Below are 57,671 nucleotides of genomic sequence, written 5' to 3'. Positions count from 1 at the left end.
ACAGGAAGTGAAAAACAGTAGCTTAGCTACCACGTCTGGATTGCCAGACAATTTGCAAACACAACATCACAACCACAAGCCAAAAGTTCATCGGCGTCCTCGACACCCACTCCCTTTTCGTTCCGGCCCGGGAAGTGCCGCCACTATAGGTATTTACTGGCGCATGCTCAACGGACAATTTATAATGACTCGGATTAAAAAAACTAATGGTAGCGCTTTGCTGTCAGGTACCTATCGCACGGCAGATAACGCCGCCTGATTTTTTATGCCGAATCACTCGGATTATTGTTACACAAAAGTAGCTAATAAATGTCTAAACGCTTACCACCTCTTAACGCACTGCGGGTTTTTGACGCGGCTGCTCGTCACCTGAGTTTTACCAAAGCGGCGGAAGAACTGTTTGTCACCCAGGCCGCGGTGAGCCACCAGATCAAGTCGCTGGAGGACTTCCTCGGCCTGAAGCTGTTTCGGCGCCGCAATCGTTCGCTGTTGCTGACGGAAGAAGGGCAAAGTTACTACCTTGATATCAAGGAGATTTTCACCTCAATTAATGAGGCCACCCGCAAGCTACAGGCCCGCAGCGCCAAGGGGGCATTAACCGTCAGTTTGCCGCCGAGTTTTGCTATTCAGTGGCTGGTGCCACGCCTGTCCGGCTTTAACTCAGCTTATCCGGGAATCGACGTGCGTATCCAGGCGGTGGACCGCGAAGAAGACAAGCTGGCGGATGATGTCGACGTGGCTATTTTCTATGGCCGTGGCAACTGGACCGGATTGCGAGCCGAACGTTTATATGCGGAATATCTGTTGCCGGTGTGTTCACCCAGCCTGTTGACCGGGGAACATGCGTTAAAAATGACGAGCGATCTGGCTTATCACACGCTACTGCATGATACTTCACGCCGCGATTGGCTGGCCTATACCCGGCAGTTGGGGTTGCAGCACATTAATGTGCAGCAGGGGCCTATTTTTAGCCATAGCGCGATGGTGGTTCAAGCGGCGGTGCATGGGCAGGGAATTGCGCTGGTGAATAACGTGATGGCGCAGACCGAGATTGAAGCCGGGCGTTTGGTCTGTCCGTTTAACGAGGTTTTGGTCAGTAAAAATGCTTTTTATCTGGTATGTCATGACAGCCAGGCAGAACTGGGTAAAATAGCCGCCTTTCGTCAGTGGATCCTGGCTCGGGCAGCCAGCGAACAAGAAAAGTTCCGCTTTCGCTACGAACAATGAGGCCGGTCGCCGCGATGACGCAGCCGGTTTTCTTCAATAAAGGTAAATAACGATGAGCAGTCGTTCAATGCTGATTTTTGCCGCTATCAGTGGCTTTGTATTTGTTGCTCTGGGCGCGTTTGGCGCACACGTATTAAGTGGCACCTTGGGTGCCAATGAGATGGTCTGGATCCGTACCGGACTGGACTATCAGGGGTTCCATACCCTGGCGATCCTGGCGCTGGCGGTGGCAATGCAACGCCGCGTCAGCCTGTGGTTTTACTGGAGCGGAGCGTTGTTGGCGCTCGGCACCGTACTGTTCAGCGGCAGTTTGTACTGTCTGGCGCTGTCACACCTGAAGTTCTGGGTTTACATCACGCCGATTGGCGGCGTGTGTTTCCTGATCGGTTGGGTATTGATGTTGATTGGCGCTTTGCGTCTGAGGAAAAAGGCCGAGCGCCATGAATAGACTTGCGTTGTATTGCCGTCAAGGCTTTGAAAAAGAGTGCGCGGCAGAAATTACCGCCAAGGCTGCCGAACTGGAAGTATTCGGTTTCGCCAGAGTAAAAGACAACAGCGGCTACGTGCTGTTCGAGTGCTACCAGCCGGATGACGCCGATCGTCTGGCGAAGGAAATCCCGTTCAGGGAGCTGATCTTTGCCCGTCAGATATTGGTGGTTGGCGAGTTGCTGCGCGATTTACCACCGGAAGATCGGGTTTCTCCAATTGTCGGCATGCTGATTGGCGTGGTCGATCGTGGCGGTGAGCTGCGCGTGGAAGTGCCAGATACCAACGAAAGCAAAGAACTGTTGAAGTTCTGCCGTAAGCTGACGGTGCCGTTGCGTACTGCGATGCGTGAGCAGAAGGTGCTGATGGCGCGTGAGAACAAGACCCGTCCAGTGGTGCATGTGTTCTTTATCGCTCCGGGTTGTTGTTATGTGGGTTACTCCTTCAGCAACAACAACTCACCATTCTATATGGGCATTCCACGTCTCAAGTTCCCATCCGATGCGCCGAGCCGTTCTACCCTGAAGCTGGAAGAGGCGTTCCACGTGTTCATTCCTGCCGATGAGTGGGAAGAACGTTTGGCCAGCGGCATGCACGCGGTCGATCTGGGGGCTTGTCCGGGTGGCTGGACCTATCAACTGGTGCAACGCAGCATGATGGTGCACGCGGTGGATAATGGCACCATGGCACAGAGCCTGATGGATACCGGCCAGGTAACGCACCACCGCGCCGACGGTTTTAAATATGAGCCCTCCAGCAGCAAGATTTACTGGCTGGTGTGCGACATGGTGGAGAAGCCGGCGAAGGTAACCAGCCTGATGATCCAGTGGTTGGTGAAAGGCTGGTGCCGTGAGGCGATCTTCAACCTGAAACTGCCGATGAAAAAACGTTACGAAGAGGTTTCGCAGAATCTGCTGGCCATCAAGGAAGCGTTGGATTCAGCGGGCATCAGTTCAGAAATTCATGCCAAACAGCTGTATCACGATCGTGAAGAAGTTACCGTGCACGTTCGCCGCATGTGGTCGGCCGTGGCAGGGCGTCGCGACGAGCGCGATTAAATGACAGGGCGCTGTCTTCAGCGCCCGTGATTAAACCGGTAACCGCAGTTGCTGCAGGTTGCCGGTTAACGTCAGATCGGTGCGCAAGGTAGCGACGCTTTTGCTGACATAGGCCATCTCACGGTGCTGTTCCAGCTTGCCGCGCCATTTCTCCGGCACCTGTTCCAGGTCCTGATATAACCCATCGAGCGAACCTGCCTGCTGTAACAGTAATACCGCCGTCTTCGGTCCAATACCCGCCACGCCGGGGATTTTGCTGCTGCTTATTCCTGCCAGCCCCCAGTAATCCGCCAATTGTTGTGGCGATACGCCGAACTCTTGCTGCACAAACGGCATATCCAGCCAACGTTTTTGGAAATAATCACGGATCTGCACGCTGGGTGCCAACAGCTGGCAATAGCCTTTGTCGGTGGACACTATGGTCACCTGATGGCCGCCGCCTGCAACCTTGGCGGTCAGCGTTGCCGCCAGATCGTCCGCTTCATTGCCCGGAGAGTGCCAACAGGCAACGCCAAGCGCTTCAAATGCTTGCCGTAACTGCGGCATTTCCTGCTGCAAATTGTCCGGCATTGGTGAACGTCCGGCCTTGTAGTCGGGCAGGATTTGGTGGCGCCAGCTTTCGCTGCGGTCATCCTCATCGAACACCGCCACGGCGTGCGTTGGCCGACTGTGCTGAATCAACTGTTGCAGTGCGTGCTGGCAAGCATTCACGCAGGGGGAACCCTGCACGGCGTGTATGCGGCGGATCAGGTTGAGGGCGTCAACAATCAGTAGGTGTATAGACACTTTATCCTTCAAGCTGCCTCTTTGTTGGCTGCCTTCACTCACCCCGGTCACATAGTTATCTATGCTCCCGGGGATTCATTCTGTTGCCGCCTCGACGCAACTTGAATGATTTTGTGTATCGGCAGGGTTTGCGGTTAAAAATGAGGCCTGGCTGAACTAGGCAACTATTTCGTAACAGGGCACATAAGCGGTGCCTGGCAATTTCATACGGTGCTGGGCGACAAAGCCCTGCAGCAGACTGTCCATTTGCTTCATCATCTGCGGTTCGCCGTGCAGCTTGTACGGCCCAAACTGTTCGATGGCATGAATGCCATTTTCTTTCACGTTGCCGGCGACGATGCCGGAAAACGCGCGGCGCAGCGCGGCAGCCAACTGCTCGGCCGGCTGGTCGGGATACAGGTTGAGATTGGCCATATTTTCATGGCTTGGTTCAAACGGCAGTTGCAGATCCGGCGCAATGCGGATCGACCAGTTGAAGCTGTAGGCATCGCCGGTATTACGGCGGTTCTCTTTCACCAGCGGCATGGCTTTTTTCATCTGACGCGCCACTTCGGCCGGATCGTCGATAATGATGGTGTAGTGACGGCGGGCTTCGTCTCCCAGCGTGTTCATGATGAACTCATCCAGCACCTGGAAGTAGTTGGCGCTCTCTTTCGGCCCGGTGAGGATCAGCGGCAACACCTGTTCGCTGTTCTCCGGGTTCATCAGGATCCCCAGCAGATAAAGCAGCTCTTCTGCCGTGCCGACACCGCCCGGGAAGATGATAATACCGTGGGCGATACGGACGAAGGCCTCCAGGCGTTTTTCAATGTCTGGCATGATAATCAGCTCATTGACCAACGGGTTTGGTGGCTCAGCGGCGATGATCGACGGCTCGGTCATGCCGATAAAGCGGCTGTTGTGGTAGCGCTGTTGGGCATGTCCTACGGCCGCGCCTTTCATCGGTGCCTCCATGGCACCCGGCCCACAGCCGGTACAGATATTCAGCTCACGCAGGCCCAGTTGGCTGCCGACCTTACGGGCGTACAGGTATTCGTTTTCGTTGATCGAGTGACCCCCCCAGCACACCACCAGATTAGGATCTTCATCCAGGTGCAGCGCGCGGGCGTTGCGCAGGATAGAGAATACCAGGTTGGTAATGTGGGCCGAGTTTTCCAGATTCAGATGCTGGAAACGGCCGGCGCTGTCGATCTGCCCGTGAACGAACAGGATATCGCGTAGCACAGCAAACAGGTTGGCCTGCAGGGAACGGATGATTCGCCCGTCGACAAAGGCGTCTTCCGGCGGATTCACCAGTTCAAGTTTGACCCCACGCTCACGGCGCAGGACGTTAATATCAAAGGTTTCGTAGCGTGACAGCAGCTGTTTGCTGTTGTCGGTCTGGCTGCCGGAGTTCAGGACGGCAAGCGAACAGTTGCGGAACAAACGGTATAGATCGCTGCTGGCGGTACGCTTCAGCATGTCTACTTCCAGCTGCGACAGCAAATCCATAGAGCCAAGCGGGCTGATGTGTGTAATCAAGGTAACTCCTTTGCACCCGGAAAGGGGCAGTAGTAATCCATACGCAGCAGAACAGCATCTCGTTATCGTTAGCGCACGGCGGCAACATCATCGTTTGCCAGCCGGAATGCCCAGCGCTCCTGATTTAACCTTACCGCCGTCCCCTGTTTTTTACCAATACAAACCGCTCGTTAGCTCAGTTGTTGAGCACTGTTTCGCACTATTGGCGTGCCAGGCGGCCATGTGACGGGACAAAATCAGTGTTGCTGCGCCATGGATTGATGTCCAACCCGCCGCGACGGGTGTAGCGCGCATACACCGTCAGGCTTTGCGGCTGACAGTAACGCATCAGGTCGTTAAAGATGCGCTCGACACATTGTTCGTGGAATTCATTGTGATGACGAAAAGACACCAGATAACGCAGCAGCGCCTCGCGATCGATCTGCGCACCACGGTAATCAATTTGCACCGAGCCCCAGTCCGGCTGGTTGGTGATCAGGCAATTGGACTTCAACAGGTGACTGACCAACTGCTCTTCCACCTGTAGGGGGCCGGTGGCGTTTTGCAGATAATCGGCATTGAACTCGTAGCTATCGATACGGATGTCCTGGTTATCGATGCATTCGCCGTCTAACCGGGCAATCGGGCTACCTTCCAGTTGATCTACGCGGAACAATGAGACGCTGACCTCGCCCTGAGCGCAGGCAGACAGATCGCGTTGCAAGGTATTGCGCACCGTCTCCCAGTCGCTGAAAGACGTTTGGTTAAAGCTGTTGAGGTAAAGTTTGAAGCTTTTGGACTCAATCAGGTTGATGCTGTCGGCAGTCAGGCTGATCTCTCCGACGGCCACCTGCGGCAAGCCGTTGTCGTTCAGCCAGGAGAGTTCGTACAGCGTCCAGATATCGGCCCCGTGGAACGGCAGGTTGTCCGGATACAATCCCAGCGGCTCGCGGTTCATGCTGCGCGGTACCGCCTGCAACAGCGTGGCGTCGTAATGGTCGCGGTATGCGGTGGCTTTGCCCAGCGTCAGTGCCGACAGGGCGTGATGGTCTTGGTAGGAGGACATCTGCTGTCACCTTGGTAATAGATAGGTACAATGGTTGCCAGTTTACCGTATGCGAGAACAAATATGGACCATGATGTACCGCACGCCCTGCGTGAATTTACCCAGCGCTATATTGATCTTTGGCAGCAACAGCGCGGGCATGCCCCAGCCAGCCGGGATCTGTACGGCGTGCCGTCGCCTTGTCTGGTAGAAAATCGTGATGACGAAGCACTGTGGTTGCCCCAACCGTTTACCCCGGCGGCGACGCTGGAAAAGGTAGAGACCGCGCTCGAGCTGCGCTTGCAGCCGGATATCAACCTGTTTTATACCCAGCAGTATGCCGGTGACATGAGCGCCCAGTTCGGTGAACACCATGTGACTCTGTTGCAGGTGTGGAGCGAGGACGACTTTATTCGTCTGCAGGAAAACCTGATCGGTCATCTGGTGACGCAAAAGCGCCTGAAACTGTCGCCAACGCTGTTCCTGGCAACCACCGAATCAGAAATGACCATGGTCTCGCTGTGTAACGTCAGCGGCAATGTGGTTTTGGAGCAGTTTGGCAGTGATAAACGCACTTTGCTGGCGGCTTCGTTGGGCAATTTCCTCGATGCATTGCGCCCGACGTTGGGGGTTTGAGCCTTTTTGTTCCGAAGTCCGTGTGCGAGATCTCTCACACGGGCTGTGAGAGATCGCTTTTAATTTTTCCCTCGCAGTCGCTTAGGTGGGGTTTATTGTTATCCAGATCAATTGGTTAGATTTTCTTTAGGATAACTCTTAGCATTAATTTCCTGTCAGCCAGCCAGTAAGCTCTTGTGAACCCGAGATAATTAAGCGATCTTATGTTCAACCGGAAGGGATACGGTGGAATGGAAAGCATCAGGATGGTGCAGCTTCAGGATGAAGAAATGGATGCGCTCAGTGATGAGCGGAGGACGGCGTCAGGAGATGCCAGGATGTTTCAGGATTGAAACCAGGGACACCTCCAGGATGGAGATTGAGAGCTGGCACAGGATGGCTGGCGGGTCATGAAGACTGAGGAACCGCGTCAGGATGATGCTACAGGATAGAGCCAGGATGGTTTTGGTCAGGATGGCCGCAGGAAAAGTTTTCAAGGATTGAGCAGGGAGCACACTGTGTAGCGGGACTGCTATAAAACGAACCGAGGGCACTGTTAGCGCAGTGCCCTCAACTTTTTATAGGGTTCATGTTTTAAGTATCAAGAATACTTAACCCTGCTTACATTCATCTCATTTATTAACCAATCGCACCCAGCGTATCGCCATCGCCCTGTTTTTTCGGTAACAGGAACAGCGTGGCGTAGATATCCAGCAAATAAATAGCCGCCAGCAGGCTGATCGCCGCAGTGAAGGATACCTGTGTCACCAACGCGCCGATGACCAATGGCCCCAGTCCGCCGACGCCTCGTCCCAGGTTAAACAGAATATTTTGTGCAGTGGCACGCGCCTGAACCGGGTAGGTATCGGAGATCAATGCGCCGTAACCCCCAATCATGCCATTAACGAATAACCCCATCAGCGCACCGGCAAACAGCATCAACGTTGGGTCACTAAGCTGTGCGTAGACAACCACCATGACCACCGCACCAATCTGATAGCAGATAAACATCTTCCAGCGGCTGAAGCGATCGGCCAATACGCCAAATAGCCAGATGCCAAATGTCATGCCGATCACGGTGACGGCTGTCCACAGGCCGGATTTGGTCAGTGAGAAACCGAAGTTTTTTGCCAGGTAGGTCGGCATCCAAATCATCAGCCCGTAATAACCGAAGTTCTGCACCGAGCACAGAATGAAAATGCCGATACTGGCCTTGCTGGTAGCACGATCTTTGAACAGCAGTTGTATGCGCTGGGCGAATGACAGTTGCTGGCCGGTTTTTTGCTGACGGACGAACTCTTCGGGCTCACCCAGAGTGCGGCGGATCAGGAACGACACCAGCGCCGGTAACAGCCCAACCAGGAACATGCCACGCCAACCGATATGGGGCAACAGCAGTGGGGTAAGGAACGCCGCCGCCAAGACGCCAAGCTGCCAGCCCATACCCACATAGGCCGAGGCGCGATTGCGTTTCTCTGCCGGCCAGGCTTCGGCGATCAGCGCCATGCCGATACCGAACTCACCGCCGAGTCCGATGCCCGCCAGCGTGCGGTAGGCGAGCAAATCCCAATAGCCTTGCGCCAGCGCGCACAGACCGGTAAACAGTGAGAACATCAGAATTGTAATGGTCAGCACCCGGATGCGGCCAAAGCGATCGCTGAGGTGACCGAAGATCACGCCGCCCAGTACCGCGCCGATCAGCGTCCAGGTGACCAGTGAACCGGCAGCGGAGGAGCTTAACCCCATTTCAATACTGATGGCTGGCAGCATAAAGCCGAGGATCAGCAGGTCAAAACCGTCCATGGCGTAGCCGGTGATTGAAGCCACCATGGCTTTGCCGGGCGTGGCGTGATTTTTTGTCGGTGTGATTGCGGGCATCTGTCTAATCTGTGTGGTTTATTCGGTGAACACATTGTGCCGTGTGGCCGTTCCGGCCACCAGTCCAAATCCATCTCGGCCATCAACTCAGCTGGATTTGGGCTATAAAAAGTAAAATGCTATGCTTTGCCGCCTTTCAGCCGCGCCGCTGAATATCATGGTTTAAACAGATCGGGAATGCAGATGAGTATACAAAATCAGGTTCGCCTTAGTTTGCAGGCGATTGAACAGTCAATGCGAGAGTTGGCGCTGTGGCAAGCTACGCCACCCGAGCCTGAAGCCTTCGCCAGCCCCGAGCCGTTTTGCGTTGACAGCATGTCGGCCGAAGCCTGGCTGCAATGGGTCTTTCTGCCACGCATGTATGCGTTGCTGGATGCGGGAGCGCCGCTGCCGACACGTTTTGCCATCACGCCTTATTTCGAAGAGGCGTTGAAAGATAACGATCCCAACTGTATGCCGCTGTTGGTGCTGTTGCAGCGTCTGGATAACATGCTGAATAAAGAGCTGCAATAATGCTTGAGATTCTCTATCAGGATGAGCATTTGGTTGCGGTGAACAAGCCTTCCGGGTGGTTGGTACACCGCAGTTGGCTGGATCGCCATGAAACCCGGTTTGTGATGCAAACCGTGCGCGATCAGATTGGCCAGCACGTGTTTACCGTGCATCGCCTCGATCGGCCTACCTCCGGGGTGCTGTTGATGGCGCTGTCCAGTGAGGTAGCGCGGTTGCTGTCGCAGCAGTTTGAACAGCATCAGATGCAGAAAACCTACCACGCGGTGGTGCGTGGTTACGTGCTGGAAGGCGCGACCATTGATTATCCGCTGACGGAAGAGCTGGACAAAATCGCCGACAAGTTTGCCACGAAAGACAAAGGCCCACAGCCGGCGGTCACTCATTACCGGCCGCTGGCGCAGGTAGAAATGCCGGTGGCGATTGGCCGTTACGAAAGCGCGCGCTACAGTCTGGTTGAACTAAAGCCGGAAAATGGCCGCAAGCACCAGTTGCGTCGCCATATGGTGCATATCCGCCATCCGATTATTGGTGACAGCAAACACGGCGACCTGAACCAGAACCGGGGTATGGCCCAGCATTTTGGCTGTCCACGCCTGATGCTGCATGCAAGCCATCTGCAACTGAATCATCCGGTGACCGGTGAACCGCTGCATCTTTCTGCACGTTGGGATGAACCCTGGCAGGGTGTAATGTCACAGTTTGGCTGGACAGAGAGTCTCCCTGAGCTTGCCAGGGTTGAGTTTCCCCCGGCTAGCGGTCAGGATAACTGATCATTTTCAAAGAAATATAAGGGAGTAGGGGCAATGGCTCAGGTTGGAATCTTCGTGGGAACGGTCTACGGCAACGCATTATTGGTGGCGGAAGAGGCTGAAACTATCCTCAGTGAGCAGGGCCACGAGGTCAAACTGTTTGAAGAAGGCACGCTTGAGGCCTGGCAGTTTTACCGTCAGCACTACGCGCTGGTGATTACTTCAACGACCGGCCAGGGTGATTTGCCGGACAGCATTGCACCGTTGTTTCACGCTATCCGTGACCAGGTCGGCTACCAGCCGGAGCTGCGCTATGGGCTGATCGCACTGGGTGACAGCAGCTACGACAATTTCTGCGGTGCCGGGCGTGCGTTTGATGCGTTACTGCAGGAGCAAGGGGCCACCCGCGTGGGTGAAGTGCTGGAAATTGATGCAATGGAACAGCCTGAACCGGAAGTGGTTTCTTGCCCATGGGTCGAGAAATGGGGTACGTTGCTGAAATAGATTTACCCGTCGCCTTTCAAGTTGCAGCGTTGTTAGCTGCACTTGCACACCCCAGTTACTTACTTAAGTAAGCTCCTGGGGATGAGCAAGTTGGCTGCCTAGCTGCAACTCGAAATTCATAGGGTAAAAATGAAGTCCAGTAGATCCAGTTCGCTGAACTCTTACTTACCGCGAGTCAGTTTTTCCAGATCGGATTCAATCTCGGCAATCTTGTGGGAGACCACGCCTTCCAGATGACGCAGGTCATCAAGAATTTTGCGCTTCAGATCGACTTCCACCTGATCGCGCTGGCATAGCTGATCCAATTCATCAATGACGTAGCGAAGGTTCGGGTTAATTTCGTGGATTTCTTTGTAACCCTGGCCGGCATTGTCCGCGACGACCGTTTTGCGCTGGCGCGGATATTTGAATTTCACGCTCTTGGCAAAGAATTCGCCTTTATCCTTGCGGAAATAAATCTTAAGAATGTCGTTATTGGCCTCCTGACGCAGGCTATAGCGATCGACATCTTCCGGTTGATTGATTCCTAAGCTTTTCAGGTTGTCATACATAATAGCGCCACCTTATAAATAGACTATATTCCACGGTCTGGGATTATGGCGAATAACCGCGCCAGAGACTGTGACTGCTCACGTAATGAAGACAAAAAAATAGCGGGTGATTCACCCGCTATATTCAGCTTAGTCGATGGTACGTAATAACTCATTAATGCCGACTTTACCGCGCGTCTTGGCATCGACTTTCTTGACGATTACTGCGCAATACAGGCTGTAAGAGCCATCTTTGGACGGCAGGTTACCGGAAACCACTACCGAACCGGCCGGTACGCGGCCGTAGTGCACTTCGCCGGTTTCACGGTCGTAAATGCGGGTGCTCTGGCCCAGGTACACGCCCATGGAGATCACTGAACCTTCTTCCACGATCACGCCTTCAACCACTTCTGAACGCGCACCGATAAAGCAGTTGTCTTCAATGATGGTCGGGTTGGCCTGCAGTGGCTCCAGTACGCCACCGATGCCGACGCCGCCGGACAGGTGAACGTTTTTGCCGATCTGCGCGCAAGAGCCGACGGTTGCCCAGGTATCCACCATGCTGCCTTCGTCAACGTAGGCACCGATGTTCACGTAGGATGGCATCAATACGGTATTGCGGGCGATGAACGCACCCTGGCGAACGGTGGCTGGCGGTACCACGCGGAAGCCTTCTTTCTGGAAGCGCGCTTCGTCGTAATCGGCAAACTTCATCGGGACTTTGTCGTAATAACGGGTTTCGGCACCGTCCATCACTTTGTTGTCATTGATGCGGAAAGAAAGCAGCACGGCCTTTTTCAGCCACTGATGCGTTACCCACTGACCGTCAATCTTCTCGGCAACGCGCAGGGCGCCGCTGTCCAGCAGGGCGATCACCTGGTTTACCGCTTCGCGCGTTACGGTGTCTGCGTTCGCCGGGGTGATTTCCGCACGGCGTTCGAAGGCGTTTTCAATAACGTTTTGTAATTGCTGCATGCTGTTTTCTGTCCTGATGTTGTCTACGAAAAAGTTACTTGTATCCCGTCATACTTGAAGCTGCACCGGTGTTAGCTGCGTGCGTTCACCCCAGTCACTTACTTGAGTAAGTTCTTGGGGACTCCCACTTTGGCTGCCTTGATGCAACTCCAATTATTTAGGGTATATCACATTTTATCGTTTGGATTGAGGGCCTCTGTCAACCGTTGTTCCAACTTTCTGCGCGTTTCCGGGTTAAGGGCGCGTCGATCGCTGTCGGCCAGAATAAATAAATCCTCAACCCGCTCGCCGATAGTGGAGATGCGAGCGCCATGCAGCGACAGGCCGAGATCGGCGAAGACTTCACCCACCCGAGCCAACAGACCTGGCTGGTCGAGTGCGGTCAGTTCCAGATAGCTGCGGCGGTCGGTATGGGTCGGCAGGAAGCTGACTTCGGTCGGCACGCTAAAATGACGCAGCTTGGAAGACGGCCGGCGCACGCGCGGTGGCTGATACTCCCGCTGGGTAATGGCCTGCAACAGGGCGTGGCGGATCGCCGTGTGGCGGTCCTGGGCCAGCGGGCTGCCGTCCGGTTCCAGCACGATAAAGGTATCCATTGCCATGCCGTCACGGTTAGTGAAGATCTGTGCGTCATGTACGCTCAGATTACGGCGATCCATCTCACCGGCCACGGCGGCAAACAGGTAAGGGCGGTCCGGGCTCCAGATGAAAATTTCGGTGCCGCCGCGCGTTGCCTGCCGGCTGACCAGCACCAACGGCTTGGTGGAATCATGGGCCAGCAAATGGCGTGCATGCCAGGCCAACTGGTTGGGTGAATGACGCAGGAAGTAGTCGGCGCGACAGCGGCTCCAGATGCGGTGCAGCGCTTCCTCGTCGATATTGTCCATGCGCAGCAACGCCAAAGCCTGCAGGCGATGATGACGTACGCGCTCGCGCAGGTCCGGGCTGTTTTGCATGCCGCGGCGCAGCTGTTTTTCGGTGGCAAAATACAGCTCACGCAGCAGGCTCTGTTTCCAACTGTTCCACAGGGTTTCGTTGGTGGCGCAAATATCTGCCACCGTCAGGCAGACCAGATAGCGCAGTCGGGTTTCGCTCTGTACTTCGGCGCTGAACTGCTGAATAACGGTCGGATCCTGAATGTCGCGGCGTTGGGCGGTCACCGACATCAGCAGATGACAACGCACCAGCCAGGCGACCAGTTGGGCTTCGCGGGAATTCAGTCCATGGACTTCGGCAAACTCCAACACGTCCTGCGCACCGAGGATCGAATGGTCGCCGCCGCGTCCTTTGGCGATATCGTGGAACAGTGCGGCCAGCAGCAGCAGTTCCGGATTCGGCAGGCGCGGATACAGCTCGACACACAACGGATGACGCGGCCGCGTTTCGGCATCGGCAAAGCTTTCCAGCTTTTGCAGGACGCGAATGGTGTGTTCGTCGACGGTGTAGGCGTGGAACAGATCAAACTGCATTTGCCCGACGATTTTGCCCCACTGCGGCATATAGGCCCACAGCACGCTGTGGCGGTGCATCGGCACCAACGCCCGTGAGACCGCGCCTGGATGGCGCAAAATGGCCATAAACAGTTCGCGTGCCTCAGGAATGGTGCACAGCGGCTGTTTCAAATGGCGGCGCGCATGACGCAGTTGGCGCACGGTGGTGGAATAAATGCCTTTGATCTCGCGGTTGCGTACCATCAGGTAGAACATCCGCATAATGGATTCCGGCTGGCGGATAAACAGCGTTTCATCACGCAGATCGATCAGATCACCGCGCAGTTGGAAATCGTCGTTCAGCGGACGTGGTTTTTCCGTCGCATCCAGCGCCAGAATTGCCTCGTCGAACAGCTGCAGCAGCATATGATTCAGCTCGCCGACGCGGCGCGTCATGCGATAAAAATCCTTCATCATGCGTTCAACCGGTTCGTTGCCTTCCCCCTCATAACGCAGCAACTGTGCCACGTTGAGCTGGCGATCGAACAGCAAACGGTTATCGTAGCGCGGCAACACCAGGTGCAGTGCAAAGCGGATACGCCACAGGAAGCTCTGGCATTCGTTCAGTTCGTTGCGCTCGGCCTGAGTGAGAAAGCCGAAGCCGACCATTTCGTCCAGCGAGGTGGCGCCAAAGTGACGACGCGCGACCCACAGCAAGGTGTGAATATCGCGCAGGCCGCCGGGGCTGCTCTTGATATCCGGTTCCAGGTTGTAGCTGGTGCCGTGGTATCGCTGATGGCGTTCCTGCTGCTCAACCACCTTGGCGTGGAAAAATTGCGGGGAGGGCCAGAAGCCATCGCTGAAGATATGTTTTTGCATTTGCAGAAACAGCGCGACATCGCCGCAGATCATCCGCGATTCAATCAGGTTGGTGGCGACGGTCAGGTCCGCCAGCCCTTCCAGCAGGCATTCTTCCAGCGTTCGCACACTGTGGCCGACTTCCAGCTTCAGATCCCACAGCAGGGTGATAAATTCCCCCACGCGTTGGGATTGCTGTTCATTCAGCCGGCGCTGGCTGAGCACCAGCACGTCAATGTCCGAGAGCGGGTGCAGCTCACCACGGCCATAGCCGCCAACGGCAACCAGCGCGGTTTCCGGAATATCCTCGAACCCGTAGAAGCCCCACAGACGGCGCAGCAGGCGGTCGATAAAGTCACTGCGGGCCGCCACCAGGCTTTCGGCGCTGGAACCGGCGTTGAACGCTGCCGCCAGCCATAACTGGAACTGCTCCAGGCGTTGTTTCAGCGCGATGCAGTTAATCTCCTCATCGCCATAGGCGTTGGGATATTCAGGCTGCACCGGTACGGCCTGTGGCGAAATGACCGAGGTGTCTTGTTGGCGAAAGTTTTCAGACATAATACGCAGCCCATAAAAAAGGCCGGCAAAAGCCGGCCTGTGACATCATGCATCGCGGCAAAACGCCGCGGCGCTTACATCTCGTGCGTAATGATGTTGGGGATGGTGTCATCCTTGCGCAACGTCATTATCTCGCAGCCGTTATCCGTGACCACAATAGTATGCTCATACTGCGCCGACAAGCTGCGATCCTTAGTTTTTACCGTCCAGCCGTCTTTCATGGTGCGAATGCGGTAATCACCGGCATTGACCATCGGTTCGATGGTGAAGGCCATACCTGCCTGCAACACCACACCGCCGTCGTCAGCGTCATAGTGCAGCACCTGCGGTTCCTCGTGAAACACTTCGCCAATGCCGTGGCCACAGTACTCGCGAACCACTGAGAAATTCTCGGCCTCGACGAATTTCTGGATTTCTTTGCCCAGCGTGCGCAGGCGGATACCCGGTTTCACCATTTTCAGCGACAGATACAGGCTTTCCTGAGTGATGCGACACAGGCGCTCGCCCAGAATGGTCGGTTTGCCGGCGATGAACATTTTAGACGTGTCACCGTGGAAACCGTCTTTGATGACGGTAACGTCGATATTAACGATGTCGCCGTCTTTCAGGACTTTGTCATCGCTAGGGATGCCGTGGCAGACCACTTCATTCACCGAGATACACACGGATTTCGGGAAGCCGTGGTAGCCCAGACAGGCAGAGATCGCCTGCTGCTGGTTGGTGATGTGATCGTGACAGATACGATCCAGTTCGCCGGTGGTCACGCCAGGTTTGACGTGCGGCTCAATGATTTCCAACACTTCGGCAGCCAATCGGCCGGCGACGCGCATTTTTTGGATGTCATCAGGTGTTTTAATTGAGATTGCCATGAAATTCGTCCGCAGGTGTCGTGCTCGCCGACAACAGAAAGAAATAAGAAGCAGTCTCTTATGGTATCAGCCCGGCCTGAGGCTGCCAAATTTGATTTCTCGCAGACCTTTCCCCGGCAACAAAAGTTGGTGTCTGGGGTGGGTTTATGGTATAAAGCGCGCCGGCAGATCCGCACATCTTCCTTGTGATAATGGCGGAATAGGCCGAAAATACTTTAACTGCACTCACTTTGTGTAAATAACACACACGTATCGGCACATCCGCCGGGGTGCCCTGAGGTGATTTTTCATCGCCAGGGTCGGCGTTATGGGATACGTGGAGGCATAACCCCAACTAACTCTATAGAGGTTTAATCATGGCAACTGTTTCCATGCGCGACATGCTCCAGGCCGGTGTACACTTTGGTCACCAGACCCGTTACTGGAACCCGAAAATGAAGCCTTTCATCTTCGGCGCACGTAACAAGGTTCACATCATCAACCTGGAAAAAACTGTACCAATGGCCAACGCAGCACTGGCTGAACTGACCAAGATCTCTTCCCGTAAAGGTAAGATCCTGTTCGTTGGTACTAAGCGCGCAGCAAGCGAAGCGGTAAAAGAATATGCTAACACCTGCGATCAGTTCTTCGTGAACCATCGCTGGTTGGGCGGCATGCTGACTAACTGGAAAACCGTTCGTCAGTCAATCAAGCGTTTGAAAGATCTGGAAATCCAGTCTCAAGATGGCACCTTTGACAAGCTGACCAAGAAAGAGGCGCTGATGCGTACTCGCGAACTGGCCAAGCTGGAAAACTCCCTGGGTGGTATCAAGGACATGGGTGGTCTGCCTGACGCTCTGTTCGTAATCGATGCTGATCACGAACACATCGCGATCAAAGAAGCCAACAACCTGGGTATCCCGGTATTCTCTATCGTTGATACCAACTCCGATCCAGACGGCGTTGACTTCATCATCCCTGGTAACGACGATGCAATCCGTGCAATCAAATTGTACCTGACTGCCGTTGCTGCCGCCGTCCGTGAAGGTCGTTCTCAAGATCTGGCCGTTCAAGCGGAAGAAAGCTTCGTAGAAGCTGAATAATAAGGCAAGCTCGTCACTGAGCCCTTATTAACCAGGTATTGAATATGTTGGTTAGGGGGGCCTTTATAGGCTCCCTTTGCTTATCTGAATGAGAACCATACCCAATAGATTTCGAGTTGTGACAAGGCGGCAACTGAACGAATCCCCCGGAACTTACGCCTGTAAGTGACTGGGGTGAGAGACGGCAGCCAACGCAGTAGCAGCTCGAAAGATGAAGGGTAAATCTCCACGCGAGATAACCGAGGAATAAAGAAATGGCTGATATTACCGCTGCTCTGGTAAAAGAACTGCGTGAGCGTACTGGCGCTGGCATGATGGATTGTAAAAAAGCTCTGGTTGAGTCTAACGGCGACATCGAGCTGGCAATCGAAAATATGCGTAAATCTGGTGCGATCAAAGCGGCTAAAAAAGCAGGCAACGTAGCTGCTGACGGCGTGATCAAAACCAAGATTGAAGGCAACTACGGTCTGATCCTGGAAGTTAACTGCCAGACTGACTTCGTCGCTAAAGATGCCGGTTTCCAGGCATTCGCTGACAAAGTGCTGGATGCTGCTTTTGCTGGCAAAATCACTGACGTTGAAGTGTTGAAAGCACAGTTCGAAGAAGAACGTGTAGCGCTGGTTGCAAAAATCGGTGAGAACATCAACATCCGTCGCGTTGCTTCCCTGGAAGGCGAAGTGCTGGGTAGCTACCTGCACGGTGCGCGTATCGGCGTTCTGATCGCAGCTACCGGTGCTGACGAAGAGCTGGTTAAGCAAATTGCCATGCACGTTGCGGCAAGCAAGCCTGAATTCGTTAAGCCTGAAGACGTGTCTGCTGAAGTGGTAGAAAAAGAGTACCAGGTTCAGTTGGACATCGCCATGCAGTCTGGCAAGCCGAAAGAAATCGCTGAGAAAATGGTTGAAGGCCGCATGAAGAAATTCACCGGCGAAGTTTCCCTGACCGGTCAGCCTTTCGTTATCGAACCAAGCAAAACCGTTGGCCAGGTGCTGAAAGAGCACAACGCTGACGTGGTTAACTTCATCCGCTTCGAAGTGGGCGAAGGCATCGCTAAAGTTGAGAATGACTTTGCTGCTGAAGTTGCAGCAATGAGCAAGCAGTCTTAATGACTGTTAATGGGGCCGCCGTCTGGCGGTTCCATTTTATCCAGCCAGAATTACACCGGTGGCAAGCCCTGTGGCATGATACACAGCACAGGCGCGTTTCATCGGCTGAAATCCCCAATACTAATACTGCTTCTTAGGACAGATCACCATGGCAACCAATGCAAAACCCGTATATCAGCGTATTCTGCTTAAACTGAGTGGCGAAGCCCTGCAAGGTGCAGAAGGTTTTGGTATCGACGCTAGCGTTTTGGATCGCATGGCTCAGGAAGTTAAAGAGCTGGTCGAACTGGGAATTCAGGTCGGTGTAGTTATTGGCGGCGGTAACCTGTTCCGCGGCGCGGGCCTGGCACAAGCCGGCATGAACCGCGTAGTGGGCGACCACATGGGAATGCTGGCTACCGTGATGAACGGCTTGGCTATGCGTGATGCACTGCACCGTGCCTATGTGAACGCTCGCCTGATGTCGGCAATTCCGTTGAACGGCGTGTGCGACAACTACAGCTGGGCCGAGGCGATCAGCCTGCTGCGTAATAATCGCGTGGTGATCTTCTCCGCCGGTACCGGCAACCCGTTCTTCACTACTGATTCTGCGGCGTGCCTGCGCGGGATTGAGATTGAAGCGGATGTGGTATTGAAAGCGACTAAAGTGGATGGTGTATACTCCGCTGACCCGGTTAAAAATCCGGATGCCACACTGTACGAACATATAACCTATCAGGACGTGTTGGAACGTGAGCTGAAAGTGATGGATCTGGCGGCATTTACGCTGGCTCGCGATCACGGTCTGCCAATCCGCGTATTCAACATGAACAAGCCGGGTGCGCTGCGCCGGGTAGTGATGGGTGAAAACGAAGGCACGCTGATCAGCAAATAAGGCGGGTCTGCAAAATTTAGCGGGAGCGGGTGACGCCAGGCGTAGCGCGCTTTCCTTGAGTAAAATTCACGGGCTATACTGTGGTATGGCCTGCCAAGTATCCAGCTTTCAAGGGTTCGCAACGTGATTAATGAAATCAGAAAAGATGCTGATTCACGCATGGAAAAAAGCGTAGAAGCATTCAAAAACCAAATCAGTAAAATTCGTACCGGCCGTGCTTCTCCAAGCATCCTGGACGGCATCATGGTGGAATACTATGGTTCCGCCACGCCGCTGCGTCAGCTGGCCAGTGTGACCGTTGAAGACTCCCGTACTTTGGCCATCAACCTGTTTGATCGCTCCCTGGGTTCAGCGGTAGAAAAAGCCATTATGGCCTCAGACCTCGGCCTGAACCCAAGCTCAGCCGGTAGCGTGATCCGCGTTCCTCTGCCTCCGTTGACGGAAGAGCGTCGTAAAGACCTGATCAAGGTAGTACGTAACGAAGCAGAACAGGGCCGTGTAGCAGTGCGTAACGTGCGCCGTGATGCCAACGACAAAGTTAAAGCGCTACTGAAAGACAAAGAAATCAGCGAAGATGAAGATCGTCGTTCACAGGATGACGTTCAGAAACTGACTGATGCCTATATCAAACTGCTGGATGCCGCTCTGGCGGAAAAAGAAAAAGAGCTGATGGATTTCTAATCAGCACCGCGCAGAAAAAGCGTCGCCTGGGCGGCGCTTTGTTTTTTGTGGCGCAGATCCCGTTTCATCGTACTGATTGATCATGGACAAGTGGTGGCCAAGGTTACACACTGGAGCACCTCCGATCTCATCAGACAGTTATTCAGAGTGAGCTCATGAAGCAACTGACTATTCTTGGTTCCACCGGCTCAGTGGGGACCAGTACCCTGGCCGTGGTCAGGGAAAATCTCGACCGTTTTGCGATTAAAGCGCTGGTTGCCGGCCGCAATGTAGCGGTCATGGCGCAACAGTGCATCGAGTTTCGCCCGGCCTATGCCGCGATGGCGGACGAAGGCGCTGCGCGTGAACTGCGTACTCTGTTGGCGGAAAATGGTATTGCCACCGAGGTGATGGCGGGCGAACAGGCGGCCTGTGAGTTGGCGGCATTGGACGACGTCGACCAAGTCACGGCTGCCATTGTTGGCGCTGCCGGACTGCTGCCAACGCTGGCGGCAATTCGTGCCGGCAAGCAGGTGCTGCTGGCGAACAAAGAATCGCTGGTCACCTGCGGGCGTCTGTTTATGGACGCGGTGCAACAGAGCAAGACGCAGTTACTGCCGCTCGACAGCGAACATAACGCCATTTTTCAGAGTTTGCCTGAGAGCATTCAGCGTCAGTTGGGATACTCTTCATTAGAGAGTCATGGTGTGTCGCGCATCGTGCTTACCGGTTCCGGCGGCCCTTTCCGTACTACGCCGTTGGAGCAGTTCGCCACGATGACGCCGGATCGGGCCTGTGCCCACCCAAATTGGTCGATGGGGCGCAAGATCTCGGTAGACTCCGCCACCATGATGAACAAAGGACTGGAATATATCGAGGCCCGCTGGCTGTTTAACGCCTCGGCCGAACAAATGGAAGTGATTCTGCATCCGCAGTCGGTGATCCACTCGATGGTTCGTTACACCGATGGCAGCGTGCTGGCCCAATTGGGCACGCCGGATATGCGTACGCCGATCGCCCATGCGATGGCTTACCCGCAGCGGGTTAATTCCGGTGTGGAAGCGCTGGATTTCTGCCGCATCGGCTCGCTGACCTTTGCCGAACCTGAACGGGAACGTTATCCCTGCCTGTATCTGGCCATTGAGGCCTTTGATGCGGGCCAGGCGGCAACTACCGTGCTGAACGCGGCCAACGAAGTGGCTGTGGCAGCTTTCCTGCAGGAACAGATTCGCTTTACCGATATTGCGACAGTGAACCAAAAAGCACTCGAACGGCTGTCACTGCCGGAACCGTCCTGCATTGATGCGGTCTTAGAAATAGATCGCCAGGCGCGAGAGGTTGCGGTTGGATTGGTTAAATCACTGTGTAACTGATACCGGCAATTATCCTATTTTGTTCGCAAATTACGCGTGCCGCAGTGGGGCAGTTTGTTCAGGCCTTGCTGAGGTGGTATAGTCTGCGCCACCTTTCAGCGGTTATACCGTTGAATTATGGCCTGATTGACATCTCGAAAGCCGGCAGCGCAGCGCAGATTATCGGCTGTCGCAGGGCAGACTGAAAAGCCGTGTCGGGCACACGGCTTTTTTTGCGCGTAAGGGCCTGATGTTCCGGAAGGGCAGTTGTATTTCTATTGAGGAAATAAGTACGAGTTATGTCGTCCGCAAATCAACAAGAGGCTAATCTGTCCACTCTGGGGCCACGGCATGTCGCCATTATTATGGACGGCAATGGGCGCTGGGCTAAGCGTCAGGGTAAGTTACGTGTCTTCGGTCATAAAGCAGGGGTGAAATCGGTACGTCGTGCGGTCAGTTTTGCCGCCAACAACCATTTAGATGCGCTCACGCTTTATGCCTTCAGCAGCGAGAACTGGAATCGTCCAGTGCAGGAAGTTTCTGCTTTGATGGAGCTTTTCGTCCGCGCCTTGGACAGTGAAGTAAAAAGCCTGCATAAACATAACGTCAGACTGCGAGTGATCGGCGACATCAGCCGTTTCAGCGCGCGTTTGCAGGAGCGGATCCGTCGCTCCGAGCAACTGACAGAAAATAACGATGGCCTGACGCTCAACATTGCTGCCAACTACGGCGGCCGTTGGGATATTATTCAGGGAGTAAGGGAACTGGCTGAGCAGGTGAAGGACGGTTCACTGCGTCCGGATCAAATCAGCGAAGAGTTACTGGGTGAGCGGATCTGCATGAACGATCTGTCGCCGGTGGATTTGGTGATCCGTACCGGTGGCGAACATCGCATCAGTAACTTCTTGCTGTGGCAAATTGCTTATGCCGAACTTTACTTTACTGATGTACTCTGGCCTGATTTTGATGAACTTGTCTTTGAAGGTGCGCTGAATGCATTTGCACAACGCGAGCGTCGCTTCGGGGGAACAACACCTATCGGCGCCAATGCGTCCTAGGGGGAACTTTTGCTGAAGTATCGCCTCATAACTGCTCTGATCTTAATTCCGATTGTTATCGCGGCGCTGTTTTTGCTGCCGCCGGTGGGCTTTGCCCTGGTAACACTCGTGGTGTGCATGTTAGCTGCCTGGGAGTGGGGCCAACTGGCCGGATTTACCTCCCGCTCGCAGCGTATCTGGTTGGCGATATTGTGCGGCTTCCTGCTGGCGTTGATGATGCTCAGTATTCCGGCCTATCATCAGTCGGTCCATTTACCTCAGGTAGGTGGGTCGCTGTGGCTGTCAATGGCCTGGTGGCTGGCGGCACTGCTGCTGGTGCTGTTCTATCCCGGCTCGGCTGCACTGTGGCGTAACTCACGCCCGATACGTTTGGTTTTCGGTCTGCTGACCATAGTGCCGTTCTTCTGGGGTATGCTATCGCTGCGTCAGTTCGGCTATGAACAAAACCACTTCACCGGTGCCTGGTGGCTGCTGTATGTGATGTTGCTGGTTTGGGGCGCAGATTCCGGTGCCTACATGTTCGGCAAACTGTTTGGTAAGCATAAGCTGGCCCCCAAAGTTTCTCCGGGGAAAACCTGGGAAGGGTTGGTCGGTGGCCTGATTACTTCGGCCCTGATATCCTGGCTGTTTGGTCGTTATGCCCCGCTCAATGTGGTGCCGACAACCTTACTGATTTGTTCGGTGATTGCCGTGCTGGCCTCCGTGCTGGGCGATCTTACCGAGAGCATGTTCAAACGCGAAGCGGGTATCAAAGACAGCGGCCATTTGATACCGGGTCATGGCGGCATACTGGATCGTATCGATAGCCTGACCGCAGCAGTGCCTGTATTTGCCTGCATGATGCTGTTAGTGTTTTAATCCGTCAATGGCGGGGAGTGAAGGGATTATGATCAGCGTGCTCTGGAACTTAGTCGCGTTTCTTGTTGCGCTCGGTGTATTGATCACCGTGCACGAGTTCGGGCACTTTTGGGTCGCCCGTCGCTGCGGCGTCCGTGTAGAACGCTTCTCCATCGGCTTTGGCCGTGCCTTATGGCGTCGTACCGATCGTCAGGGTACGGAGTATGTTGTTGCCCTGATCCCGCTTGGCGGCTACGTGAAGATGCTCGATGAGCGAGTTGATTCGGTCGCACCCGAACTCCGCCATCAGGCGTTTAACAACAAAACCGTTTGGCAGCGCGCCGCTATCATCAGTGCCGGTCCTATCGCCAATTTCCTGTTTGCTATCCTTGCTTACTGGCTGGTATTCATTATCGGCGTGCCCAGTTTCCGCCCGGTAATCGGTGAAATCGCTCCTCAATCGATTGCGGCCCACGCTGAAATTTCGCCTGGAATGGAACTTAAGTCCGTAGATGGCATCGAAACGCCTGATTGGGAATCAGTTCGTCTGGCACTGGTGGCGAAGATTGGCGACGCAGAAACCGCAGTAGGTATAGCGCCGTTTGGTTCTTCCACAGTGGTGACCAAAACCCTGGATTTGCGCCAGTGGAATTTTGAGCCGGACAAACAGGATCCCGTGGTGGCGTTGGGTATCATTCCACGCGGCCCGCAGATAGAATCTGTCCTTGCCGAAGTGCAGCCGGGGTCGGCAGCGCAAAAGGCGGGTTTACAAGCGGGGGACAGGATCGTTAAAGTCGATGGTCAGCTATTGGGTCGTTGGCAAACGTTGGTGAAACGGATACACAACGGTCCAGGGCAACCGCTGGCTTTAGAGATCGAAAGAAACGGTGCCCCCTTGTCTTTGACGCTGATACCGGATACAAAGCCGGTGGGAAAAGACAAATCGGTGGGTTTTGCCGGCATCATTCCGAAAGTGTTGCCGCTGCCGGACGAGTACAAGACGATTCGCCAGTATGGACCTTTCCCGGCGCTGTATCAGGCCGGGGACAAGACCTGGCAGCTTATGAGCCTTACGGTCAAAATGCTGGGTAAATTAATAACCGGTGATGTAAAGCTGAACAACCTGAGTGGCCCGATTTCGATTGCACAGGGAGCAGGGGCGTCAGCTGGGGTCGGGTTTGTGTATTATCTGATGTTTCTGGCGTTGATCAGTGTCAACCTGGGTATCATCAACCTGTTCCCATTACCGGTGTTAGATGGTGGGCATCTCCTCTTCCTGGCGATAGAAAAGCTGAAGGGTGGGCCGGTTTCCGAGCGAGTACAGGACTACAGTTACCGCATAGGTTCGATCGTGTTGGTGCTTTTAATGGGTCTTGCACTTTTCAATGATTTTTCTCGTCTTTAGGGGCGGGGATAGGTTAGGAAGAACGCATAACAACGATGGCGATGAAAAAGTTGCTCATAGCGTCGCTGCTGTTTGGCAGCGCCACCGTATACGGTGCAGACGGGTTCGTAGTGAAGGATATTCATTTCGAAGGCCTGCAGCGAGTCGCCGTCGGTGCGGCGTTACTCAACATGCCGGTTCGCGTAGGCGATACCGTCACTGACGATGATATCAGTAATACCATCCGTGCCTTGTTTGCCACTGGCAACTTCGAGGACGTTCGCGTGCTGCGCGATGGTAATACGCTGATTGTTCAGGTTAAGGAACGCCCTACCATTGCCAGCATCACTTTCTCCGGCAACAAGTCGGTGAAAGATGACATGCTCAAGCAAAATCTGGAAGCCTCTGGCGTCCGGGTTGGCGAAGCGCTCGACCGCACCACGATATCCAGCATTGAAAAAGGGCTGGAAGACTTCTACTACAGCGTCGGTAAATACAGTGCCTCGGTGAAAGCCGTTGTCACGCCATTGCCGCGTAACCGTGTTGACCTGAAACTGGTGTTCACGGAAGGGGTTTCCGCCAAAATTCAACAAATCAACATTGTCGGCAATCATGCCTTCACCAATGATGAACTGATTTCACGCTTCCAACTGCGTGATGAAGTGCCGTGGTGGAACGTGGTTGGCGATCGCAAATACCAGAAGCAAAAGCTGGCGGGTGACCTCGAAACCCTGCGCAGTTTCTATCTGGACCGCGGCTACGCGCGCTTTAATATTGATTCGACTCAGGTCAGCCTGACGCCGGACAAAAAAGGCATCTATATCACCATCAATATCACTGAAGGCGAGCAATACAAGCTCACTGACGTAGTGGTGAACGGTAATCTGGCCGGCCACTCGGCGGAAGTTGCCCAGTTGACCAAGATTGAGCCAGGTGAGCTTTATAACGGCAGTAAAGTGACCAAAATGGAAGACAACATCAAAACGATGTTGGGCCGTTACGGTTACGCTTACCCGCGTGTTTCTACCCAGCCTGAAATCAACGACGCGGATAAAACCGTGAAGCTGCACGTGAATATTGATGCGGGTAACCGTTTCTATGTCCGTCGCATTAAGTTTGAAGGCAACGACACCAGTAAAGATTCCGTACTGCGCCGTGAAATGCGTCAGATGGAAGGTGCGTGGCTGGGTAATGCTCAGGTAGAGCAGGGCAAAGAACGTCTGAACCGTTTAGGCTATTTTGAAACGGTAGATGTTGAAACCCAACGCGTGCCAGGTACTGCGGATCAGGTTGATGTCACCTATAAGGTGAAAGAACGTAACACCGGTACCTTCAACTTCGGCGTCGGCTACGGCACCGAGAGCGGCGTGAGCTTCCAGGCGGGTGTTCAGCAGGACAACTGGCTGGGGACCGGCTATTCCGTCGGCATCAGCGGTACCAAGAACGATTACCAGACTTACACCGAGCTGTCGGTAACCAACCCGTACTTCACCGTTGACGGTGTGAGTTTGGGTGGCCGTATCTTCTATAACGACTTTAAAGCCGATGACGCGGACCTGTCCGACTATACCAACAAGAGTTACGGTATAGACGGTACCCTGGGCTTCCCTATCAACGAGAACAACTCGTTGCGTACCGGCTTGGGTTATGTGCATAACGGCCTGTCGAACATGCAGCCGCAGATTGCCATGTGGCGTTATCTGGACTCGATGGGGCTGAACCCTAACACCACAGATCGTGCCAGCTATTCTGCCGATGACTTCACGCTGAACCTGGGTTGGACCTACAACAACCTTGACCGTGGCTATTTCCCAACCTCGGGTAACCGCACAACGCTCAATGGTAAAGTCACCATTCCAGGGTCAGATAACGAATACTACAAGTTGACGTTAGACAGCGTGCAGTATGTTCCGATCAATGATGACCGCACCTGGGTGCTGTTGGGTCGTGGCCGTCTGGGTTATGCAGATGGTCTGAGCGGCAAAGAAATGCCGTTCTACGAAAACTTCTATGCCGGTGGTTCCAGCACCGTGCGTGGTTTCGGCTCCAACACCATCGGTCCAAAAGCGGCATACTACAACTCCAACTCGTATAGCTGCAGTAACGGTACCCCGATTTGTAATTCGGACGACGCAGTGGGCGGTAACGCCATGGCTGTCGCCAGTATGGAGCTGATCACACCAACGCCATTCATCAGTGAGAAATACGCCAACTCAGTGCGTACTTCACTGTTCGTGGATGCAGGTACCGTGTGGGATACCAACTGGCAGAATACTGCTCAAACTAGCATGTACGATATTCCGGACTACAGTAAAGCGAGCAACATCCGCGTTTCTGCCGGTATCGCTTTGCAGTGGATGTCACCTTTGGGTCCGTTGGTATTCTCTTATGCCAACCCGATCAAGAAATACGAAGGCGACAAGTCCGAACAGTTCCAGTTTAACATTGGCAAGACCTGGTAACAGGTCCGGCTTCTGGGCATAGCAGTTATTAATAATCGCAAATGCCAGGCGCCCGTCAGAACACAGAGAGATGATTCTCATTGTTTTGCGGGATAAGTCTGGCAGATTGTGTACTTCAAGTGTCATATGACACAAATGGGTGATGGTAAGGAGTTTATAGTGAAAAAGTGGTTGTGTGCCGCAGGCCTCGGTTTAGCAATGGCTGCTTCAGCTGGCGTTCAGGCAGCAGATAAGATCGCTGTAGTTAACGTCTCCAGCATTTTCCAACAGTTGCCGGCTCGTGAAACCGTAGCTAAACAGCTGGAAAACGAGTTTAAAGGCCGTGCGGGTGAGCTTCAGAACATGGAGCGTAGCCTTCAGACCAAAATGCAACGTTTGCAGCGTGATGGCGCTACCATGAAAGCCAGCGATCGCAGCAAGATGGAAAAAGACGTGATGGCACAGCGCGAGCAGTTCTCTCAGAAAGCACAGGCTTTTGAGCAGGACAACCGTCGCCGTCAGATGGAAGAGCGTAACAAAATCCTGAGCCGTATTCAGGATGCTGTGAAATCTGTTGCCAGCAAAGAAGGCTACGACGTAGTTATCGATGCTAACGCTGTTGCCTATGCAGGGACTTCTAAAGACATCACTGCTGACGTGCTGAAACAGGTTAAATAACAACATGCCTTCAATTCGACTGGCTGATCTAGCGCAGCAGTTGGATGCACAATTGCACGGTGATGGCGATCTCGTCATCACCGGCATTGCTTCTATGCATTCGGCACAGGCTGGCCAAATCACGTTTTTGTCAAACAGCCGCTATCAAGAGCAGCTGGCTTCCTGCCAGGCAAGCGCAGTAGTGCTTACCGAGGCGGATTTACCACACTGCCGTTCTGCGGCGCTGGTGGTTAAAAACCCTTACCTGACTTACGCGCGCATGGCGCAACTGATGGATACCACGCCGTCCCCGGCTCAGGATATCGCGCCAAGCGCGGTTATCTCACCTGAAGCCACACTGGGTCAGCATGTTGCCATTGGTGCCAATGCGGTGATCGAGTCGGGCGCAGTCCTTGGCGATAACGTGATTATCGGCCCTGGATGCTTCATCGGCAAACGTGCGCGCATTGGCGCGGGTACGCGTCTGTGGGCGAACGTAACAATTTATCATGAAGTCGAGATCGGCCAACGCTGCCTGATCCAGTCAGGCACTGTGATTGGTGCTGATGGTTTCGGCTATGCCAACGAACGTGGTGAGTGGATAAAAATCCCTCAGTTGGGCACGGTAATTATCGGCGATCGCGTCGAGATTGGCGCTTGCACCACCATTGACCGCGGTGCGCTGGATAACACCCAGATCGGGAATGGTGTTATCATCGACAACCAATGCCAGATTGCACATAACGTGGTGATTGGCGACAATACTGCCGTTGCTGGCGGTGTTATCATGGCGGGCAGCCTGAAAATCGGCCGCTACTGCCAGATCGGCGGAGCCAGCGTGATCAACGGTCACATGGAGATCGCCGACAAGGTTGTTGTCACCGGAATGGGAATGGTTATGCGACCAATCACCGAACCTGGGGTATACTCTTCGGGCATTCCGTTACAACCCAACAAAGTTTGGCGTAAAACCGCTGCGTTGGTGATGAATATCGATGAGATTAGCAAGCGCTTAAAAGCTGTCGAACGAAAAGTCGGAAAAGACTAATCACTACCGCCCGCCTCGCTGGGTACAAAACGAAACGCGTTGGTCATGAGACCAAAAGCGCAAAGAGTTGTTAATTTGCGGCCTGCATGACTTCCTCCTTATTGGGGGCAGCGCAGGCCGTGTTGTTGATGCCATCAGTTTTTAGAGACAGGAAGAGTATTTTGACTACTGACACTCATACTCTGGATATTGCAGAAATTTTAGAGTTGCTTCCTCACCGTTACCCGTTCTTGCTGGTCGATCGCGTCCTCGAGTTTGAGGAACACAAATTCCTGCGTGCGGTGAAGAACGTATCTGTAAATGAGCCGTTTTTCCAGGGACACTTCCCTGGTAAGCCGATTTTCCCAGGCGTATTGATTCTGGAAGCCATGGCGCAGGCCACCGGTATTCTGGCGTTTAAAAGCGTCGGCAAACTGGAGCCGGGTGAGTTGTATTACTTTGCCGGTATCGACGAAGCCCGCTTCAAACGCCCGGTAGTGCCTGGTGATCAAATGATCATGGAAGTCACCTTTGAGAAAACTCGTCGTGGTTTGACGCGCTTTAAAGGCGTGGCGACCGTCGACGGCAAAATTGTCTGCGAAGCAACCATGATGTGTGCGCGCAGCCGGGAGTCTTAATCCGTGATTGACGAAACCGCCTTTATCCACCCTAGCGCAATAGTTGAAGAAGGTGCCATTATTGGCGCTGGCGCGCATATCGGTCCCTTCTGCTACGTCGGCTCCCAGGTGGAAATCGGCGCTGGCACGGTACTGAAGTCCCACGTTGTGGTGAACGGTATTACCAAGATTGGCCGCGATAATCAGATCTATCAGTTCGCCTCCATCGGTGAAGTGAATCAGGATCTGAAGTATGCGGGTGAACCAACACGCGTTGAAGTGGGCGACCGTAATCGCATCCGCGAAAGCGTCACCATCCATCGCGGCACAGCGCAGGGCACTGGCCTGACTAAAGTGGGCAGCGATAATCTATTGATGGTCAATACTCATATTGGGCATGACTGCGTGGTCGGTAACTTCTGCGTGCTGGCTAACAATGCCACGCTCGGCGGTCATGTTGAAATCGATGATCACGCTATTATCGGCGGCATGACGGCTATTCATCAGTTCTGCATTATCGGTGCGCATGCGATGGTTGGCGGTTGCTCCGGGGTTGCTCAAGACGTGCCTCCTTTCGTCATCGCACAAGGTAACCACGCTACACCATTCGGCGTTAACGCCGTTGGCCTGAAGCGTCGTGGTTTTGATAAGGATGAAATGCAGGCGATTCGTAATGCCTACAAGATCCTTTATCGCAGTGAAAAAACGCTGGATGAGGCGAAGACAGAAATCGAAACACTGGCTAAAGAACAGCCAGTGGTGCAGCAATACCTCGATTTCTTCACCCGTTCAACTCGCGGTATTATTCGCTGACCTATGCAAAATCGCCCATTGACTATCGGATTGGTCGCCGGAGAAACCTCCGGTGACATTCTTGGCGCCGGTTTAATTCGCGCGCTCAAGGCGCAGATCCCCGACGCGCGTTTTGTTGGCGTCGCCGGCCCGCTGATGCAGGCCGAAGGTTGCGAAACCTGGTACGAAATGGAAGAGCTGGCGGTAATGGGCGTGGTCGAGGTGCTTGAGCGCCTGCCACGCCTGTTAAAGATCCGTAAGGATCTTACCCGCCGGTTCAGCGATCTCGCGCCTGACGTGTTTGTGGGTATCGACGCGCCGGACTTCAATATCACCCTGGAAGGTCGCCTGAAACAGCGCGGCATCCGCACTATTCACTATGTCAGCCCGTCCGTTTGGGCCTGGCGTCAAAAGCGTGTTTTCAAAATAGGCAAAGCCACCGATCTGGTGTTGGCGTTTCTCCCTTTCGAAAAAGCGTTTTACGATCGTTTCAATGTTCCCTGTCGGTTTATTGGCCATACCATGGCCGACGCCATGCCGCTGCAACCGGACAAACAGGCTGCGCGCGCTAAACTGGGCATAGCCCCTGATGCGCGTTGTCTGGCTCTGCTGCCGGGCAGCCGCGGTGCTGAAGTCGAGATGCTTAGCGCTGACTTCCTGAAGACGGCCCAGTTGCTGCGTACCCGCTATCCGGAACTGGAACTGGTGGTGCCGTTGGTAAACGCCAAGCGACGCGAGCAGTTCGAACGCATCAAGGCGGAAGTGGCACCTGAGTTAAGGGTCCATTTGCTCAATGGCCAGGGCCGTGAGGCGATGATCGCCAGCGACGCAGCTTTACTGGCCTCAGGGACGGCGGCACTGGAGTGCATGCTGGCCAAATGTCCGATGGTGGTGGGTTACCGCATGAAGCCGTTTACCTTCTGGATAGCGCAGCGGTTGGTGAAGACACCCTATGTCTCACTGCCCAACCTGTTGGCCGGTCGTGAGATCGTCACCGAACTGTTACAGCACGACTGCGTGCCGGACAAGCTGGCGGCATCGGTCATGCCATTGCTGGAAGACAGCCCGCAAACCGACGAACTGAAACAGACTTTCCTAACCTTGCACCAAAGCATCCGTTGTGGTGCCGATGAACAGGCCGCTCAGGCTGTGTTGGAGCTGGCAAAAGCATGATTGAACCCTTCATTTATCCTGTCGCCACGATGATTGCCGGCGTGGACGAAGTCGGCCGTGGCCCTTTGGTCGGGGCGGTAGTGACCGCCGCAGTGATCCTCGATCCTGCGCGGCCAATCATTGGGCTGGCGGACTCGAAAAAACTCAGTGAAAAGCGCCGTCTGGCGCTGTATGACGAAATCGTCGAGAAGGCACTTTCCTGGAGTCTGGGGCGAGCCGAGCCGGACGAGATCGATCAACTGAATATTCTGCATGCCACCATGCTGGCGATGCAGCGAGCGGTCGCCGGATTGCATATCGCGCCGGACATGGTATTGATCGACGGTAACCGTTGTCCTAAATTACCAATGCGTTCGCAGGCGGTGGTGAAGGGAGATAGCCGCGTGGCAGAAATCAGCGCCGCGTCCATTCTGGCGAAGGTCACGCGTGACCGCGAAATGACCGAGTTGGATCAGGAATTCCCGGACTACGGCTTTGCGCAGCATAAAGGCTACCCAACCGCTTTCCATCTGGAGCGGCTGGCCGCGCTGGGTGCGACCGAGCATCATCGCCGCAGCTTTGCCCCGGTTAGAAGGGTGTTGGCGCTGTAACCTTCCGGCCCTAGCCGGGCCGGGCACGCGATAGAGTTAACCCGGGTTCAGTTTGCTGAGCCCCTAGATTCAGGTATCTGGATATGGCCGAACCTCGTTTTATTCACCTGCGCGTTCATAGTGACTACTCCATGATTGATGGATTAGCCAAGATCGGACCCTTGGTGAAAAGAGCCGCCGCGTTAGCCATGCCCGCTTTGGCAATTACCGACTTTACCAACCTGTGTGGTCTGGTGAAGTTTTATGGCAGCGCGCACGGCGCCGGGATCAAACCGATCATCGGCGCGGATTTTCATGTGCAAAGCGAAGTGCTGGGCGACGAGCTGGCGCAGCTCACCGTACTGGCCGCCAATAATGAAGGTTACCAAAACCTGACGCTGCTGATTTCCCGCGCCTATCAGCGCGGTTACGGCGCCGCCGGCCCAATAATCGATCGCGACTGGCTGATTGAGCACCGTGAAGGGCTTATTCTGCTCTCTGGTGCCCGTCAGGGCGACGTCGGCAAGTTTTTGCTGCGTGGCAACCAGCCTCAGGTGGAGCAGTGCCTGGAGTTTTATCAGCAGTACTTCCCCGACAGTTACTATCTCGAACTGATCCGTACCGGACGGCCGGACGAAGAAAACTACCTGCATGCAGCGGTAGCCCTGGCGACCGAACGTGGGCTGCCGGTAGTGGCCACCAACGATGTGCGTTTTCTGGTAGCGGATGACTTTGACGCCCATGAGATCCGCGTTGCCATCCACGACGGCTTCACGTTGGATGATCCCAAGCGCCCGCGTAACTATACCTCGCAGCAATACATGCGTGACGAGGACGAGATGTGTGAGCTGTTTGCCGACATCCCGGAGGCGTTGCTCAACAGCGTAGAGATCGCCAAGCGTTGTAACGTGACAATTCGCCTTGGCGAATACTTCCTGCCGCAGTTCCCAACCGGTGATATGACCACCGAAGACTTCCTGGTCCTTAAGTCGAAGGAAGGGCTGGAAGATCGACTGGAGTTCCTGTTCCCGGATCCGGAAGTGCGTGCTCAGCGCCGCCCTGAATACGACGAACGTCTGGATATTGAGCTGAAAGTAATTAACCAGATGGGCTTCCCGGGTTACTTCCTGATCGTGATGGAGTTCATCCAGTGGTCGAAAGACAACAACGTGCCGGTAGGACCAGGCCGTGGTTCTGGTGCCGGTTCACTGGTGGCTTATGCGCTGAAAATTACCGATCTTGATCCGCTGGAATTTGACCTGCTGTTCGAACGTTTCCTTAACCCGGAACGTGTTTCGATGCCCGACTTCGACGTCGACTTCTGCATGGAAAAACGCGATCTGGTGATTGATCACGTGGCGGAGATGTACGGCCGTGAGGCGGTATCCCAGATCATTACCTTCGGTACCATGGCGGCGAAGGCGGTTATTCGCGACGTGGGCCGCGTATTGGGGCACCCGTACGGCTTCGTCGATCGTATCTCCAAGTTGGTGCCACCCGATCCGGGCATGACGCTGGAGAAAGCCTTTGCCGCCGAGCCGCAGTTACCGGAAATTTACGAGGCCGATGAGGAAGTCAAAGCGCTGATCGACATGGCGCGCAAGCTGGAAGGGGTGACGCGTAACGCCGGTAAGCACGCCGGTGGTGTGGTGATCGCACCGACCAAAATCACTGACTTTGCACCCTTGTACTGCGATGCAGAAGGTCAGCATCCGGTAACCCAGTTCGACAAGAACGACGTGGAATATGCCGGGCTGGTGAAGTTCGACTTCCTGGGCCTGCGTACCCTGACCATCATCGACTGGGCGTTGGCGATGATCAACGCCCGCCGCGCGAAGACCGGGCTGGAACCGATCGATATCGCCGCTATCCCGCTCGAAGACAAGAAAAGCTTCGACATGCTGCAGCGTTCGGAGACCACTGCGGTCTTCCAGCTTGAATCACGCGGCATGAAAGATCTGATCAAACGCCTGAAGCCCGACTGCTTCGAAGATATGATCGCACTGGTGGCGCTGTTCCGCCCTGGGCCGCTGCAGTCTGGCATGGTAGATAACTTTATCGACCGTAAGCACGGTCGTGAAGAGATCTCTTACCCGGATATTCAGTGGCAGCATGAGTCGCTCAAACCGGTACTGGAACCTACCTATGGCATCATCCTGTACCAGGAACAGGTAATGCAGATTGCCCAGGTGCTGGCCGGCTATTCGCTGGGTGGCGCGGACATGTTGCGTCGTGCAATGGGTAAAAAGAACCCGGTCGAGATGGCCAAGCAGCGTGGCGGTTTCGAAGATGGGGCAAAATCACGCGGTATCGACGGTGAACTGTCGGTAAAAATCTTTGACCTGGTGGAGAAATTCGCCGGTTACGGCTTCAACAAATCGCACTCCGCTGCCTATGCGCTGGTGTCATACCAGACATTGTGGCTGAAGGCGCACTATCCGGCCGAGTTTATGGCGGCGGTAATGACCGCCGATATGGACAACACCGATAAGGTGGTGGGCCTGGTGGATGAATGCTGGCGTATGGGGTTGAAAATCCTGCCGCCGGACATCAACAGCGGGCAGTACCATTTCCACGTTAACGATGAAGGCGAGATCGTTTACGGCATCGGCGCTATCAAGGGCGTCGGGGAAGGGCCGATTGAAGCTATTCTTGAAGCGCGTAACAGTGGCGAGCAGGGCTATTTCAAAGATCTGTTTGACCTGTGCGCGCGCTCCGATATCAAAAAACTGAACCGCCGCATTCTGGAAAAGCTGATCATGTCCGGGGCATTCGACCGCCTTGGGCCGCATCGCGCTGCGCTGATGAATTCATTGGGCGATGCGCTGAAAGCGGCCGATCAGCATGCCAAAGCCGAAGCTATCGGCCAGGTGGACATGTTTGGCGTACTGGCGGAGGCGCCGGAGCAGGTGGAGCAATCCTACGCCAACGTGCCCCGCTGGCAGGAGCAGGTGGTGCTGGACGGTGAACGGGAAACGCTGGGGTTGTACCTCACCGGGCACCCGATCACCCAGTACCTGAAGGAAATCGAACGCTATGCCGGTGGCCAGCGTTTGAAAGATATGCACCCGACGGATCGGGGCAAGATGACGACCGCTGTTGGGCTGGTGATCGCCTCACGGGTTATGGTTACCAAGCGAGGTAATCGCATCGGAATTTGTACGCTGGATGACCGTTCAGGCCGTCTGGAAGTAATGTTATTCACCGATGCCTTAGAAAAATACCAGCATTTATTGGAAAAAGACCGTATCCTGATCGCCAGTGGACAGGTCAGCTTTGATGACTTTAGCGGTGGGCTTAAAATGACCGCCCGCGAGCTAATGGACATCAGTGAAGCCCGTGAAAAATACGCTCGCGGACTTGCTATCTCGCTGACGGACAGGCAAATTGATGACCAGCTTTTGAACCGTCTCCGTCAGTCTTTGGAACCCCATCGCTCGGGGACGATTCCAGTGCATCTTTACTATCAACGGGAAGATGCGCGGGCCAAGCTGCGTTTTGGCGCAACCTGGCGCGTGACGCCCACCGACCGCTTATTGATAGATTTGCGGACTTTGGTAGGTAATGAGCAGGTGGAACTGGAATTTGACTAAAATAGGAATGCTATGAGTCTGAATTTTCTTGATTTTGAACAGCCGATTGCAGAGCTGGAAGCGAAAATTGACTCGCTGACTGCAGTCAGCCGTCAAGACGAAAAATTAGATATTAATCTGGACGAAGAGGTTCAGCGCCTTCGTGAAAAGAGCGTTGAGCTGACGCGCAAGATTTTTTCCGATCTTGGGGCTTGGCAAGTTGCCCAATTGGCACGCCACCCACGCCGTCCTTATACCCTGGATTATATCAAACACATCTTCACCGACTTCGAAGAACTGGCTGGCGATCGCGCCTATGCCGATGATAAAGCGATTGTCGGTGGTATTGCGCGTCTGGATGGTCGCCCGGTGATGATCATCGGTCACCAGAAAGGCCGCGAAACCAAAGAGAAAATCCGCCGTAACTTCGGCATGCCGGCACCGGAAGGCTATCGCAAAGCGTTGCGCCTGATGGAAATGGCTTCTCGCTTCAAAATGCCGTTGATCACTTTCATCGACACCCCAGGGGCATACCCGGGCGTGGGCGCGGAAGAACGCGGCCAGTCAGAAGCGATTGCCCATAACCTGCGTGAAATGTCTCGCCTGAACATCCCGGTTGTCTGCACCGTGATCGGCGAAGGCGGTTCTGGCGGTGCATTGGCCATCGGCGTTGGCGACAAAGTGAATATGCTGCAATACAGCACCTATTCGGTGATTTCACCGGAAGGCTGTGCATCCATTCTGTGGAAGAGTGCTGATAAGGCACCTCTGGCTGCAGAAGCGATGGGCATTACCGCACCGCGTCTGAAAGAGCTTAAGCTGATCGATTCGGTGATCCCGGAGCCTTTGGGTTCTGCTCACCGCGACGTTCCTGCAATGGCAGCCGCGCTGAAAGCACAGTTGCTGGCTGACCTGAAAGATCTCGATGGCCTGAACAACGAAGAGTTGCTCAACCGTCGGTACCAGCGCCTGATGAACTACGGCTACTGCTGAGTTTTGTCATGCGTTGCAAGAAACCGCCTTCGGGCGGTTTTTTTTTGGCTGCTGAAAAGGGGCTCTGGGGTACACAGCACGGTTTTTTCATGTTGTTATAGACGATTGGTGGTTAACTGACAGGAGCAGCCGTTGAATATCATCGCGATCATGAGCCCAGCGGGCGTTTATTACAAAGACGAGCCGATCCGCGAGCTTCACACCGCACTGACTGCAATGGATTTCCAACTGGTGTATCCGAAAAACAGCGGTGATTTGCTAAAACTGGTCGAGTCCAACGCGCGCATTTGTGGGGTGATTTTTGACTGGGACGACTACAGCCTGGAGCTGTGCAGCGACATCAATGAGCTGAATGAATATCTGCCGTTGTATGCTTTCATCAATACGCATTCCACCTTCGACGTCAGCCTGCATGAAATGCGCATGGCGCTGTATTTCTTTGAGTACGCTCTGAATGCGGCGGATGATATTGCGCAGCGTATTCAGCAGTACACCGCCGAATACATAGATACCATTACGCCCCCGTTGACCAAGGCGCTGTTCAACTATGTGCGCGAAGGGAAATACACTTTCTGTACTCCAGGCCACATGGCCGGCACTGCCTTTCAGAAAAGCCCGGTCGGCTGCCTGTTTTACGACTTTTTCGGTGCCAACACGTTAAAAGCAGATGTCTCAATCTCTGTGACGGAACTGGGATCGCTGCTGGATCACACCGGCCCGCATCTGGAAGCCGAAGAGTATATTGCCCGTACTTTTAACGCCGAGCAGAGTTATCTGGTGACCAACGGCACCTCCACCGCCAACAAAATTGTCGGCATGTATTCGGCGCCGACCGGTAGTACGGTATTGATTGACCGCAACTGCCATAAATCCTTATGCCATTTGCTGATGATGAGCGATATCGTGCCTATCTATCTGCGTCCGCTGCGCAATGCCTATGGCATTCTCGGTGGTATCCCGCAGCATGAATTTACTCGCGAGAGCATTGCCGGCCGGGTCGCGGCGACGGCTAATGCCAGTTGGCCGGTACATGCGGTGATCACCAACTCCACTTATGACGGTTTGTTGTACAACACCGACTACATCAAACAGACGCTGGACGTACCTTCAATTCACTTTGATTCGGCCTGGGTGCCCTATACCAACTTCCATCCCATTTACGATGGCAAGAGCGGTATGAGCGGCGAGCGCACGCCCGGCAAGGTTATCTACGAAACCCAGTCTACGCACAAACTGCTGGCGGCGTTTTCGCAGGCCTCAATGATTCACATTAAGGGTGACTACGACGAAAGCACCTTTAACGAAGCCTATATGATGCACACCACCACCTCGCCGAATTACGGCATCGTGGCATCGATGGAGACTGCCGCAGCGATGCTGCGTGGCAATCCAGGGCGGCGGTTGATAAATCGCTCGGTGGAGCGCGCACTGCATTTCCGCCGTGAGGTGCAGCGGCTGCGGGAGGAGAGCGATAGCTGGTTCTTCGACATCTGGCAGCCGGAGGAGATCGACGAGGCGCAGTGTTGGCCACTGAACCCGGATGATAATTGGCACGGTTTCGGCAATACCGACAGCAACCACATGTACCTCGATCCAATCAAGGTCACTATCCTGACGCCGGGTATGAATGAGCTGGGCATGCTGGAAGAGAGCGGGATACCCGCGGCGCTGGTGGCGAAGTATTTGGACGAACGCGGCATCGTAGTGGAAAAAACCGGGCCTTATAACCTGTTATTCCTGTTCAGCATCGGCATCGATAAAACCAAGGCGATGAGCCTGCTGCGCGGTTTGACCGATTTTAAACGCGCTTACGATCTCAACCTGCGGGTGAAGAACATGCTGCCGGATCTGTTCGCGGAAGACCCGGATTTCTACCGCAATATGCGTATTCAGGATCTGGCTGCCGGGATCCACCGTTTAATCTGTCGGCACGATCTGCCGGGGCTGATGCAGCGGGCATTTGACGTACTGCCTGAAATGAAGCTGACGCCGCACCAGATGTTCCAGCAACAGGTACGCGGTAACGTAGAAACCTGCGAATTGGATCAGTTAGTCGGCAAGGTGGCTGCCAACATGATCCTGCCTTATCCGCCAGGAGTACCGCTGGTGATGCCGGGCGAGATGATCACCGAAGAGAGCCGTGCAGTGCTCGATTTCCTGCTGATGTTGTGCTCGATCGGTGAGCGTTATCCGGGCTTTGAAACCGATATCCACGGCGCGAAACTGACCGAGGACGGGCGTTACCTGGTGAAGGTGCTGAAAATGCCGTTGGCTTAAGCATATTCCCGGCAAATCAGGTTTACGCTACTTACCGGCAGTGGTTCCTGCGTCAGGCCACAAAATGGGTGGCCATCCTGCCGCTGGTGATAGCGGCAGCGATGGCATTCGCCGAATAACGCCACGTTATCATCCTGCTTTTGCAACTGGCGTAACAACTGCGTCAGCAACTCCACTAACTGTCCGCCGTCTTGCTGCATGGCATCCTGTGCATTCTGCAAATAGGCCGGTGGGAACAGGGCATCCATCAATACGCGTGATTTGTCGGTCAGCTTTAGCCTGACGCTGCGGCGGTCCTTCTCGTCCGCAGTGCGCGCGATCATGCCGTTACTTTCCAGCTTTTTCAGCGATTGCGATACCGTACCCTTGGTCAGGCCAAGATATTCCGCCACCGCCATCGGCGTGTTGGAGTAATGGTTGCAGCGTGCCAGATAGTACAACGCACTTAATTGCACCGGGGGCAGGCTTTCCAGCTCTTCATGGCTGCGCAACCAGCTGCGCTGCAGGCTATTTAGCCGCTCCAATAAATCAAACAGTCTCATTATGGGATCCTCGCGAGCGTGGGAAAATAGTATCGATTAAAAACTATATTGACAAGTCGTGATGGGGGATTTATTGTGCATTTGGTTTCGAATCGAAACTATATGGGTGAGTTAATTTCGCCCACACAGTCAGAACCAAGGAGAATTATCATGACCAAGGCCGTTTTCTATCATGCCGGTTGTTCGGTTTGCGTCAGCGCAGAGCAGCAGTTGTTGGGCCTGTTGAGCCAGGATGTGCAAGTGGATGTGGTGCATCTGGGTGAAAAACCGGCGCGTATCGCCGAAGCAGAAAAAGCCGGGGTACAAAGCGTACCGGCACTCGTGGTGGAGGGACAGGTGCTGCACATCAACTACGGTGCTGCACTGGCCGATCTTAAAGCCTAATCGGCCTGTTGCGTTGCTGATTTCTGAATGACGGCCCCGTCTTATATGCGGGGCTTTTTTCGTTGACGTCGCTACTGTCGCCGGATACCGTGCCTCATCACACCGATAATGAGACACATTATGTTGGCACTCCGTCAGATACACCACATTGCCGTCATTGGTTCGGATTATGCGGCCAGTAAGCATTTTTATTGCGATATCCTGGGTTTCACCCTTCTTGGCGAGTTTTATCGCGAAGAACGTGACTCCTGGAAGGCCGATTTGGCACTCAATGGTCAATACAGCATCGAACTGTTTTCCTTCCCGTCACCTCCGGCTCGTGTCAGTCGTCCGGAGGCCTGTGGCCTGCGCCATCTGGCATTCAGCGTCGAGGACATCGAGCAGGCCATCCAGCATTTGCAGGCTGCTGGCGTGGTTTGCGAGCCAATACGCATCGATCCTTATACCCAGTCACGTTTTACTTTTTTCAGCGATCCCGATGGCTTGCCTCTAGAATTATATGAGGTATGAATGCTTAATCGGGGCATATAGACGCAGGCCGGGCGCTCATATGGTATTATCCCGCGCTTGCCGCACCCCCTTTTGAGTTATTTTCACTATGCAAGAACCCGTTTTTCGCGTTGGCGAGTGGTTGGTTACTCCCGCAGACAACAAAATAAGCCGTGACGGGCGCCAGCTGGCGTTGGAACCGCGCTTAATCGATATGCTGCAATATTTCGCCCGACACCCGGATGTGGTGCTGAGCCGCGATGAGCTGATCGATAACGTTTGGAAGCGCAACATCGTCACCAATCATGTGGTGACGCAGAGTATTTCCGAACTGCGCAAATACCTGAAGGACGGTGACAGCAACAGCCCGGAATACATTATTACCGTGCCCAAGCGCGGCTATAAACTGGCTGCGCCAGTGATGTGGTGTGAAGGGGAAGAGGCAAGCATACCTGCGCTACCGCGGGTGGCGGTCATCACTCATGAGCCGGAAGATGGCAGTGAAGACGATGGCGCTGATTATGAGCCGCCAAAACCCAGCCAGACAAAAACTCCCCCGGCAAAGTCGAAGGTGGCTTTTTATCGTCAATCACCGTTTTGGGTTTGGCTGGCTTTCCTGGCGGCGTTGAGCGCCTGCGTGGTGTTCGTGGCCATCGCAACTCTGTCGCGTCGCATACCGGAATCCACCATGCCGGTGCTGATGAACCCGCGTGACATTGATATCCGCATTCAGGGGGGGAACAGCTGCAGTAACTGGACGCCGCAACTTTCCTATGTCGTCGGCCTGAGCGAAGTCGTCACGGACTCGCTAAACACCTATTCCACTTTCCTGGTACACGATCAGACCAACTATAACTACACCGGACCAAGCAGTTCGGGTAAATCGCTGACCATTGAGTTCGTCAACCAGCGCCATTATCGCGCGCAGCAATGTTTCCTGTCGGTACGGCTGGTGGACAATGCAGACAGCTCGATCATGTTGGATAAGCGTTACTTTGTTACTACAGACAATCAACTGAAAATTCAGGAAGACTTCCTGAGCAGTCTGTCTGTGGCCCTCAATCAGCCGTGGCCGGCCCCCTTGCAGCAGCGGTTGATGAAACTCTTGCCAAACTCCGGCCCGGAACTGCAGCAGTATTACCAGGCACATCAGTTATTGATCCAGGGGGACATCGATTCTTTGACCCATGCCAGTAGCATGCTGGGTGATATGGTGAAATCGTCACCGGGCTTTATTTATGTTGCGGCGGAAAAAGCGCTGGCAGACTTACTGCGTAACTCTTATCAACCTTTTGATAGTGTGCAGTTGGCGCAACTGGATACGGAGATAGCACGCCTGGATGCGCTGCCCGCTTTAAAAGACAGCCCCGTTATTCAGCAGATCCATACGATACGGGCGCTGGGGGAGGGGAAAATCGATGAGGCTTATCAGGCGATAAATAAAGGCATTGAGTTGCAGATGTCCTGGATGAATTATGTGTTACTCGGCAAAGTTTATGAAATGCAGGGCTACAATCGCCTGGCTGCTGACTCCTATATCACGGCATTTAACCTGCGTCCGGGCGAGAATACCTTGCATTGGATCCGTAATGCCGTCTTCCATACCTCAATAAACACCGTAGTTCCCTACCTCGAAAACTACAATCCGGATAAGCAACCTAATTAATCCACACCGCCGAGTCAGATTGTTTGACTGGCGGTGTTATTTATTGTGCTTTATTTGTTAAACCCTATTAACTCATTGGTTGATTTGTTTCTCTCTTTTATTTTCATTTGTTAGTGAAAATAACAATGCTATTTTGTTGTTTTTATTGGTTGTTTATCTTTTCTTGAGCACGTGTTTATCTCTTGATGTGTTAATGAAAAACCTCAGTTTATCATTTGTATGATCATGAGCGTAATATCACTTTATCTTTAGGACTTTATTCCCGCCAATCATTAGCATCCTGACTATCAAGTCCGGTCATTAGCAAATTTGCATAACGGCCAAGACTTATAAGAAATCAAAATCAGGAGAAACTGACCATGGGTTCATCCAAGAAAATAGGGCTTATTGCCTGCACCGGTGTGGTTGCCGGTAATATGATGGGGAGCGGTATTGCCTTATTACCCGCGAACCTGGCAAGCCTCGGTTCTATCGCAATCTGGGGATGGGTAATCTCTATTATTGGCGCGATGTCACTGGCTTATGTCTATGCGCGTCTGGCCACCAAAAACCCCCAGCAGGGCGGCCCTATTGCTTACGCGGGTGAAATTTCCCCGGCGTTTGGTTTCCAGACCGGCGTGCTTTATTACCATGCGAACTGGATCGGTAATTTGGCCATCGGCATTACCGCAGTTTCTTACCTTTCTACCTTCTTCCCAGAGCTGAACAATCCGGTGCCGGCAGGTATCGCCTGTATCGCCATCCTGTGGGTGTTCACCTTTATTAACCTGCTCGGCGGGACCTGGGTCAGCCGTTTGACCACCCTCGGCCTGGTGTTGGTGCTGATCCCGGTGATTGTGACCGCGACTGCCGGCTGGCATTGGTTCGACGCGGCAACCTACCACGCTAACTGGAACACTTCCGGTACCACCGACAGCCATGCGGTAATTAAAAGTATTCTGCTGTGCCTGTGGGCGTTCATCGGCGTAGAATCTGCCGCCGTGAGCACCGGCATGGTGAAAAACCCGAAACGTACCGTACCGCTGGCAACCATGCTGGGTACCGCGCTGGCCGGGATTATCTACATTGCGGCCACTCAGGTGATGAGCGGGATGTTCCCCGCGAGCCAAATGGCTGCCAGCGGTGCACCGTTCGCCGTCAGCGCCTCCGCCATTATGGGTAACTGGGCAGCACCACTGGTCTCTGCCTTCACCGCCTTTGCCTGCCTGACTTCACTGGGTTCGTGGATGATGCTGGTTGGCCAGGCTGGGGTTCGTGCCGCCAACGACGGTAACTTCCCGAAAGTGTACGGCGAACTGGACAAGAACGGCATTCCTAGAAAAGGCCTGCTGTTGGCAAGCTGCAAAATGACCGCGCTGATGGTGCTGATTACCGCCATGAGCTCCGGTGGTGGTAAAGCTTCCGACCTGTTCGGCATGCTGACCGGTATTGCGGTGCTGCTGACCATGCTGCCTTACTTCTACTCTTGCGTAGATCTGATCCGCTTTGAAGGCGTCAATATCCGTAACCTGTTGAGCCTGATTGCCTCGGTTCTGGGGTGTGGCTTCTGCTTCATCGCACTGATGGGTGCCGAATCGTTCGAACTGGCCGGTACCTTCATCATCAGCCTGATCATCCTGATGTTCTACGCCCGCAAAATGAATACCCGTCAGACAGCGAAAGCCAATGCTGTAGCCATCGACGACAGCTCGACGGCCAAAGCGCACTAAGCACGTACTGACCCACTTCTTAATTCAGCCCCTTGCAACAACAATTGTCATCCGTGATGGCAAGGGGCTCGCATTACCTGGAGAAATGATTATGAACGTTATTGCTATCATGAACCACATGGGTGTCTACTTCAAAGAAGAGCCCATCCGCGAACTGCACAACGCGTTGGAAAAACTGAACTTCCGCATTGTTTACCCGAACGACCGCGAAGACCTGCTCAAATTGATCGAGAATAATGCCCGTCTGTGCGGGGTGATCTTCGACTGGGATAAATACAATCTTGAGCTGTGCCAAGAAATCAGCGAATTGAATGAGTACATGCCGCTGTATGCCTTTGCCAACACCTATTCAACCCTGGACGTCAGCCTTAACGATCTGCGCATGCAGGTACGTTTCTTTGAATATGCGCTCGGTGCGGCCAACGACATTGCCGACAAGATCAAACAGAACACCGATGAGTACGTGGACACCATCCTGCCACCGCTGACCAAAGCGCTGTTCAAATACGTGCGTGAAGGCAAATACACCTTCTGTACTCCTGGCCACATGGGCGGTACCGCCTTCCAGAAAAGCCCGGTCGGTAGCCTGTTCTACGATTTCTTTGGCCCGAACGCGATGAAGTCCGACGTGTCAATTTCGGTCTCTGAGCTGGGTTCATTGCTGGACCACTCCGGCCCGCACAAAGAAGCCGAAGAATACATTGCCCGCGTGTTCAACGCTGAACGCAGCTATATGGTGACTAACGGCACTTCTACCGCCAACAAAATTGTTGGTATGTACTCTGCACCTGCCGGCAGCACGGTGCTGATTGACCGTAACTGCCACAAATCGCTGACCCATCTGATGATGATGAGCGACATTACGCCGATCTACTTCCGCCCAACTCGTAACGCTTACGGCATTCTCGGTGGTATTCCACAGAGCGAATTCTCCCGTGCCACCATCGCCAAACGCGTGAAAGAGACCCCTAACGCCACCTGGCCGGTACACGCGGTGATCACCAATTCGACCTACGATGGTCTGTTGTATAACACCGATTTCATCAAGAGCACGCTGGATGTGAAATCCATCCACTTTGACTCTGCCTGGGTGCCTTACACCAACTTCCACCCGATCTACAAAGGCAAGTGCGGCATGAGCGGCGGCCGCGTGGAAGGGAAAGTGATCTATGAAACCCAATCCACCCATAAACTGCTGGCGGCGTTCTCACAGGCTTCGATGATCCACGTGAAAGGAGACATCAACGAAGAAACCTTCAATGAAGCCTACATGATGCACACCACCACTTCACCGCACTACGGCATCGTGGCTTCTACCGAAACCGCAGCGGCGATGATGAAAGGCAATGCCGGTAAGCGTCTGATTAACGGTTCAATTGAACGAGCTATCAAGTTCCGTAAGGAAATAAAACGTCTGAATGTCGAATCTGAAGGTTGGTTCTTTGACGTTTGGCAGCCGGAACATATTGATGAAGCCGAGTGTTGGCCGCTGCGTTCTGACAGTGCATGGCATGGTTTCAAAGGTATTGATAACGAACATATGTACCTTGACCCAATCAAGGTCACCATGTTGACGCCAGGGATGAGCAAAGATGGCGAAATGGAGTCGTTTGGTATCCCGGCCAGCCTGGTTGCCAAGTACCTTGATGAGCACGGCATCATTGTTGAGAAAACCGGCCCGTATAACCTGCTGTTCCTGTTCAGCATCGGTATCGATAAAACCAAAGCTCTCAGCCTGCTGCGCGGCCTGACTGACTTTAAACGCTCGTTCGACCTGAACCTGCGGGTGAAAAACATGTTGCCATCGCTGTACAAAGAGGCACCAGAGTTTTATGAAAACATGCGTATCCAGGAATTGGCTCAGAATATCCACAACCTGGTGAAACACCATAACCTGCCGGATCTGATGTACCGCGCCTTTGAAGTGCTGCCGGCGATGGTAATGAACCCGTTCCAGGCCTTCCAGAAGGAACTGCACGGCGAAGTGGAAGAGGTCTATTTGGAAGATATGGTGGGCAAAGTGAATGCCAACATGATCCTGCCATATCCACCAGGTGTTCCGCTGGTCATGCCGGGTGAAATGCTCACCGAGGAAAGCCGTCCGGTACTGGAGTTCCTGCAAATGCTGTGCGAGATCGGCGCGCATTATCCAGGCTTCGAAACCGATATCCACGGCGCTTATCGCCAGGCGGATGGACGTTACACCGTGAAGGTGTTGAAAAACGATAAATAAGTGAAATAACAAGGGGAGGTGCTTGCGCTTCCCCTTTTGTCGTTCCCCGACTGATGGGAGAAAACCATGAAAACACCCTCACAGCCGCGCGCAATCTACTATGTCGTAGCCATACAAATTTGGGAATATTTCAGCTTTTACGGCATGCGTGCGTTACTTATTCTCTATCTTACCCACCAACTTGGTTATTCCGATAGCCGCGCCATTAGCCTCTATAGCGCCTACGCTTCTCTGGTCTACGTTACGCCGATCCTCGGCGGCCTGCTTGCCGATCGCCTGCTGGGCAACCGCGTTGCGGTCATTGCCGGAGCGGTATTGATGACGCTGGGCCATATTGTGCTCGGCCTGAGCGCCGTATCGACACAATCACTCTACCTCTCGCTGTCGATCATCATCTGTGGCTACGGCCTGTTTAAATCCAATATCAGCTGCCTGCTGGGCGAGTTGTATCAACCGCAGGACTCGCGCCGGGAAGGGGGCTTTTCACTGCTGTATGCCGCCGGTAACGTGGGCTCGATCCTGGCGCCCATTGCCTGCGGGTTGGCGGCAGAACGCTACGGCTGGCACGTCGGCTTTGCGCTGGCGGGTATCGGCATGCTGGCCGGGTTGACGATCTTCCTGTTCGGCAGCCGTCATTTCAGCCATACGCGCGGTGTGGACCGGGCGCAGATGTGCGTCACCACGCTGCGGGTACCTAACTGGGTATGGCTGAGCACCATACTGTTATTGGCCCCCCTGTTCTTCACTTTACTGTTCATTTACGACCTGGCCGGTCAATTACTGATGCTGGTGTGTGCCGCCGCCGTCGTGATGGTTATCCGCATTATGGTCCGGGCAACAAAGGTGCAGCGCCGCGGGCTGTGGCAGATAGTGATGTTGATGTTGTTGGGCACCTTGTTCTGGGCCTTTGCCCAGCAAGGCGGTAGTTCGATCAGCCTGTTTATCGATCACTTTGTCGACCGCCAATGGTTTTCCTGGACGGTGCCGACCGCATTGTTCCAGTCGGTTAACGCTTTTGCCGTGATGTTTGGCGGTGTGATGCTGGCCTGGCTGGTGCGGGGCAACGGCAATGGCCGCCGCACTCTGCGGATTTGGGGAAAGTTTGCCTTTGGTTTACTGCTGATTGGCGTGGGCTTTACCCTGATGGCGCTTAACGCTCGTTACGGCCAGGGCTCGATGAGCCTGATGATCGCCGGGTTGTCGGTGATGGGGCTTGCCGAACTGTTTATCGATCCGGTCGCCATGGCACAGATTACCCGACTGAATATCCCCGGTGCTACCGGGGTGCTGACCGGCATCTATATGTTGACCACCGGCTCGATAGCCAATTATCTGGCCGGTATTATCGCCGGTCAAACCGCCGAAGATCCGGCTACGGGGGCGACGGCACAGGCCTATGTTCACCTGTTTGCTCAAATTGGCTGGTGGGCGATGGGGTGTACGGCGGCAGTGGTGGCGGTGTTGGCCATGTGGTGGTTGCTGTCCGGCCGTCATATGCGTGCGGTTAATGCTTGATTGATGGTATGACGGGGGTTAACGTGCAGCTATCTGGACGTCATTAAGCCTAATCAATGAATAACAATCAATTATCCGCACAGCTTGCCCGTCAATTGGGTGCACACCGGCACTTGCTGGTGGCATTCAGTGGCGGGCTGGATTCCAGCGTGCTGTTGCATCTGCTGGTAGGGTTACGGCAGCAATTGCCGGACTTGCAGCTTCGCGCGGTGCACGTGCATCACGGCCTGAGTGCTTTTGCCGACCAGTGGGTAACACACTGTCGGCAACAATGCGTTGCCTGGCAGCTACCCCTGGTGGTTCAGCACGTGCAGGTTGATAGCCAGCAGGGCGGTATCGAAGCCGCAGCCCGGGCGGCCCGCTACTCGGCTTTTGCCAGCACGCTGGCGGCTGATGAAATCTTGCTTACCGCGCAACACCTTGACGACCAATGTGAAACCTTCCTGCTGGCGCTAAAGCGTGGCAGTGGCCCGGCGGGCCTGTCGGCCATGGCTGCACAGACGTCGCTGGGGAATAATCATTTGCTGCGTCCACTGCTGGGCCACTCTCGCCAGCAGTTGGAGGCCTATGCGCGGCAACATCAGCTCAGCTGGATTGAAGATGACAGTAATCAGGACTCACGCTTCGACCGCAACTTTTTGCGCCTGCAGGTGTTGCCGCTACTGAATCAGCGCTGGCCGCACTTTGCTTCAGCGACGGCACGCAGTGCCAGCCTGTGTGCCGAGCAAGAGCAATTGCTGGATGAGTTGCTGTCAGAGCAACTGCACCAGCTGCTCGACGAAGACCGTGCGCTGGCGATTGAAGGCCTGCTGACCTGCTCACCGGTCCGACGTTTCGCCTTGTTACGCCGTTGGATCTCGCTATTTGGCGTCGCCATGCCTTCTCGCGAACAGTTGCAGCGGTTATGGGAAGAAGTGGCGCTCAGCCGCGAGGACGCCGAACCTCAACTGCAATTGGGACAATATCAGTTCCGCCGCTTCCGCCGCCGTTTGTATCTGTTGCCGCTGATGGCCGATCTGCGTGAAATCAGTCTAAGCTGGTCATTGGGCGATCCGCTTATGCTACCGGATGGATTGGGCGAACTGCTCAGTGGGGAAGGTGACATTTGTCTGCGTGCACCGCAATCACAGCAAAAAGTGAGCATCCGTTTTAGCGCTCAGGGTAAACACCGAATCCTTGGTCGCGCGCATTCTCGTCCGATCAAAAAATTGTGGCAGGAGTTGGGTATTCCCCCGTGGCAGCGTGAGCGTACTCCGTTGATCTATTATGATGACCAGCTTATTGCGGCGCTGGGGATCTTTGTCAGCGAGGCCGGACAAACGCCTGAAGGGCAGCAGCCATGGCGGCTGCACTGGCGTAAAAAATAATAATAGACTGAGGAACCATGATGAAATTTGTGAGCGCAATGGCGGTGATATTAGGTCTGTTCAGCCTGCCTGCAATGGCGGCGGGCGATGCGGCTGCGGGGAAGGATAAGTCCGCCAGTTGTATGGCGTGCCATGGGGCTGAAGGGAAGGTGTCAATGCCGATGTACCCGAATCTGGCTGGGCAAAACGCCATGTATCTGGAACATGCGTTGCAGGCTTATAAGAAAGGCGAGCGTAACGGGGGGCAGGCGGAAGTGATGAAAGCTTATGTTTCCCCGCTGTCTGATGCGGATATTGCCGATCTGGCGGCCTACTATGCCAGTCTCAAACCCTAGGCCAGTCTCAAACCCTAGGCCAGTCTCAAACCCTAGCCAGTCTCAAACCCTAGCCAGCCTAAGGGCATAAATGACGAGGGCAGCCGTTGGGCTGCCCTGTTGGGATGGCGTTACCGCTAAATCAATCAGACAGGCTGACGACTACGGTACCGATTTCCGGATGACTGAAACTGAGGATGTGATCCAGACGCAAGCTGAGAGCGTCGCCGGCCCGATCGATAATCAGGTACTCAACGCCCTTGGTAAACTTCAGCTCGGTGGCTTTGCCTTCGAATTTTTCTCCGTCGCGTAACTCCAGCTTCAGAATGTAGTTATGCTGACAGGCGAGTTCCAGGCTTTCATAGTCATCGCAATTGATGGATTGGTACTCATCATTCATCAACATAGTCGCTCACCAATAAGTTAGCGGCGGCAAAGGCCGCCTGTTCCCTAACGGAGGACGGTAGCGTGCTATTCGCAGCAACTTCGTCCAATGCCTTTAATACACATGCTAACGCATCAGGCACGTAGCCGAGATCACCACTGCCGATCTCAGCGTAAAAACGGCGTACTAACTCACAGTATTGTTGCACAGTTTCCTCCCTTAAGAACCTCTGCGTCATCGAAGCCTTATAGCGATGAGGCGCAGGCACTCGGAGCTTGACTCTATCCTAGACGACTATAGCACAGCTATTGTGGAGTTATTAGCACCTCAGCGCGGCTTTCGCACCGGGCTTTGCCCGGCCGTGCTGGCCGCGGTTGGGGCAAATCTAGTACACTGTCGCCTGATAATAATGAGGTCACCCATGGCGCTGAAAGCTACTATTTATAAAGCCACGGTCAATATCGCTGATATGGATCGTCACTTCTACCACGACGCCACGCTTACCCTGGCCCAACATCCTTCTGAAACTGAACAGCGCATGATGCTGCGTCTGCTGGCCTGGATCTGTCATGCCGATGAGCGTCTGGTATTTACCAAAGGCCTGAGCGCTGATGATGAGCCGGAAATCTGGCGGCGTAACGATCATAACGGGCTGGAAATGTGGATTGAAATGGGCCTGCCGGATGAAAAACGCATCAAGAAGGCCTGCAACCAGTCACCGCGAGTGGTGCTGTATGCTTACGGCGAACGTGCCGGCCACGTGTGGTGGCAATCGATGCAAGGCAAAGTGGCAAACCACAAAAACCTAAGCATCCGTTTCCTGGATGATGAACAATTAGCCAAACTGGCGGCGTTGGCCAGCCGCAATATGACGCTGCAGGCCACGCTGCAAGAGGGAACTATCTGGCTTTCTGACGCTCAGAATAGTCTGGAAATCCAGTTTGCCGAGTGGCAACAGGCGCAGGTATGACCGGTGCTTGAACTGTCAAGAAATGTAGCCATACCGGATAACGAAGTGGAATTGACGGCGATCCGTGCGCAGGGCGCGGGTGGCCAGCACGTGAACAAAACCTCAACGGCTATCCATTTGCGCTTTGACATCCGGGCATCCAGCCTGCCAGAGTATTATAAGGAAAGGCTGCTGGCCCTGAATAATCATTTAATTACCGCCGATGGCGTGGTGATTATCAAAGCGCAGGAATATCGCAGTCAGGAATTAAACCGCGAGGCGGCGTTGGCCAGACTGGTCACTTTGATCCAGCAGGCGATGGTGGTAGAAAAAACTCGCAGAGCGACCAAGCCCACCAAAGGGGCAAAATTACGTCGTCTGGAAGGCAAGGTACGGAAAGGCGCGACTAAAGCGCTGCGCGGCAAGATCCGCACTTAAGGACACATGAACACAGTAGGAGAATAACTGTGAAGAAAATAACACTGGCCCTGTTTTTAGCGGCAGGGGCACTTTCGTTACTGGGATGTAATAACCACTTCCAGCCGAAAGAACAACCGCTTCGGGCGATGCAACAAAGTTATCAGGGGGTGCTGCCTTGCGCTGACTGCGGTGGTTTGGATACCGCATTATTCCTTGATAAAGACGGTACTTTCGTCCTGCAGGAAACCTATCGCGGCACCAAAGACGGCGATCAAACCTTTGCCGACTACGGTAAATGGGCGCGTACCGCCGATAAGTTGGTGCTGACCGACAGCCGTGGTGACAAGCGTTATTTCCGCCCGGCGGGTAAAAGTTTGGAAATGCTGGATCAAACCGGCATGCCGATTGAGTCGCAGTTGAATTACCGGCTTGAACCGGTAGAAAAAGCCTTGCCTAAAACGCCGATGTCGCTGAAAGGCAGCTACACCTACATGGCGGATGCAGCGGTGTTCAGAGATTGCGCCACCGGCAAAACTTTCCCGGTCGACAATACTATCGCGCTGGAGCAGGGTTATGCCAAGGCCTACAAAACGCCGGGCGAACCGGTGTTCCTGACTCTGAATGGTCACTTTAGCGTTCAGCCGTCAATGGAAGAGGGGTTAACCGAGAAGGCGCTGGTGCCGGACGGTAAAATAGCCTTCGACCGCAGTAAAAATTGCGACAGCAAATAACCGCTATAAAAAAACCCGCCTAGGCGGGTTTTTAGTTTCTGCGATAGCGGATTAGCGCTTGATCTGCCCCAGCAAGAAATCAATGACTTCGCCGGTTTTAATCATTTTCTTCTCGCCGACACGGCGGTTTTTATACTCAATCTCTTCGCTGTCGAGGTTACGGTCGCCGATCACGATAGAGTGCGGTACGCCAATCAGTTCCATATCCGCGAACATCACGCCTGGACGTTCTTTACGGTCGTCGAGGATCACGTCGATACCGTGGGAACGCAGAGTGTTGTACAACTCCTCCGCCAGCGCCTGCACGCGGAAGGATTTGTGCATGTTCATTGGCAGAATAGCCACCTGGAATGGCGCGATAGCGTCCGGCCAAATGATACCGCGTTCGTCATGGTTCTGTTCGATAGCGGCAGCGACCACGCGGGTAACCCCGATACCGTAACAACCCATGGTCAGCACCTGATTACGGCCGTCTTCGCCCTGTACGGTGGCTTTCATTGCTTCCGAGTATTTGGTGCCGAGCTGGAAGATATGGCCCACTTCAATACCGCGTTTGATCAGCAGTGTGCCTTTACCGTCCGGGCTGGCATCGCCTTCAACGACGTTACGGATATCGGCAACCTGTGGCAGCGGCAGATCGCGCTCCCAGTTGATACCGAAGTAGTGTTTGCCGTCGATGTTGGCGCCGGCGCCAAAATCACTCATCGCTGCTACGCTGCGATCGGCAACCACGGGAACCTGCAAATTGACCGGGCCGAGTGAACCTGGGCCCGCACCTACGATAGCGCGGATCTCTTCTTCGGTAGCAAAGACCAACGGAGCAGCAACCTGCGGCAGCTTCTCGGCTTTGATTTCGTTCAGTTCGTGATCGCCACGCACCAACAGGGCAACCAGCTTGTGGCCGCTCTCTTCTTTAGCACGCACCAGCAGTGTCTTGACGGTTTTCGTCACCGGCAGCTGGAATTGCTCTACCAGTTCAGCAATGGTCTTGGCGTTCGGGGTATCCACAATGCGCAGTTCTTCACTGGCTGTCGCACGCGGCTCAGCCGGGGCAACCGCTTCTGCCAGTTCGATATTGGCGGCAAAGTCGGAGCCGGTGGAAAACACGATATCGTCTTCACCGCTGTCGGCCAGGACCTGGAACTCGTGTGATGCACTACCGCCGATCGAACCGGTATCGGCATGTACCGGACGGAAGTCCAGGCCCATACGGCTGAAGATTTTGCTGTAGGCTTCGTACATTGCTTCGTAGGTTGCCTGCAGCGATTCCTGTGAGGTATGGAACGAGTAGGCATCCTTCATCAGGAATTCGCGCGAGCGCATAACGCCGAAACGTGGGCGGACTTCATCACGGAACTTGGTCTGAATCTGGAAGAAGTTCAGCGGCAGCTGCTTGTAAGAGCTGATCTCGTTACGGATCAGGTCGGTGATCACTTCTTCGTGGGTTGGACCCAGCACGAATGGACGATCGCCGCGATCGACAAAGCGCAGCAGTTCAGGGCCATACTGTTCCCAACGGCCGCTTTCCTGCCACAGATCGGCTGGCTGTACCACCGGCATGCAGACTTCGATCGCGTTAGCATTGTTCATTTCTTCGCGAACGATGTTTTCAACCTTTTTCAGAACGCGCAGGCCGGTTGGCAGCCAGGTATAAAGACCGGAGGCCAGCTTGCGAATCATCCCGGCGCGCAGCATCAGCTGGTGGCTGATCACTTCGGCATCGGCAGGTGTCTCCTTCAGGGTGGAGAGCAGATATTGGCTAGTACGCATGGTGTTTTGGTTCCGTTAGAACTGCAAATTGCAACCGGCTGCCAGTAGTAGGGCAGCCAAAATTTTCGAAAGTAATTTAGTTTACCAGTGCGAGCGGGTTGTCAAAAGAGAGACGGTGGAATTTTAACGCAGGTCGAGAGACAGCACCTCGGTTTGTTGACCCACCACTCGCCAGCGCACGTTGAAATCCAGTAGCCAGACGGCATAATCCCGTTCTGCTGCTTGCCCCTTGCGGTAGGCTGGTCGCGGATCCTGAGCCAGCACCTGGCTGATAAAGCGCCGCAGGTGCGGATAACGCCGCTGATGTTGCAGCAGCTGTTGTTCCGCCTCTGGAGCAAAGCATACCGGGATATCCCCGGCAGGTGCGGCCTGAGCAAACCCGGCGCGGGCCTGCGGCTGACTTTCGGCAAACGGCAGATAGGGTTTGATGTCTACTACCGGCGTGCCGTCAACCAGATCGAGACTGCCCAACTCCAGCACCACTTCACCGCCCTGCACACGTACGCCTTTTAATTCGATCAGTGACATACCGAGCGGATTGGGGCGGAAGGTTGAGCGGGTGGCAAAAACCCCCATCCGGGCATTACCGCCGAGGCGGGGTGGCCGGACTGTAGGGCGCCAGCCACCTTCCATGGTTTGATGGAAAATAAACATCACCCACAGATGGCTGAACTCGCTGAGTCCGCGTACCGCTTCCGCCTGATTATAGGGCGGCAGCAGCACCAACTCACCGCCACCGTCTTCGACTAACCCCGGTTGGCGGGGGACGGCGAACTTTTCTTTATACGGTGAACGGATGGTACCGATCTGGTTGAAAACAAATTCGGTCATTTGGACGAAACGTTAAGCGCTGAACCCTGGCAAATGGCCTGTTGGTAGCAGCCGGCAACACCGCTGACAATCTGGCAGTCATGCAACAGCACGGCATTAGCCTTCATATAAGAGGCGCGGATTTGCATACGCTTACGGGCGGTCGCCAGATTCGGTGGTGAGTCCTGAACGGTTGTTTGGCAGGATTCACCAGAGACTTCACCCAGATCGCGGAATGGTTTGCCCACTAATTCTTCTGCACTTTTGTACAGTTTAACCGGTGCCGGACGCGCTGCTGGTGTGGTTTTGGTCGGAGTGGTTACTGCCGGTTTGCTGGTGCTGTTTGTTGACGGGGGCGCGAAACGCTGCGACGAACACCCTGCCAGCGCAAGCGCTAACAAACAGAGAGGTAAAGCACGCATTGAGATTCCTCTGCCTTGATGGAATAGTTAAGTGGCGCTATTGAAGCAATCTATGGTGGAAATAACAAGACGGGCCGGAGCCCGTCTAGATATAAGACAAACACCCGAAAAACGTGGTTTTCGGATGTTTGGGGTAATTCAGAAGATCTAATTCTTTGTTTTCATTAGGACTAAATCATTACTTTTAGCCGCAAAGAACTATGCCAACTCTCTCGACGGGCCGGAGCCCGCCTTGCAATTATAGGAATAAATTCGGTAATTAATGATTACCAGCCTTTAACTGCACCACCGTTAAAGATCTTGTTGGCCGCTTCATTGACTTCGTCAGACTGATAAGCCTGAACGAACTTCTTCACGTTTTCCGCGTCTTTGTTATCTTCGCGGGCGACCAGCAGGTTAACGTACGGTGAGTCTTTATCTTCTACAAACAGGCCGTCTTTTGCCGGCGTCAGGCCAATCTGGCTGGCGTAAGTGGTGTTGATCACCGCCAGAGCGATTTGTTGGTCGTCCAGGGAGCGTGGCAGCTGTGGCGCTTCCAGTTCAACCAGCTTCAGGTTTTTCGGATTTTCAGTCACGTCCAATACGGTCGGCAGCAGGCCAACACCGTCTTTCAGTTTGATCAGGTTAACCTTCTGCAGCAGCAGCAGGGAGCGGCCCAGATTGGTTGGATCGTTAGGCAGCGCAACCTGAGAACCGTCTTTCAGTTCGTCCAGCGATTTGATTTTCTTGGAGTAACCGGCAATCGGGTAAACGAAGGAGTTACCGACCGACACCAGTTTGTAGCCGCGATCCTTGATCTGCTGATCCAGGTAAGGTTTGTGCTGGAAGGCGTTCAGATCGATATCCCCTTTGCTCAGCGCTTCGTTTGGCAGCACGTAGTCATTGAAAGTCACCAGTTCGACGTCCAGACCGTATTTCTCTTTCGCCACTTTTTGCGCGATTTCAGCGACCTGCTGTTCAGCACCGACAATGACGCCGACTTTGATATGGTTCGGATCTTTTTCTTCCTGACCGCAGCCTGCCAGAGCCAGAGTACCGATCAGTGCGCCGATTGCCGCGATGGATTTAAATTTTAACGACATATCCCTTCCTCATTAGACTCGCATTTGAAATGCGCTGTGTGAGCGCAGTTGCTGTAAAAACTACTTATGGGTGACGGCCTTGACGATCCGATCACCGAAGAACTGAATCAAATAGACCAGCACCACCAGTAATACTAATACGGTATTCATTACTGTGGCGTTATAACCGATGTAACCGTACTGATAGCCAATCTGTCCCAGACCGCCTGCGCCGACTGCGCCACCCATGGCGGAATAACCCACCAAAGTGATCAGGGTGATAGTGGCGGCGTTAACCAGACCCGGCAGGGCTTCCGGCAGCAGCACCTTTTTGATGATTTGCATCGGGGTCGCCCCCATAGCGCGGGCGGCCTCCACCAGACCGGAGGGGATCTCCAGCAGGGCGTTTTCCACCATACGGGCAATAAACGGTGCCGCGCCTACGGTCAGCGGTACGATAGCTGCCTGCAGACCGATCGAGGTACCGACGATCAAACGAGTAAATGGAATCATCCACACCAACAGAATAATGAACGGAATGGAACGGAAAACGTTCACCAGCCCGGACAGCGTTCTATATAGCGTGTTGTTGGCCGCGATTTGCCCCGGGCGGGTCACATACAGCAGCACACCAACCGGCAGGCCGAGTACGAAACCGAAGAAGCCGGAGACAAAGGTCATCATGACGGTTTCCCACACGCCACGAGCCATTAACCACATCATTGCCTCAGACATAACCCAGAACCTCTACTTTTACCTGATTTTCCTGCAGGAACTTAATCGTTGCCAGCGCATCTTCATCACTGCCATGCAGCTCTGCCAACATCACGCCGAATTTAACGCCGCCGGCATAATCCATCTGTGCACTGATAATGTTGTTGTTAACGTTGAAACGACGAGCGGCTTCTGACAGCAGCGGCGCATCAACGGATTGGCCGGTGAACTCCAGACGCAAAAGGGGCTGACGGCCGCCACTGCGTTCCGGTGCAAGGCGTTTGGCATAGTCGTCCGGGATATCCAAATGCAGTGTGGCTTGAATAAACTGCTGGGCCAGCGGAGTTTTCGGGTGCGAGAACACTTCGCTGACGCTGTCTTTCTCAATCAACTGACCCTGGCTGATAACTGCAACCTGATCGCAGATGCGTTTAACTACATCCATTTCATGGGTGATCAGCAGGATGGTCAGACCGAGACGACGGTTAATGTCTTTCAGCAGTTCCAGAATTGAACGGGTGGTTGCTGGGTCCAGCGCGCTGGTGGCTTCATCACACAGCAGGACTTTGGGTTGGCTTGCCAGCGCACGGGCAATCGCTACGCGTTGTTTTTGACCGCCTGACAGGTTGGCCGGATAGGCGTCATGTTTGTCTGACAGCCCGACCAGTTCCAGCAATTCGGTTACACGTTTTTTGATTTCAGCGCGTGGAGTGTTGTCCAGCTCCAGCGGCAATGCAACGTTGCCAAACACCGTGCGGGAAGACAACAGGTTAAAGTGCTGAAATATCATACCGATCTGACGTCGTGCGCGCGTCAGTTCGCCTTCGGACAGCGAGGTCAGATCCTGTCCGTCAACCAGTACCTGGCCGGAGGTAGGGCGCTCAAGCATGTTGGCGCAGCGGATTAACGTACTTTTACCGGCGCCTGATGCACCGATAACGCCATAAATTTGCCCGGCAGGGACGTGAAGAGTCACGTCAGAGAGCGCGGTAATGGTGCGCGAACCCTGCTGGAACACTTTGGTGATGTTAGAAAGTTTAATCATATTCTTCTTATTTTAGCGTGGTTGCCCGTGGCTAGATAAAAGTAAACCCTGGCGTGGACCAAGGTATGAGTCAGATGTTAAGGCGTCTAGACGTCCAAGTCAACGATCAACGCTGTTCTCTGCCGTTCTCAGTGCCGGGTAAAACATGCGATACTGTCGGCGTTTTCAGGCCCTCAGGAGCAAACCGGTGACACAAAGCGTTCCAGCAATTTTCCTCGATCGTGATGGCACGATTAATGTCGATCATGGCTACGTTCATGAAATCGATAATTTCCACTTTATAGATGGCGTGATTGACGCCTGTCGCGAACTCAAAAAGATGGGCTTTGCTCTGGTATTGGTGACCAACCAGTCCGGCATCGCGCGCGGCATGTTCAGCGAAGACCAATTTATGTACCTGACCGAGTGGATGGACTGGTCGCTGGCCGATCGCGATGTTGACCTGGACGGTATCTATTTCTGTCCACATCATCCTGATGCAGTAGTAGAAGAGTTCCGTCAGGTGTGCGACTGCCGTAAACCTCAGCCGGGCATGTTGTTGCAGGCGCAGCAGGAATTGAACATTGATATGGCTGCTTCTTATATGGTTGGCGACAAACCGGAAGATATGCAGGCCGCAATAGCGGCAGGCGTCGGGACCAAGGTGCTGGTGCGTACCGGCAAACCTGTCACTGAACAAGGTGAGAAACTGGCAGATTGGGTGATAAACAGCCTGGCAGATCTGCCCGAAGCCATCAAAAAGCGGGTTTAGTAGGCGTTGTGCGTGAATAGTGAGCGGTCAGATAGAAAGTGAATATAAACCCTTGTCATTCTGAACCAGCTCCCTATAATGCGCCTCCATCGACACGGAACATGTGAACAACTTCACAGAGTCTCCGGGGTTCGAAGAGAAAAATCCTGAAATTTAGGGGTTGACTCTGAAAGAGGAAAGCGTAATATACGCCACCTCGAGATAGCGCGCCACGGCGGCTAACTCACTGCTCTTTAACAATTTATCAGACAATCTGTGTGGGCACTCCACAAGACGATATCCAGAACCTTCGGGTTCGAAAAAATATCAAGTCTTGAAGAGTGACCAAGCAATAAGTTGTTT

At 54.1% G+C, this 57,671-nt stretch carries 54 protein-coding genes; 37 read left to right on the top strand and 17 right to left on the bottom strand.

The genetic code is table 11. The annotated features are described in order from the left end of the window. Positions 1-309 precede the first annotated feature (309 nt). Genes OCH02_RS23295 through rlmM form a run of 3 tightly spaced genes read left to right on the top strand, consistent with a single transcriptional unit; the run spans position 310 to position 2,771 of the window. Complete coding sequence (locus OCH02_RS23295; RefSeq protein WP_012146508.1) at positions 310-1,227, top strand: transcriptional regulator GcvA; 918 nt, start codon at positions 310-312, stop codon at positions 1,225-1,227. Positions 1,228-1,279: 52 nt separating this feature from the next. After that, positions 1,280-1,675: a DUF423 domain-containing protein gene (locus OCH02_RS23290; RefSeq protein WP_012146507.1), complete on the top strand. Its 396-nt coding sequence runs from the start codon at positions 1,280-1,282 to the stop codon at positions 1,673-1,675. Continuing rightward, positions 1,668-2,771, top strand: coding sequence for a 23S rRNA (cytidine(2498)-2'-O)-methyltransferase RlmM (rlmM, locus tag OCH02_RS23285; RefSeq protein ID WP_174355206.1), 1,104 nt, complete (start codon positions 1,668-1,670; stop codon positions 2,769-2,771). Before OCH02_RS23290 ends, rlmM begins: the two co-directional genes overlap by 8 nt. Before the next feature lie 30 nt (positions 2,772-2,801). Here rlmM and xni read toward each other — a convergent pair whose 3' ends face one another. The 3 genes from xni to queF all read right to left on the bottom strand — a co-directional run bounded on the left by xni (position 2,802) and on the right by queF (position 6,123). Beyond that, the gene (gene xni / locus OCH02_RS23280; protein WP_261433175.1) at positions 2,802-3,557 is read right to left on the bottom strand and encodes a flap endonuclease Xni; all 756 of its coding nucleotides are present in this window, start codon (positions 3,555-3,557) and stop codon (positions 2,802-2,804) included. A 156-nt stretch (positions 3,558-3,713) separates the two neighbouring features. Beyond that, positions 3,714-5,078 carry a nucleotide 5'-monophosphate nucleosidase PpnN gene (ppnN, locus tag OCH02_RS23275; protein ID WP_153859267.1) on the bottom strand — a complete coding sequence of 455 codons (1,365 nt, stop codon included), beginning with the start codon at positions 5,076-5,078 and terminating at the stop codon, positions 3,714-3,716. Between the two features lie 199 nt (positions 5,079-5,277). Then, positions 5,278-6,123: an NADPH-dependent 7-cyano-7-deazaguanine reductase QueF gene (gene queF, locus OCH02_RS23270; protein ID WP_261433172.1), complete on the bottom strand. Its 846-nt coding sequence runs from the start codon at positions 6,121-6,123 to the stop codon at positions 5,278-5,280. Between the two features lie 63 nt (positions 6,124-6,186). Between queF and syd the strand changes: the two genes are divergently transcribed. Beyond that, a complete protein-coding gene (gene syd, locus OCH02_RS23265) occupies positions 6,187-6,738 on the top strand; it encodes a SecY-interacting protein (RefSeq protein ID WP_261433171.1) in 552 nt (183 codons plus the stop codon). A 618-nt stretch (positions 6,739-7,356) separates the two neighbouring features. Here syd and OCH02_RS23260 read toward each other — a convergent pair. Next, positions 7,357-8,595: an MFS transporter gene (locus tag OCH02_RS23260; RefSeq protein WP_261433170.1), complete on the bottom strand. Its 1,239-nt coding sequence runs from the start codon at positions 8,593-8,595 to the stop codon at positions 7,357-7,359. Between the two features lie 183 nt (positions 8,596-8,778). On the opposite strand from OCH02_RS23260, the gene OCH02_RS23255 reads away from it, so the two are divergent. Genes OCH02_RS23255 through OCH02_RS23245 form a run of 3 tightly spaced genes read left to right on the top strand, consistent with a single transcriptional unit; the run spans position 8,779 to position 10,361 of the window. Then, positions 8,779-9,108 (top strand): YqcC family protein, encoded by a 330-nt coding sequence (locus OCH02_RS23255; RefSeq protein ID WP_012146500.1) that lies wholly within the window; start codon positions 8,779-8,781, stop codon positions 9,106-9,108. Continuing rightward, positions 9,108-9,878 (top strand): tRNA pseudouridine(65) synthase TruC, encoded by a 771-nt coding sequence (gene truC, locus OCH02_RS23250; RefSeq protein ID WP_261433169.1) that lies wholly within the window; start codon positions 9,108-9,110, stop codon positions 9,876-9,878. The genes OCH02_RS23255 and truC overlap by 1 nt, the downstream gene beginning before the upstream one ends. A 33-nt stretch (positions 9,879-9,911) precedes the next feature. After that, positions 9,912-10,361: a flavodoxin gene (locus tag OCH02_RS23245; RefSeq protein WP_017893795.1), complete on the top strand. Its 450-nt coding sequence runs from the start codon at positions 9,912-9,914 to the stop codon at positions 10,359-10,361. A 161-nt stretch (positions 10,362-10,522) separates the two neighbouring features. On the opposite strand, the gene OCH02_RS23240 is transcribed toward OCH02_RS23245, so the two are convergent. From OCH02_RS23240 to map, 4 genes are all read right to left on the bottom strand, one after another. Next, positions 10,523-10,912, bottom strand: coding sequence for a DUF3461 family protein (locus OCH02_RS23240; protein ID WP_006318690.1), 390 nt, complete (start codon positions 10,910-10,912; stop codon positions 10,523-10,525). Positions 10,913-11,041: 129 nt separating this feature from the next. Then, positions 11,042-11,866 (bottom strand): 2,3,4,5-tetrahydropyridine-2,6-dicarboxylate N-succinyltransferase, encoded by an 825-nt coding sequence (dapD, locus tag OCH02_RS23235; RefSeq protein WP_012146497.1) that lies wholly within the window; start codon positions 11,864-11,866, stop codon positions 11,042-11,044. A 167-nt stretch (positions 11,867-12,033) separates the two neighbouring features. Beyond that, complete coding sequence (gene glnD, locus OCH02_RS23230) at positions 12,034-14,712, bottom strand: bifunctional uridylyltransferase/uridylyl-removing protein GlnD (RefSeq protein ID WP_261110352.1); 2,679 nt, start codon at positions 14,710-14,712, stop codon at positions 12,034-12,036. A gap of 74 nt (positions 14,713-14,786) precedes the next feature. Then, complete coding sequence (gene map, locus OCH02_RS23225; protein ID WP_012146495.1) at positions 14,787-15,581, bottom strand: type I methionyl aminopeptidase; 795 nt, start codon at positions 15,579-15,581, stop codon at positions 14,787-14,789. A 356-nt stretch (positions 15,582-15,937) separates the two neighbouring features. Between map and rpsB the strand changes: the two genes are divergently transcribed. The 18 genes from rpsB to OCH02_RS23135 all read left to right on the top strand — a co-directional run bounded on the left by rpsB (position 15,938) and on the right by OCH02_RS23135 (position 38,052). Beyond that, the gene (gene rpsB / locus OCH02_RS23220) at positions 15,938-16,663 is read left to right on the top strand and encodes a 30S ribosomal protein S2 (RefSeq protein ID WP_020828365.1); all 726 of its coding nucleotides are present in this window, start codon (positions 15,938-15,940) and stop codon (positions 16,661-16,663) included. 254 nt (positions 16,664-16,917) lie between these two features. Further along, positions 16,918-17,769: a translation elongation factor Ts gene (tsf, locus tag OCH02_RS23215; protein ID WP_012146493.1), complete on the top strand. Its 852-nt coding sequence runs from the start codon at positions 16,918-16,920 to the stop codon at positions 17,767-17,769. A 148-nt stretch (positions 17,770-17,917) separates the two neighbouring features. Beyond that, a complete protein-coding gene (pyrH, locus tag OCH02_RS23210; RefSeq protein ID WP_004952223.1) occupies positions 17,918-18,643 on the top strand; it encodes a UMP kinase in 726 nt (241 codons plus the stop codon). Positions 18,644-18,766: 123 nt separating this feature from the next. Next, the gene (gene frr, locus OCH02_RS23205) at positions 18,767-19,324 is read left to right on the top strand and encodes a ribosome recycling factor (protein WP_135317747.1); all 558 of its coding nucleotides are present in this window, start codon (positions 18,767-18,769) and stop codon (positions 19,322-19,324) included. Positions 19,325-19,479: 155 nt separating this feature from the next. Then, positions 19,480-20,676 carry a 1-deoxy-D-xylulose-5-phosphate reductoisomerase gene (gene ispC, locus OCH02_RS23200; protein ID WP_261433168.1) on the top strand — a complete coding sequence of 399 codons (1,197 nt, stop codon included), beginning with the start codon at positions 19,480-19,482 and terminating at the stop codon, positions 20,674-20,676. A gap of 278 nt (positions 20,677-20,954) precedes the next feature. Then, entirely contained in the window at positions 20,955-21,713 is a 759-nt protein-coding gene (gene ispU, locus OCH02_RS23195) for a (2E,6E)-farnesyl-diphosphate-specific ditrans,polycis-undecaprenyl-diphosphate synthase (RefSeq protein WP_261433166.1), read from the top strand. A 9-nt stretch (positions 21,714-21,722) separates the two neighbouring features. Then, on the top strand, positions 21,723-22,571 hold the full coding sequence (cdsA, locus tag OCH02_RS23190; protein ID WP_261433164.1) for a phosphatidate cytidylyltransferase: 849 nt from the start codon (positions 21,723-21,725) through the stop codon (positions 22,569-22,571). Between the two features lie 28 nt (positions 22,572-22,599). Next, positions 22,600-23,955, top strand: coding sequence for a sigma E protease regulator RseP (rseP, locus tag OCH02_RS23185; RefSeq protein ID WP_261433163.1), 1,356 nt, complete (start codon positions 22,600-22,602; stop codon positions 23,953-23,955). A 35-nt stretch (positions 23,956-23,990) separates the two neighbouring features. Beyond that, positions 23,991-26,396 carry an outer membrane protein assembly factor BamA gene (gene bamA / locus OCH02_RS23180; protein WP_261433162.1) on the top strand — a complete coding sequence of 802 codons (2,406 nt, stop codon included), beginning with the start codon at positions 23,991-23,993 and terminating at the stop codon, positions 26,394-26,396. Between the two features lie 159 nt (positions 26,397-26,555). Next, positions 26,556-27,053, top strand: a complete 498-nt coding sequence (gene skp, locus OCH02_RS23175) for a molecular chaperone Skp (RefSeq protein ID WP_112347219.1) — start codon at positions 26,556-26,558, stop codon at positions 27,051-27,053. 4 nt (positions 27,054-27,057) lie between these two features. Next, on the top strand, positions 27,058-28,080 hold the full coding sequence (lpxD, locus tag OCH02_RS23170; RefSeq protein WP_261433161.1) for a UDP-3-O-(3-hydroxymyristoyl)glucosamine N-acyltransferase: 1,023 nt from the start codon (positions 27,058-27,060) through the stop codon (positions 28,078-28,080). Positions 28,081-28,241: 161 nt separating this feature from the next. Beyond that, complete coding sequence (fabZ, locus tag OCH02_RS23165; protein WP_006327526.1) at positions 28,242-28,697, top strand: 3-hydroxyacyl-ACP dehydratase FabZ; 456 nt, start codon at positions 28,242-28,244, stop codon at positions 28,695-28,697. Between the two features lie 3 nt (positions 28,698-28,700). Further along, on the top strand, positions 28,701-29,489 hold the full coding sequence (gene lpxA / locus OCH02_RS23160; RefSeq protein ID WP_261433160.1) for an acyl-ACP--UDP-N-acetylglucosamine O-acyltransferase: 789 nt from the start codon (positions 28,701-28,703) through the stop codon (positions 29,487-29,489). Positions 29,490-29,492: 3 nt separating this feature from the next. Beyond that, a complete protein-coding gene (gene lpxB / locus OCH02_RS23155) occupies positions 29,493-30,641 on the top strand; it encodes a lipid-A-disaccharide synthase (protein WP_261433159.1) in 1,149 nt (382 codons plus the stop codon). Next, on the top strand, positions 30,638-31,231 hold the full coding sequence (rnhB, locus tag OCH02_RS23150; protein ID WP_261433158.1) for a ribonuclease HII: 594 nt from the start codon (positions 30,638-30,640) through the stop codon (positions 31,229-31,231). The genes lpxB and rnhB overlap by 4 nt, the downstream gene beginning before the upstream one ends. An 83-nt stretch (positions 31,232-31,314) precedes the next feature. Continuing rightward, complete coding sequence (gene dnaE / locus OCH02_RS23145; protein ID WP_261093611.1) at positions 31,315-34,803, top strand: DNA polymerase III subunit alpha; 3,489 nt, start codon at positions 31,315-31,317, stop codon at positions 34,801-34,803. 12 nt (positions 34,804-34,815) lie between these two features. Then, positions 34,816-35,775 (top strand): acetyl-CoA carboxylase carboxyl transferase subunit alpha, encoded by a 960-nt coding sequence (gene accA, locus OCH02_RS23140; RefSeq protein WP_261433157.1) that lies wholly within the window; start codon positions 34,816-34,818, stop codon positions 35,773-35,775. 132 nt (positions 35,776-35,907) lie between these two features. Beyond that, the gene (locus tag OCH02_RS23135) at positions 35,908-38,052 is read left to right on the top strand and encodes a lysine decarboxylase LdcC (protein ID WP_261433156.1); all 2,145 of its coding nucleotides are present in this window, start codon (positions 35,908-35,910) and stop codon (positions 38,050-38,052) included. On the opposite strand, the gene OCH02_RS23130 is transcribed toward OCH02_RS23135, so the two are convergent. Beyond that, a complete protein-coding gene (locus tag OCH02_RS23130; RefSeq protein WP_261433155.1) occupies positions 38,049-38,594 on the bottom strand; it encodes a MarR family winged helix-turn-helix transcriptional regulator in 546 nt (181 codons plus the stop codon). The two genes, OCH02_RS23135 and OCH02_RS23130, sit on opposite strands and share 4 nt — an antisense overlap. A gap of 150 nt (positions 38,595-38,744) precedes the next feature. Between OCH02_RS23130 and OCH02_RS23125 the strand changes: the two genes are divergently transcribed. The 8 genes from OCH02_RS23125 to OCH02_RS23090 all read left to right on the top strand — a co-directional run bounded on the left by OCH02_RS23125 (position 38,745) and on the right by OCH02_RS23090 (position 48,292). Further along, positions 38,745-38,978 carry a thioredoxin family protein gene (locus OCH02_RS23125; protein ID WP_261433154.1) on the top strand — a complete coding sequence of 78 codons (234 nt, stop codon included), beginning with the start codon at positions 38,745-38,747 and terminating at the stop codon, positions 38,976-38,978. Positions 38,979-39,098: 120 nt separating this feature from the next. Beyond that, positions 39,099-39,488, top strand: a complete 390-nt coding sequence (locus tag OCH02_RS23120; RefSeq protein ID WP_261433153.1) for a VOC family protein — start codon at positions 39,099-39,101, stop codon at positions 39,486-39,488. An 88-nt stretch (positions 39,489-39,576) separates the two neighbouring features. Continuing rightward, positions 39,577-41,133: a lysine decarboxylation/transport transcriptional activator CadC gene (cadC, locus tag OCH02_RS23115; RefSeq protein WP_261433152.1), complete on the top strand. Its 1,557-nt coding sequence runs from the start codon at positions 39,577-39,579 to the stop codon at positions 41,131-41,133. A 359-nt stretch (positions 41,134-41,492) separates the two neighbouring features. Then, the gene (gene cadB, locus OCH02_RS23110; protein WP_261433151.1) at positions 41,493-42,842 is read left to right on the top strand and encodes a cadaverine/lysine antiporter; all 1,350 of its coding nucleotides are present in this window, start codon (positions 41,493-41,495) and stop codon (positions 42,840-42,842) included. A gap of 91 nt (positions 42,843-42,933) precedes the next feature. Then, on the top strand, positions 42,934-45,075 hold the full coding sequence (gene cadA / locus OCH02_RS23105) for a lysine decarboxylase CadA (protein WP_261433149.1): 2,142 nt from the start codon (positions 42,934-42,936) through the stop codon (positions 45,073-45,075). Between the two features lie 66 nt (positions 45,076-45,141). Further along, complete coding sequence (dtpD, locus tag OCH02_RS23100; RefSeq protein ID WP_261433148.1) at positions 45,142-46,590, top strand: dipeptide permease DtpD; 1,449 nt, start codon at positions 45,142-45,144, stop codon at positions 46,588-46,590. A 56-nt stretch (positions 46,591-46,646) separates the two neighbouring features. Then, complete coding sequence (gene tilS, locus OCH02_RS23095) at positions 46,647-47,957, top strand: tRNA lysidine(34) synthetase TilS (RefSeq protein WP_261433147.1); 1,311 nt, start codon at positions 46,647-46,649, stop codon at positions 47,955-47,957. A 17-nt stretch (positions 47,958-47,974) separates the two neighbouring features. Further along, positions 47,975-48,292, top strand: a complete 318-nt coding sequence (locus OCH02_RS23090; RefSeq protein WP_261433146.1) for a c-type cytochrome — start codon at positions 47,975-47,977, stop codon at positions 48,290-48,292. Positions 48,293-48,413: 121 nt separating this feature from the next. On the opposite strand, the gene rof is transcribed toward OCH02_RS23090, so the two are convergent. Next, positions 48,414-48,671, bottom strand: a complete 258-nt coding sequence (rof, locus tag OCH02_RS23085) for a Rho-binding antiterminator (protein WP_368040125.1) — start codon at positions 48,669-48,671, stop codon at positions 48,414-48,416. Beyond that, positions 48,664-48,864: a YaeP family protein gene (locus OCH02_RS23080; protein WP_012146467.1), complete on the bottom strand. Its 201-nt coding sequence runs from the start codon at positions 48,862-48,864 to the stop codon at positions 48,664-48,666. Before OCH02_RS23080 ends, rof begins: the two co-directional genes overlap by 8 nt. Before the next feature lie 213 nt (positions 48,865-49,077). Here OCH02_RS23080 and OCH02_RS23075 point away from each other — a divergent pair, with 213 nt between their 5' ends. From OCH02_RS23075 to nlpE, 3 genes are read left to right on the top strand one after another with little or no spacing between them, the layout of a single operon-like run. Continuing rightward, positions 49,078-49,626: a YaeQ family protein gene (locus OCH02_RS23075; RefSeq protein ID WP_012146466.1), complete on the top strand. Its 549-nt coding sequence runs from the start codon at positions 49,078-49,080 to the stop codon at positions 49,624-49,626. A 3-nt stretch (positions 49,627-49,629) separates the two neighbouring features. Then, positions 49,630-50,043: an alternative ribosome rescue aminoacyl-tRNA hydrolase ArfB gene (gene arfB / locus OCH02_RS23070; RefSeq protein WP_012146465.1), complete on the top strand. Its 414-nt coding sequence runs from the start codon at positions 49,630-49,632 to the stop codon at positions 50,041-50,043. A 29-nt stretch (positions 50,044-50,072) separates the two neighbouring features. Next, positions 50,073-50,756 carry an envelope stress response activation lipoprotein NlpE gene (gene nlpE / locus OCH02_RS23065; RefSeq protein WP_261433145.1) on the top strand — a complete coding sequence of 228 codons (684 nt, stop codon included), beginning with the start codon at positions 50,073-50,075 and terminating at the stop codon, positions 50,754-50,756. Between the two features lie 51 nt (positions 50,757-50,807). Here the strand turns inward: nlpE and proS are convergent, their stop codons facing one another. From proS to metN, 6 genes are all read right to left on the bottom strand, one after another. Next, the gene (gene proS, locus OCH02_RS23060; RefSeq protein WP_261433144.1) at positions 50,808-52,526 is read right to left on the bottom strand and encodes a proline--tRNA ligase; all 1,719 of its coding nucleotides are present in this window, start codon (positions 52,524-52,526) and stop codon (positions 50,808-50,810) included. 123 nt (positions 52,527-52,649) lie between these two features. Next, positions 52,650-53,357 carry a tRNA (N6-threonylcarbamoyladenosine(37)-N6)-methyltransferase TrmO gene (gene tsaA, locus OCH02_RS23055; RefSeq protein ID WP_261433142.1) on the bottom strand — a complete coding sequence of 236 codons (708 nt, stop codon included), beginning with the start codon at positions 53,355-53,357 and terminating at the stop codon, positions 52,650-52,652. Beyond that, complete coding sequence (gene rcsF / locus OCH02_RS23050; RefSeq protein ID WP_153859291.1) at positions 53,354-53,758, bottom strand: Rcs stress response system protein RcsF; 405 nt, start codon at positions 53,756-53,758, stop codon at positions 53,354-53,356. The genes tsaA and rcsF overlap by 4 nt, the downstream gene beginning before the upstream one ends. Before the next feature lie 266 nt (positions 53,759-54,024). After that, on the bottom strand, positions 54,025-54,840 hold the full coding sequence (locus OCH02_RS23045) for a MetQ/NlpA family lipoprotein (protein WP_004952177.1): 816 nt from the start codon (positions 54,838-54,840) through the stop codon (positions 54,025-54,027). A gap of 60 nt (positions 54,841-54,900) precedes the next feature. Then, positions 54,901-55,554 carry a methionine ABC transporter permease MetI gene (locus tag OCH02_RS23040; protein ID WP_012146460.1) on the bottom strand — a complete coding sequence of 218 codons (654 nt, stop codon included), beginning with the start codon at positions 55,552-55,554 and terminating at the stop codon, positions 54,901-54,903. After that, on the bottom strand, positions 55,547-56,578 hold the full coding sequence (gene metN / locus OCH02_RS23035; protein ID WP_261110304.1) for a methionine ABC transporter ATP-binding protein MetN: 1,032 nt from the start codon (positions 56,576-56,578) through the stop codon (positions 55,547-55,549). Before metN ends, OCH02_RS23040 begins: the two co-directional genes overlap by 8 nt. A gap of 187 nt (positions 56,579-56,765) precedes the next feature. Here metN and gmhB point away from each other — a divergent pair, with 187 nt between their 5' ends. Further along, complete coding sequence (gene gmhB / locus OCH02_RS23030) at positions 56,766-57,329, top strand: D-glycero-beta-D-manno-heptose 1,7-bisphosphate 7-phosphatase (protein WP_017893778.1); 564 nt, start codon at positions 56,766-56,768, stop codon at positions 57,327-57,329. The last annotated feature ends 342 nt before the right edge of the window (positions 57,330-57,671 follow it).

It is taken from the genome of Serratia quinivorans, from assembly GCF_946227985.1.
GTDB classification, from domain to species: domain Bacteria; phylum Pseudomonadota; class Gammaproteobacteria; order Enterobacterales; family Enterobacteriaceae; genus Serratia; species Serratia quinivorans_A.
This window is presented reverse-complemented; position numbering and strand designations above follow the sequence as displayed.

Excerpts from the sequence above, each read along its gene's own strand:
- OCH02_RS23045 (WP_004952177.1), bottom strand. The coding sequence starts at position 54,840 with ATGTCGTTAAAATTTAAATCCATCGCGGCAATCGGCGCACTGATCGGT.
- queF (WP_261433172.1), bottom strand. The coding sequence starts at position 6,123 with ATGTCCTCCTACCAAGACCATCACGCCCTGTCGGCACTGACGCTGGGC.
- OCH02_RS23130 (WP_261433155.1), bottom strand. The coding sequence starts at position 38,594 with ATGAGACTGTTTGATTTATTGGAGCGGCTAAATAGCCTGCAGCGCAGC.
- ispU (WP_261433166.1), top strand. The coding sequence starts at position 20,955 with ATGTCGTCCGCAAATCAACAAGAGGCTAATCTGTCCACTCTGGGGCCA.
- OCH02_RS23245 (WP_017893795.1), top strand. The coding sequence starts at position 9,912 with ATGGCTCAGGTTGGAATCTTCGTGGGAACGGTCTACGGCAACGCATTA.
- dapD (WP_012146497.1), bottom strand. The coding sequence starts at position 11,866 with ATGCAGCAATTACAAAACGTTATTGAAAACGCCTTCGAACGCCGTGCG.
- OCH02_RS23125 (WP_261433154.1), top strand. The coding sequence starts at position 38,745 with ATGACCAAGGCCGTTTTCTATCATGCCGGTTGTTCGGTTTGCGTCAGC.
- rof (WP_368040125.1), bottom strand. The coding sequence starts at position 48,671 with ATGAATGATGAGTACCAATCCATCAATTGCGATGACTATGAAAGCCTG.
- lpxD (WP_261433161.1), top strand. The coding sequence starts at position 27,058 with ATGCCTTCAATTCGACTGGCTGATCTAGCGCAGCAGTTGGATGCACAA.
- OCH02_RS23255 (WP_012146500.1), top strand. The coding sequence starts at position 8,779 with ATGAGTATACAAAATCAGGTTCGCCTTAGTTTGCAGGCGATTGAACAG.
- proS (WP_261433144.1), bottom strand. The coding sequence starts at position 52,526 with ATGCGTACTAGCCAATATCTGCTCTCCACCCTGAAGGAGACACCTGCC.
- syd (WP_261433171.1), top strand. The coding sequence starts at position 6,187 with ATGGACCATGATGTACCGCACGCCCTGCGTGAATTTACCCAGCGCTAT.
- lpxB (WP_261433159.1), top strand. The coding sequence starts at position 29,493 with ATGCAAAATCGCCCATTGACTATCGGATTGGTCGCCGGAGAAACCTCC.
- OCH02_RS23260 (WP_261433170.1), bottom strand. The coding sequence starts at position 8,595 with ATGCCCGCAATCACACCGACAAAAAATCACGCCACGCCCGGCAAAGCC.
- rseP (WP_261433163.1), top strand. The coding sequence starts at position 22,600 with ATGATCAGCGTGCTCTGGAACTTAGTCGCGTTTCTTGTTGCGCTCGGT.
- OCH02_RS23040 (WP_012146460.1), bottom strand. The coding sequence starts at position 55,554 with ATGTCTGAGGCAATGATGTGGTTAATGGCTCGTGGCGTGTGGGAAACC.
- OCH02_RS23090 (WP_261433146.1), top strand. The coding sequence starts at position 47,975 with ATGATGAAATTTGTGAGCGCAATGGCGGTGATATTAGGTCTGTTCAGC.
- dtpD (WP_261433148.1), top strand. The coding sequence starts at position 45,142 with ATGAAAACACCCTCACAGCCGCGCGCAATCTACTATGTCGTAGCCATA.
- cadB (WP_261433151.1), top strand. The coding sequence starts at position 41,493 with ATGGGTTCATCCAAGAAAATAGGGCTTATTGCCTGCACCGGTGTGGTT.
- OCH02_RS23295 (WP_012146508.1), top strand. The coding sequence starts at position 310 with ATGTCTAAACGCTTACCACCTCTTAACGCACTGCGGGTTTTTGACGCG.
- rnhB (WP_261433158.1), top strand. The coding sequence starts at position 30,638 with ATGATTGAACCCTTCATTTATCCTGTCGCCACGATGATTGCCGGCGTG.
- accA (WP_261433157.1), top strand. The coding sequence starts at position 34,816 with ATGAGTCTGAATTTTCTTGATTTTGAACAGCCGATTGCAGAGCTGGAA.
- OCH02_RS23290 (WP_012146507.1), top strand. The coding sequence starts at position 1,280 with ATGAGCAGTCGTTCAATGCTGATTTTTGCCGCTATCAGTGGCTTTGTA.
- cadC (WP_261433152.1), top strand. The coding sequence starts at position 39,577 with ATGCAAGAACCCGTTTTTCGCGTTGGCGAGTGGTTGGTTACTCCCGCA.
- cadA (WP_261433149.1), top strand. The coding sequence starts at position 42,934 with ATGAACGTTATTGCTATCATGAACCACATGGGTGTCTACTTCAAAGAA.
- glnD (WP_261110352.1), bottom strand. The coding sequence starts at position 14,712 with ATGTCTGAAAACTTTCGCCAACAAGACACCTCGGTCATTTCGCCACAG.
- bamA (WP_261433162.1), top strand. The coding sequence starts at position 23,991 with ATGGCGATGAAAAAGTTGCTCATAGCGTCGCTGCTGTTTGGCAGCGCC.
- OCH02_RS23240 (WP_006318690.1), bottom strand. The coding sequence starts at position 10,912 with ATGTATGACAACCTGAAAAGCTTAGGAATCAATCAACCGGAAGATGTC.
- truC (WP_261433169.1), top strand. The coding sequence starts at position 9,108 with ATGCTTGAGATTCTCTATCAGGATGAGCATTTGGTTGCGGTGAACAAG.
- dnaE (WP_261093611.1), top strand. The coding sequence starts at position 31,315 with ATGGCCGAACCTCGTTTTATTCACCTGCGCGTTCATAGTGACTACTCC.
- metN (WP_261110304.1), bottom strand. The coding sequence starts at position 56,578 with ATGATTAAACTTTCTAACATCACCAAAGTGTTCCAGCAGGGTTCGCGC.
- tsaA (WP_261433142.1), bottom strand. The coding sequence starts at position 53,357 with ATGACCGAATTTGTTTTCAACCAGATCGGTACCATCCGTTCACCGTAT.
- pyrH (WP_004952223.1), top strand. The coding sequence starts at position 17,918 with ATGGCAACCAATGCAAAACCCGTATATCAGCGTATTCTGCTTAAACTG.
- tsf (WP_012146493.1), top strand. The coding sequence starts at position 16,918 with ATGGCTGATATTACCGCTGCTCTGGTAAAAGAACTGCGTGAGCGTACT.
- rlmM (WP_174355206.1), top strand. The coding sequence starts at position 1,668 with ATGAATAGACTTGCGTTGTATTGCCGTCAAGGCTTTGAAAAAGAGTGC.
- OCH02_RS23075 (WP_012146466.1), top strand. The coding sequence starts at position 49,078 with ATGGCGCTGAAAGCTACTATTTATAAAGCCACGGTCAATATCGCTGAT.
- ispC (WP_261433168.1), top strand. The coding sequence starts at position 19,480 with ATGAAGCAACTGACTATTCTTGGTTCCACCGGCTCAGTGGGGACCAGT.
- tilS (WP_261433147.1), top strand. The coding sequence starts at position 46,647 with ATGAATAACAATCAATTATCCGCACAGCTTGCCCGTCAATTGGGTGCA.
- rcsF (WP_153859291.1), bottom strand. The coding sequence starts at position 53,758 with ATGCGTGCTTTACCTCTCTGTTTGTTAGCGCTTGCGCTGGCAGGGTGT.
- map (WP_012146495.1), bottom strand. The coding sequence starts at position 15,581 with ATGGCAATCTCAATTAAAACACCTGATGACATCCAAAAAATGCGCGTC.
- OCH02_RS23120 (WP_261433153.1), top strand. The coding sequence starts at position 39,099 with ATGTTGGCACTCCGTCAGATACACCACATTGCCGTCATTGGTTCGGAT.
- rpsB (WP_020828365.1), top strand. The coding sequence starts at position 15,938 with ATGGCAACTGTTTCCATGCGCGACATGCTCCAGGCCGGTGTACACTTT.